Source organism: Methylocapsa aurea (assembly GCF_000746085.1).
GTDB lineage: Bacteria > Pseudomonadota > Alphaproteobacteria > Rhizobiales > Beijerinckiaceae > Methylocapsa > Methylocapsa aurea.
In genome coordinates, this window is sequence record NZ_KN050805.1 from 1 (window position 1) to 57,671 (window position 57,671).

50 protein-coding genes (1 of these 50 running past the window's edge) are annotated in these 57,671 nt (G+C 60.5%); 30 read left to right on the forward strand and 20 right to left on the reverse strand.

The features are described 5' to 3' along the window. From DL86_RS17160 to DL86_RS17180, 5 genes are all read left to right on the forward strand, one after another. A partial coding sequence (locus DL86_RS17160) for a winged helix-turn-helix transcriptional regulator (protein WP_036262922.1) occupies positions 1-354 on the forward strand: 354 nt, incomplete at its 5' end. A 305-nt stretch (positions 355-659) separates the two neighbouring features. Next, positions 660-1,679: an ABC transporter substrate-binding protein gene (locus DL86_RS17165; RefSeq protein WP_036264175.1), complete on the forward strand. Its 1,020-nt coding sequence runs from the start codon at positions 660-662 to the stop codon at positions 1,677-1,679. A 34-nt stretch (positions 1,680-1,713) separates the two neighbouring features. After that, a complete protein-coding gene (locus DL86_RS17170; RefSeq protein ID WP_036264529.1) occupies positions 1,714-2,487 on the forward strand; it encodes an ABC transporter ATP-binding protein in 774 nt (257 codons plus the stop codon). Positions 2,488-2,495: 8 nt separating this feature from the next. After that, positions 2,496-3,275, forward strand: a complete 780-nt coding sequence (locus DL86_RS17175; protein ID WP_156964726.1) for an ABC transporter permease — start codon at positions 2,496-2,498, stop codon at positions 3,273-3,275. 105 nt (positions 3,276-3,380) lie between these two features. After that, positions 3,381-4,382 (forward strand): adenosine kinase, encoded by a 1,002-nt coding sequence (locus tag DL86_RS17180; protein ID WP_036264179.1) that lies wholly within the window; start codon positions 3,381-3,383, stop codon positions 4,380-4,382. A gap of 55 nt (positions 4,383-4,437) precedes the next feature. Here DL86_RS17180 and hemA read toward each other — a convergent pair whose 3' ends face one another. Then, positions 4,438-5,736: a 5-aminolevulinate synthase gene (hemA, locus tag DL86_RS17185; RefSeq protein WP_036264181.1), complete on the reverse strand. Its 1,299-nt coding sequence runs from the start codon at positions 5,734-5,736 to the stop codon at positions 4,438-4,440. A 274-nt stretch (positions 5,737-6,010) separates the two neighbouring features. On the opposite strand from hemA, the gene DL86_RS17190 reads away from it, so the two are divergent. Then, the gene (locus DL86_RS17190) at positions 6,011-7,021 is read left to right on the forward strand and encodes an NAD-dependent epimerase/dehydratase family protein (RefSeq protein WP_036264183.1); all 1,011 of its coding nucleotides are present in this window, start codon (positions 6,011-6,013) and stop codon (positions 7,019-7,021) included. Between the two features lie 149 nt (positions 7,022-7,170). Here the strand turns inward: DL86_RS17190 and DL86_RS20720 are convergent, their stop codons facing one another. Beyond that, positions 7,171-7,866, reverse strand: coding sequence for a hypothetical protein (locus DL86_RS20720; RefSeq protein WP_084573019.1), 696 nt, complete (start codon positions 7,864-7,866; stop codon positions 7,171-7,173). 261 nt (positions 7,867-8,127) lie between these two features. On the opposite strand from DL86_RS20720, the gene DL86_RS17200 reads away from it, so the two are divergent. Next, entirely contained in the window at positions 8,128-8,892 is a 765-nt protein-coding gene (locus DL86_RS17200) for an HD domain-containing protein (protein ID WP_051953677.1), read from the forward strand. Between the two features lie 54 nt (positions 8,893-8,946). On the opposite strand, the gene DL86_RS17205 is transcribed toward DL86_RS17200, so the two are convergent. From DL86_RS17205 to DL86_RS17230, 5 genes are all read right to left on the reverse strand, one after another. Beyond that, the gene (locus DL86_RS17205; RefSeq protein ID WP_036264184.1) at positions 8,947-9,342 is read right to left on the reverse strand and encodes a low affinity iron permease family protein; all 396 of its coding nucleotides are present in this window, start codon (positions 9,340-9,342) and stop codon (positions 8,947-8,949) included. Positions 9,343-9,525: 183 nt separating this feature from the next. After that, a complete protein-coding gene (lepA, locus tag DL86_RS17210) occupies positions 9,526-11,331 on the reverse strand; it encodes a translation elongation factor 4 (protein WP_036264186.1) in 1,806 nt (601 codons plus the stop codon). A gap of 269 nt (positions 11,332-11,600) precedes the next feature. Then, positions 11,601-12,116, reverse strand: coding sequence for a hypothetical protein (locus DL86_RS20065; protein WP_156964727.1), 516 nt, complete (start codon positions 12,114-12,116; stop codon positions 11,601-11,603). Positions 12,117-12,325: 209 nt separating this feature from the next. Continuing rightward, on the reverse strand, positions 12,326-13,378 hold the full coding sequence (locus tag DL86_RS17225) for a tyrosine recombinase XerC (protein ID WP_084573007.1): 1,053 nt from the start codon (positions 13,376-13,378) through the stop codon (positions 12,326-12,328). A gap of 302 nt (positions 13,379-13,680) precedes the next feature. Beyond that, entirely contained in the window at positions 13,681-14,034 is a 354-nt protein-coding gene (locus DL86_RS17230; protein ID WP_036264539.1) for a DUF1476 domain-containing protein, read from the reverse strand. 399 nt (positions 14,035-14,433) lie between these two features. Here DL86_RS17230 and purC point away from each other — a divergent pair, with 399 nt between their 5' ends. The 6 genes from purC (at position 14,434) to grxD (ending at position 19,543) form a co-directional block, all read left to right on the forward strand. Continuing rightward, positions 14,434-15,228 (forward strand): phosphoribosylaminoimidazolesuccinocarboxamide synthase, encoded by a 795-nt coding sequence (gene purC, locus DL86_RS17235; protein WP_036264191.1) that lies wholly within the window; start codon positions 14,434-14,436, stop codon positions 15,226-15,228. Between the two features lie 251 nt (positions 15,229-15,479). Then, on the forward strand, positions 15,480-15,719 hold the full coding sequence (gene purS, locus DL86_RS17240; protein ID WP_036264541.1) for a phosphoribosylformylglycinamidine synthase subunit PurS: 240 nt from the start codon (positions 15,480-15,482) through the stop codon (positions 15,717-15,719). A gap of 140 nt (positions 15,720-15,859) precedes the next feature. Next, entirely contained in the window at positions 15,860-16,555 is a 696-nt protein-coding gene (gene purQ / locus DL86_RS17245; protein WP_036264193.1) for a phosphoribosylformylglycinamidine synthase subunit PurQ, read from the forward strand. Between the two features lie 80 nt (positions 16,556-16,635). Beyond that, positions 16,636-18,846: a phosphoribosylformylglycinamidine synthase subunit PurL gene (gene purL, locus DL86_RS17250; protein WP_036264196.1), complete on the forward strand. Its 2,211-nt coding sequence runs from the start codon at positions 16,636-16,638 to the stop codon at positions 18,844-18,846. 53 nt (positions 18,847-18,899) lie between these two features. After that, positions 18,900-19,133 (forward strand): BolA/IbaG family iron-sulfur metabolism protein, encoded by a 234-nt coding sequence (locus DL86_RS17255; protein ID WP_036264543.1) that lies wholly within the window; start codon positions 18,900-18,902, stop codon positions 19,131-19,133. 71 nt (positions 19,134-19,204) lie between these two features. Further along, the gene (gene grxD, locus DL86_RS17260) at positions 19,205-19,543 is read left to right on the forward strand and encodes a Grx4 family monothiol glutaredoxin (RefSeq protein ID WP_036264198.1); all 339 of its coding nucleotides are present in this window, start codon (positions 19,205-19,207) and stop codon (positions 19,541-19,543) included. Between the two features lie 240 nt (positions 19,544-19,783). Here grxD and tlpA read toward each other — a convergent pair whose 3' ends face one another. After that, complete coding sequence (tlpA, locus tag DL86_RS17265) at positions 19,784-20,452, reverse strand: thiol:disulfide interchange protein TlpA (RefSeq protein ID WP_036264201.1); 669 nt, start codon at positions 20,450-20,452, stop codon at positions 19,784-19,786. Between the two features lie 29 nt (positions 20,453-20,481). On the opposite strand from tlpA, the gene argH reads away from it, so the two are divergent. Beyond that, complete coding sequence (argH, locus tag DL86_RS17270) at positions 20,482-21,897, forward strand: argininosuccinate lyase (RefSeq protein WP_036264204.1); 1,416 nt, start codon at positions 20,482-20,484, stop codon at positions 21,895-21,897. 144 nt (positions 21,898-22,041) lie between these two features. Further along, positions 22,042-23,136: an FIST signal transduction protein gene (locus DL86_RS17275; RefSeq protein WP_051953679.1), complete on the forward strand. Its 1,095-nt coding sequence runs from the start codon at positions 22,042-22,044 to the stop codon at positions 23,134-23,136. Between the two features lie 302 nt (positions 23,137-23,438). On the opposite strand, the gene DL86_RS17280 is transcribed toward DL86_RS17275, so the two are convergent. Together DL86_RS17280 and thrS are read right to left on the reverse strand one after the other, a co-directional pair. Then, positions 23,439-24,896: an undecaprenyl-phosphate glucose phosphotransferase gene (locus tag DL86_RS17280; protein ID WP_036264207.1), complete on the reverse strand. Its 1,458-nt coding sequence runs from the start codon at positions 24,894-24,896 to the stop codon at positions 23,439-23,441. A 439-nt stretch (positions 24,897-25,335) separates the two neighbouring features. Further along, complete coding sequence (thrS, locus tag DL86_RS17285) at positions 25,336-27,318, reverse strand: threonine--tRNA ligase (protein WP_084573020.1); 1,983 nt, start codon at positions 27,316-27,318, stop codon at positions 25,336-25,338. A 1,180-nt stretch (positions 27,319-28,498) separates the two neighbouring features. Between thrS and DL86_RS20070 the strand changes: the two genes are divergently transcribed. The 5 genes from DL86_RS20070 to dksA all read left to right on the forward strand — a co-directional run bounded on the left by DL86_RS20070 (position 28,499) and on the right by dksA (position 33,345). Then, positions 28,499-28,948 carry a helix-turn-helix transcriptional regulator gene (locus tag DL86_RS20070; RefSeq protein ID WP_156964728.1) on the forward strand — a complete coding sequence of 150 codons (450 nt, stop codon included), beginning with the start codon at positions 28,499-28,501 and terminating at the stop codon, positions 28,946-28,948. A gap of 604 nt (positions 28,949-29,552) precedes the next feature. Further along, positions 29,553-30,284 carry a metallophosphoesterase family protein gene (locus DL86_RS17300; RefSeq protein ID WP_342585878.1) on the forward strand — a complete coding sequence of 244 codons (732 nt, stop codon included), beginning with the start codon at positions 29,553-29,555 and terminating at the stop codon, positions 30,282-30,284. A 105-nt stretch (positions 30,285-30,389) separates the two neighbouring features. Further along, positions 30,390-31,142, forward strand: coding sequence for a hypothetical protein (locus DL86_RS17305; RefSeq protein WP_036264214.1), 753 nt, complete (start codon positions 30,390-30,392; stop codon positions 31,140-31,142). Between the two features lie 67 nt (positions 31,143-31,209). Then, complete coding sequence (locus DL86_RS17310) at positions 31,210-32,421, forward strand: NADP-dependent isocitrate dehydrogenase (protein WP_036264217.1); 1,212 nt, start codon at positions 31,210-31,212, stop codon at positions 32,419-32,421. Between the two features lie 558 nt (positions 32,422-32,979). Next, a complete protein-coding gene (dksA, locus tag DL86_RS17315; RefSeq protein ID WP_051953729.1) occupies positions 32,980-33,345 on the forward strand; it encodes an RNA polymerase-binding protein DksA in 366 nt (121 codons plus the stop codon). 183 nt (positions 33,346-33,528) lie between these two features. Here the strand turns inward: dksA and DL86_RS17320 are convergent, their stop codons facing one another. Next, entirely contained in the window at positions 33,529-34,641 is a 1,113-nt protein-coding gene (locus DL86_RS17320; RefSeq protein WP_051953685.1) for a flagellar biosynthetic protein FliO, read from the reverse strand. Between the two features lie 358 nt (positions 34,642-34,999). Further along, positions 35,000-35,266, reverse strand: coding sequence for a hypothetical protein (locus DL86_RS17325; protein WP_036264222.1), 267 nt, complete (start codon positions 35,264-35,266; stop codon positions 35,000-35,002). A gap of 576 nt (positions 35,267-35,842) precedes the next feature. Here DL86_RS17325 and cckA point away from each other — a divergent pair. Then, a complete protein-coding gene (cckA, locus tag DL86_RS17330) occupies positions 35,843-38,356 on the forward strand; it encodes a cell cycle histidine kinase CckA (protein ID WP_036264224.1) in 2,514 nt (837 codons plus the stop codon). A gap of 185 nt (positions 38,357-38,541) precedes the next feature. Here cckA and DL86_RS17335 read toward each other — a convergent pair whose 3' ends face one another. Together DL86_RS17335 and DL86_RS17340 are read right to left on the reverse strand one after the other, a co-directional pair. Beyond that, positions 38,542-38,856 carry a hypothetical protein gene (locus DL86_RS17335; protein ID WP_036264227.1) on the reverse strand — a complete coding sequence of 105 codons (315 nt, stop codon included), beginning with the start codon at positions 38,854-38,856 and terminating at the stop codon, positions 38,542-38,544. Between the two features lie 107 nt (positions 38,857-38,963). Continuing rightward, positions 38,964-39,461, reverse strand: coding sequence for a hypothetical protein (locus tag DL86_RS17340; protein ID WP_036264552.1), 498 nt, complete (start codon positions 39,459-39,461; stop codon positions 38,964-38,966). A 248-nt stretch (positions 39,462-39,709) separates the two neighbouring features. Here DL86_RS17340 and recA point away from each other — a divergent pair, with 248 nt between their 5' ends. The 7 genes from recA to DL86_RS17380 all read left to right on the forward strand — a co-directional run bounded on the left by recA (position 39,710) and on the right by DL86_RS17380 (position 49,514). Beyond that, the gene (gene recA, locus DL86_RS17345; protein WP_036264230.1) at positions 39,710-40,780 is read left to right on the forward strand and encodes a recombinase RecA; all 1,071 of its coding nucleotides are present in this window, start codon (positions 39,710-39,712) and stop codon (positions 40,778-40,780) included. 343 nt (positions 40,781-41,123) lie between these two features. Continuing rightward, positions 41,124-43,805: an alanine--tRNA ligase gene (gene alaS / locus DL86_RS17350; RefSeq protein WP_036264232.1), complete on the forward strand. Its 2,682-nt coding sequence runs from the start codon at positions 41,124-41,126 to the stop codon at positions 43,803-43,805. Between the two features lie 172 nt (positions 43,806-43,977). Then, positions 43,978-44,385 carry a phasin family protein gene (locus DL86_RS17355; RefSeq protein ID WP_036264235.1) on the forward strand — a complete coding sequence of 136 codons (408 nt, stop codon included), beginning with the start codon at positions 43,978-43,980 and terminating at the stop codon, positions 44,383-44,385. 240 nt (positions 44,386-44,625) lie between these two features. Continuing rightward, positions 44,626-45,150, forward strand: a complete 525-nt coding sequence (locus DL86_RS17360) for a SixA phosphatase family protein (RefSeq protein ID WP_036264554.1) — start codon at positions 44,626-44,628, stop codon at positions 45,148-45,150. Positions 45,151-45,313: 163 nt separating this feature from the next. Continuing rightward, a complete protein-coding gene (locus DL86_RS17365; protein WP_156964729.1) occupies positions 45,314-46,354 on the forward strand; it encodes a hypothetical protein in 1,041 nt (346 codons plus the stop codon). A 425-nt stretch (positions 46,355-46,779) separates the two neighbouring features. After that, entirely contained in the window at positions 46,780-48,282 is a 1,503-nt protein-coding gene (locus DL86_RS17375) for a YcjX family GTP-binding protein (protein ID WP_084573008.1), read from the forward strand. Between the two features lie 164 nt (positions 48,283-48,446). Then, a complete protein-coding gene (locus DL86_RS17380; RefSeq protein ID WP_036264242.1) occupies positions 48,447-49,514 on the forward strand; it encodes a YcjF family protein in 1,068 nt (355 codons plus the stop codon). A gap of 72 nt (positions 49,515-49,586) precedes the next feature. Here the strand turns inward: DL86_RS17380 and DL86_RS17385 are convergent, their stop codons facing one another. Next, positions 49,587-50,042, reverse strand: a complete 456-nt coding sequence (locus tag DL86_RS17385; protein ID WP_036264244.1) for a hypothetical protein — start codon at positions 50,040-50,042, stop codon at positions 49,587-49,589. A gap of 258 nt (positions 50,043-50,300) precedes the next feature. On the opposite strand from DL86_RS17385, the gene DL86_RS17390 reads away from it, so the two are divergent. Next, positions 50,301-51,200 (forward strand): AraC-like ligand-binding domain-containing protein, encoded by a 900-nt coding sequence (locus DL86_RS17390; RefSeq protein ID WP_245276423.1) that lies wholly within the window; start codon positions 50,301-50,303, stop codon positions 51,198-51,200. 132 nt (positions 51,201-51,332) lie between these two features. Here DL86_RS17390 and ilvC read toward each other — a convergent pair whose 3' ends face one another. The 3 genes from ilvC to DL86_RS17405 form a co-directional block, all read right to left on the reverse strand. Then, on the reverse strand, positions 51,333-52,352 hold the full coding sequence (ilvC, locus tag DL86_RS17395; RefSeq protein WP_036264247.1) for a ketol-acid reductoisomerase: 1,020 nt from the start codon (positions 52,350-52,352) through the stop codon (positions 51,333-51,335). A 116-nt stretch (positions 52,353-52,468) separates the two neighbouring features. Further along, entirely contained in the window at positions 52,469-53,020 is a 552-nt protein-coding gene (gene ilvN / locus DL86_RS17400; protein WP_036264249.1) for an acetolactate synthase small subunit, read from the reverse strand. Positions 53,021-53,024: 4 nt separating this feature from the next. Beyond that, on the reverse strand, positions 53,025-54,785 hold the full coding sequence (locus DL86_RS17405) for an acetolactate synthase 3 large subunit (protein ID WP_036264250.1): 1,761 nt from the start codon (positions 54,783-54,785) through the stop codon (positions 53,025-53,027). Positions 54,786-55,348: 563 nt separating this feature from the next. Here DL86_RS17405 and DL86_RS17410 point away from each other — a divergent pair. Then, on the forward strand, positions 55,349-56,206 hold the full coding sequence (locus tag DL86_RS17410; protein ID WP_036264251.1) for an RMD1 family protein: 858 nt from the start codon (positions 55,349-55,351) through the stop codon (positions 56,204-56,206). On the opposite strand, the gene miaA is transcribed toward DL86_RS17410, so the two are convergent. Further along, positions 56,200-57,117, reverse strand: coding sequence for a tRNA (adenosine(37)-N6)-dimethylallyltransferase MiaA (miaA, locus tag DL86_RS17415; RefSeq protein ID WP_051953691.1), 918 nt, complete (start codon positions 57,115-57,117; stop codon positions 56,200-56,202). The genes DL86_RS17410 and miaA overlap by 7 nt on opposite strands. Before the next feature lie 156 nt (positions 57,118-57,273). Continuing rightward, on the reverse strand, positions 57,274-57,671 hold the 3' portion of the coding sequence (gene ispH, locus DL86_RS17420; RefSeq protein WP_051953693.1) for a 4-hydroxy-3-methylbut-2-enyl diphosphate reductase. It continues 559 nt past the right edge of the window; the window shows 398 of its 957 coding nt (coding positions 560-957); its start codon lies off the right edge, out of view; its stop codon occupies positions 57,274-57,276.

Consider the following 57,671-nt stretch of genomic DNA (forward strand, 5'->3'; position numbering starts at 1 on the left):
ATGCGTGACGCCCATGCGGGGCTGACCCGCTTCGATGATTTCCGCAAGAGTCTCGGTATCGCGCCGACGATGCTGACGGGGCGGCTTTCGGCCCTGACCGACGAGGGGCTGCTGGATAAACGCCGCTATTCCGACCGTCCGCCACGTGACGAATATGTGCTGACGGAAGCCGGCCGCGATTTTCTGCCGGTGCTGTTTGCGATCGGCTCGTGGGGACGCAAGCATCGCGGCGGGGGCAAGGTGACCAGGTTCTTCGACGCCGAGACCGGAACGGAGATCGATCCTGTCACCATCGACCGCGCGACCGGCGCTCCGGTCGGAACACGTCCCATTCGCGTCGCCGCGCCCGAATGAACGCCTCACGGCAGATGAAGCAGCGCCTGACAACTCCCATTGGAAGCCCGCTTCCAGCGCAAAGTTGGCGGTGGTGGTCCATGACCTGGGATCGAAGACGAAAGCGTCTTTCCCAATACGGACAAATGGCGGCTATTCCGACTTCAACACTCCGAACCGGTAATTCCGCTTCCGGCCCATGTCTGCCTTGCCACGCCGCAGCGCCAAATGTCCGGAAATGGCGCAATGCAGCCGAATTTGAAAAGTGCCAACCGCCTTTTTCGGGAACATTGGTATGCTTCGCAGGCGCCCAAGCCTGTCAAAGGATGGCCAACCGAGGACTTACCTTGAAACCTTGCCTTACTCTGCTCTTCGCGGCCCTCGCTCTCGCCGTCACCCCCGCCTTCGCGCTCGACAAGGTGACCTTCGCGACCAACTGGCTCGCCGAAGCCGAGCATGGCGGTTTCTACCAGGCGCTGGCGGATGGCACTTACGCAAAATACGGTCTCGACGTCACGATCCTTCAGGGCGGCCCGCAAACCAACAACAAGCTTTTGCTGGCGGCCGGAAAGATCGACTTCAACCTCGGCGCCAACATGATCCAGGCCTTCGACGCGGTTGCGCAAAATATTCCGATCGTCGCGGTGGCCTCGCTGTTCCAAAAGGATCCCTTCATCCTTATGTCCCACCCCGGCGCGGGTCTCGACCGATTTGAGGATCTGCCGAAAGCGACAGCCTTCATCGGCAAGGACGCGCTGGTCTCGGTCTATCAATGGCTGAAGACGGCCTATGGCTTCAAGGAGGAAAAGGTCAGGCCCTATGCGTTCAACGCCGCGCCCTTCATCGCCGATAAGAACTCGATTCAACAGGGCTATGCGACCTCCGAACCCTATGAGGCGGAGCGACAAGGCAAGTTCAAGCCGAACGTCTTCCTCCTCGCCGATTATGGCTATGATTCCTATTCGACCACGATCGAGGCGAGGCGCGATCTGATCGAGAAAAACCCCGATCTCGTGCAACGTTTCGTCGACGCCTCGGTGATCGGCTGGTGCAATTATATCTATGGCGACAACGCCAAGGCGAATGCGCTCATCAAGCGCGACAATCCCGACATTCGCGACGATCTGCTCGCCTATTCGGTTGCCAAGATGAAAGAGTATGGAATCGTCGATTCGGGCGATTCAACGACGCTCGGCGTTGGGGCAATGACGGATGCGCGGATGCAAAGCTTCTTCGCCAAAATGACCAACGCGGGGCTGTTTGCGCCGAGCCTCGACTACAAGCGCGCCTATACGCTTCAATTCGTCAACAAGGGCGTCGGGCTTGATTTGCGGCCGCGCCAATGAAGCGGACTGGCAAGAAATTCGCTCCGCGCCCTTCATGTTGCAAATGATCGCGCCGCGAAGGCTCATCTCGCTGCAAGGGGTCGGCAAGACCTACAAGAATGGCGCGACGGCGCTCGCGGGCGTCGACCTCGAGGTTCGCGACGGCGAATTCCTGACGCTGCTTGGCCCTTCGGGCTGCGGCAAGAGCACTATTTTGCGCCTTATCGCCGGTCTCGATTCTCCTTCTACGGGCGTGCTGACGCGCTCCTTCGACGATGTTGGCGCGGCGCTTGGCTTTGTGTTCCAGGAGCCGACGCTGATGCCCTGGGCGAGCGTTTTCGACAATGTCTATTTGCCGCTGCGCCTACGCGGACTGAGCCGGCAATCGGCAGGCCCGGCGATCATGGAGGCTCTGGGCTTGGTCGGACTCGCCGCCTCCGCCAAGGCGTTTCCGCGCGAACTTTCCGGCGGCATGCGGATGCGCGCGTCGATCGCCCGCGCGCTCGTCCTGCGCCCTTTGCTGCTGTTGATGGACGAGCCTTTCGCGGCGCTCGACGAGATCGCGCGCTTTCGCCTCAACGACGATCTGTTGCGCCTGCAAGGCGCTGCCGGCGCGACGATCGTCTTCGTCACCCATTCGGTTTACGAAAGCGCCTATCTTTCGACGCGCATCTTGGTCATGGCGGGCGGACCTGGCCGGATCGTCGCGGAAATCGCGAGCGAGGACCGATCTCCGCGCGACGAGAATTTCCGGTCGAGCCCCGCCTATGCGCGGATCTGCGCAAAAGCCTCGCAGGCTTTGCAAGACGCAATGCAGGGGGACTATTGATGCGTCCGATGCGATGGGTCCAAGAATACGGGCCTCCTGGTTTGGTCTTCGCCGCTTTGCTTGCGGGCTGGGAGGTTTTCGTCCGCCTTGCGGACCTGCCGCCCTATATCCTACCCTCGCCGGCTCTTGTGCTGGAGACGCTTGTGACCGATCGGGCGACGCTGTTTCCAGCGCTCCTGACGACCTTGAAGATCACGCTCGGCGCCCTTGCCGCGGCGGTCCTTGGCGGCGGCGGTCTCGCCATTCTTTTTTCGCAATGGAAATGGATCGAACGCTCGTTCCTGCCGGTCGCGATCGTCCTGCAAGTCACCCCGATCGTCGCCATTGCGCCCTTGCTCCTGATCTATCTTGAACCCTCAAGCGCAGTGCTCGTCTGCGCCTTTCTTGTCGCCTTTTTCCCAATTCTATCGAATACCGCGCTTGGATTGGCCTCCACCGACCGAAATCTGGTCGATCTTTTCCAGCTGTATCGCGCCTCCCGCTGGCGGACGCTCCTGCTTTTGCGCTTGCCGGCCGCCCTGCCCTATTTTCTGGGCGGGCTGCGCATCGGCGGCGGCCTGGCGCTGATCGGCGCGATTGTCGCCGAACTCGCCGCCGGAGCGGCGGGACAAGGCGCGGGGCTCGCTTTCCGGATTCTCGAGGCCGGCTACAGGCTGAATATTCCACGGATGTTCGCGGCGCTGACCTTGCTCTCGCTGACCGGAATTGCGATTTTCGCTGTGCTTTCCGTTTTATCGGCCTATCTGCTCGGCCGCTGGCACGAGAGCGCCATGAGCGCCGAGCGATGATGTTTCCGGCGGCAATCTGGAAGTTATGGGAGGACTGCGATATGAAGCGCGGCGACGCTCTCGAACGGTTCGAGATCGCCTTCCCCTCTGCTTGAGAGACTCTTCATGCCCCCCTGCCTCTACGATGTGCTTGGCCTCGGAAATGCGATCGTCGACGTCATCAGCCGCGCCGACGACGATTTTCTCGCCGCTCAAGGATTGAACAAGGGCGCGATGATGTTGATCGACGAAGCCCGCGCCGAGGAGCTCTACAAGGCGATGGGCCCGGCCGCCATCGTGTCGGGAGGCTCGGCCGCCAATACGATCATCGGCGCGGCGAGCCTTGGCTGCAGCGCCGCCTTCATCGGCAAGGTCAAGGCCGACGAACTCGGCGCGGTTTTCGCGCATGACATCCGCGCCGCCAAAGTCAAATTCTCGACCGCTTTCTCCCCGGACGGAGCGGCGAGCGCGCGGTGCCTCGTCATCGTCACGCCCGATGGCCAGCGCACCATGAACACCTTCCTCGGCGCTTGCCAGAGCCTGACCGAGGCGGATGTCGATGAAGACATCGTGAAACATTCCGGGATTGTCTATCTCGAAGGCTATCTTTGGGATCCGCCCGCCGCAAAGGCGGCTTTCGTGAAAGCCTCGAAAATCGCCCGCGCCGCCGGCCGCAAAGTCGCCCTCTCCCTGTCCGACTCCTTTTGCGTCGACCGCTACCGCGACGAATTCATCGGGCTCATTCGATCGGGAGCGGTGAATATTCTTTTCGCCAATGAGAGCGAATTGCATTCGCTCTATCAAACCGCCGATTTCGATACGGCGGTGGCGCAGCTTCGCGGCGAAAATATTCTCAGCGCCATCACCCGCTCCGAGCAGGGCTCGATCGTCGTCACGCGCGATGAAGTCCTCGCCACGCCAGCCTTCCCGGTCGATGAGGTCGTCGATACGACAGGCGCCGGCGATCTCTTTGCAGCCGGATTCCTAGCCGGCCTCAGCAAGGGCAAGGATCTGGGGACTTGCGCAAGGCTCGGCTCGCTCGCGGCGGCGGAGATCATCCAGCATATTGGCGCGCGGCCGCAGACTGATCTGGCGCAACTCGCGGGACAAAACGGACTGAAGCTGTAACCCAGGGATTTTCTCGCGGCGGGCGGCGCCAGCGTCGCCCGCGACATCCTGCGGCCTATTCCGCCGCGCGCTTGAATTCCGGAAAGGTGCAGCGTCCGTCGACGCTTTCGCGCTTGAATTCGACGACTTTCGGCTGTTCGACGAAGGGCAGCTTCAAACTCTTCCAAACGTCGACCAGCGCCTCGACCAGATGCACGATATGCGCATCCGTATGCAAGGGGCCTGGCGTGATGCGCAATCTTTCGCTGCCCTTTTCGACCGTCGGATAATTGATCGGCTGAATATAGATGGAGTGGCGGTCGAGCAGCATGTCGGTCGCGCTCTTGCAAAGCTCGGCGTCGCCGACGAGGACCGGCACGATGTGGGACGGATTCGCCATGACCGGCAGGCCCGCCGCGCTCAACGCATGTTTGGTCAGCATTGCCTGGCGCTGATGCTGCGCGCGAAGCTCCGCGCCCTGGCGCTCCTTCAACAGGCGCACGGCGGTTTGCGCCGCCGATGCGATGGCGGGAGGCAAGGCCGTCGTGAATATGAAGGAAGGCGCATAGGAGCGCACCGCGTCGATGATCGCCTCATTCGCGGCAATGTAGCCGCCCAGCGTTCCGAAGCCCTTGGCGAGCGTCCCCTCGATGACGTCGATTCTATGCATGACGCCGTCGCGCTCGGCGATGCCGCCGCCGCGCGGGCCGTAGAGTCCGACCGCATGGACCTCGTCCATGTAGGTCATCGCATTGTAGCGGCGGGCGAGATCGGCGATTTGCCCGATTGGGGCGATGTCGCCATTCATCGAATAAAGGCTTTCGAAGGCGATCAGCTTGGCCCGTTCCGGCCCCGCCTCGGCCAGCAATTCCTCGAGATGCGCGAGATCGTTATGGCGGAAGATGCGGCGCTGCGCCTTGGACCGGCGGATGCCTTCAATCATCGAATTATGGTTCAACTGATCGGAGAGAATGAGGCAATCGGGCAGCAGATCGCCAATAGTGGAAATCGTCGCAAGATTGGAAATCCAGCCGGAGGTGAAGACGAGAGCCGCCTCCTTGCCATGCAAATCGGCCAATTCGGCTTCAAGCTCGACGAGCGGATGATTGGTGCCTGAAATATTGCGCGTGCCGCCAGAACCGACCCCATGCCGCGCGGCGGCGTTCTTCATGGCGGAGATCACTTCGGGATGCCGGCCCATGCAGAGATAATCGTTGGAGCACCAGATCACGACGTCCTCGACGCTGGCCCGGTCGCGCCGCCACCGCGCCTTGGGAAAGGCGTCGGCGTCACGCTCGAGATCGGCGAAGACCCGGTACCGGCGCTCATCCTTCAATCGCGAAATTGCGTCGTCGAAAATCCGCCGATACACCATGTTCAACGTTCTCCAAGGATCCGATCGCTGGGGCGGGATAGGCAACTGAAAGACGTCGCCCATGGACTCGAGTATCGAAATAGCCCGTTTATACTCTTTTTACGCGTTCTAAAAGGGCTGTTTGGGCAGCGAATGGTCACACCTCTAAAAAATGAGCGGCCTTCGTGGCAATTGCTTGGGATTCATGCGAGGGATTTGCCGCCCCACGGCCGCTCAAGGAGCCAGCGAGCTTTGCCTTGGCCGTTAGATTTCGCCCATCCGCGATCGGTAAACCATGCGCATTCTCGTCACCGGCGCGGCCGGATTCATCGGTTTTCATACAGCCCGGCGTCTCCTCGAAGACGGCCATGAGGTCGTCGGGATCGATGGCTTCACGCCCTATTACGACCCCGCGCTCAAACTCCGGCGCCACGAAATTCTGCAACAAAACCCCGCCTACTGCGGGCATGAGGCCATGCTCGAGGATTTTGCGGCGTTCAAGGCCATTTATGGCGAGGGGTTCGATGCAGTTTATCATTTCGCCGCGCAAGCCGGCGTTCGCTATAGTCTGGACAATCCGCGCGCCTACGTCGAGGCCAATCTCGTCGGAACCTTCAATCTTCTGGAACTACTGCGCCATGCGCCGCCACGCCATGCGCTTCTGGCCTCGACATCCTCCGTCTACGGCGCAAACGCCTCGATCCCGTTTCGCGAGACCGACCGCGCCGATCATCCCTTGACGCTCTACGCCGCCACGAAAAAGGCGAATGAGGAAATGGCCCATTCCTATAGCCATCTCTTCAATATACCGACCACGATGCTGCGATTCTTCACGGTTTACGGCCCTTGGGGACGGCCGGATATGGCGCTGTTCAAATTCGCGGCGGCACTGTTCGAGGGCCGTCCGATCGACATCTACAATCACGGAAACATGCGGCGGGATTTCACCTTCGTCGGCGATCTCGTCGAGGCCATGGTCCGCCTGCTCGGCCAGGCGCCGCTCGCGCCAGACGCGCGCCCGGCCCCGGCTCCGGCGCTGGACAGCTTGTCTCCGGTGGCGCCCTGGCGCGTCGTCAATATCGGCGCGCGGACGCCGGTCGCGCTGATGGATTTCGTCGCCGCGATCGAGGCCGCGACAGGATTGCGGGCGTCATGCAATTTCATGGACATGCAGCAAGGCGATGTGCCAATCACCTTCGCCAATACCGAATTGCTTTTTCTGCTGACGGGCTTCACCCCGAAGACGCCCTTGCAGGAGGGCGTTTCCGCCTTTGTCGCCTGGTACCGCGCCTATCACGGCGTTTGAATTCGGGAGGAAAGCTAAAAACGGCCGAGCATCGCCCCGGCCGTTTTTCCTCAAGCATCGGTTGCGACCGATATTTCAGAGCATGAGCGCTCAAGGCGCATTGATCATGCTCCCAATCTTATCGATCCAGCGCCACTTCGCCGCCGGTTTTAGGGCGTGACAGTTCCCCGCGCGCGGCCGCCTGAGACTTTGCAAGAGCAGCCGTTGCCAACCCATGACGCGCTAATGAGTTGGCATGTCCTCACCGGCGTTGAGCAAAATCCTCCCACGCCGCCGGTCGCCACGCTGCGGCCTGTCACCAGAGGCGCGGTCGCTGCGGCGGCTACGGCCAAAGGCGCGGTCGCGGCCGCCGCCAATCCGTACCCGTAAGGATAGCCGTAGCCATAGGGATAGCCATAGGCGTAATCATAAGGATAATCCCAGCCATAGCCCCAACCTGAGCCCCAGCCCAAGCCGCTGGCCAGGCCGAGGCCCAGCCCTGCGCCGCCCCAGCCCCATCCGTTATTCCATCTATTCCATCCCCAGCGGTTCCAGCCGCCCCTATGCCAGCCGCCCCGATGCCAGCCGCCGCCATGCCAACCCGCGGTGCGGATGCCGGCGCCCTGCCAAGCGCCGCGGTTCCAGCCGCCGCCCTGCCAGCCCACGCCGCCTGCGCGGATGCCGCTGCCATGCCAGCCACCGCCGAAGCCGCCGCCCCGGAACCCCCCACCGCCGAAGCCGCCGCCCCCATGGAATCCGCCGCCGCCATGAAAGCCGCCGCCGCCCATTCGCGCCCAAGCTGGACCGCTGGCCATCAATGCGGCGCCAATTACGGCGGCGCTCGCCACTGCACAAATGCGTCTCATCGCATCCTCCTTCTCGCCGCCCTTCGCTGGCTCTTCGCGATCCGCAAACGCCATCGCCGTCGTCATGGCGGAGGGCAATCTTTGAATTTAACGCCGCTGCGAGGGGGATTGTTCCATCACTCTAGATCGGGCTCGGCGCGCCCGCGGCTCGGGTCTTGTGGGACAAGGTCGGCTCGCCTATCTGCGAAGCGGATGCGTTGAGCGGGGTCATCGCGCCGTCGATCGGGCGCAGTCCGATCGCGCTCGGAGGCAAGGTGCGAAATGGATGATCGATGCGAGACCACGGCGGGCGACGGCGGATCGCCAGAGCAAGCGCCGCTCGCCCGTAAGATCGTGATCAAATCGGCGCTGGCGACGATGGGAACGCCCGAGCATTTCACCCGATTCGATCCTATCTCGCCACCGAGCAAACTTGGGGGCCGCGCCGTAATGATGGGAGATGACCCGGCGCTCCCCAAATTCTCCGCGGCGCCGACGCTGTTCGAATTCTTCCGGTTGAGGTTTACTCCAGATGCCGTCAACCACATGCTGCAAAGCGCCCATCTCGCCCTGAAATCCGGGGCCGAGGAGAAAATGGTTCTCGCCTGCCTTTTGCATGACATCGCCCTCGCCGGCCTCATTTCCAGCGATCATGGCTATTGGGGCGCGCAGCTCATCGAGCCCTATGTCGATGAAGAAATCTCATGGGCAGTGCGCTATCATCAGGCGCTGCGGTTCTTCCCGGACCCCGCCGTCGGCTACGAATATCCGCAAACCTACATCGATCTTTTCGGCGCGGATTATCGGCCCGAGCCCTACATTCAGGCCGCCTACGATTATGCGCGCGCCCACAAATGGTATGGTTCGGCGCGGCTGATTACGCTCAATGATCTTTATTCCTTCGACCCCGACGCTGCCGTCGATCTCGACGCGTTCGCGGACATCGTGGGCCGGCATTTCCGCCAGCCGAAAGAAGGCTTAGGGTTCGATAATTCCCCAGTCGCGCATATGTGGCGTTCGATGATCTGGCCGAGGAACTTTCTTTAGAGCCTATTGTCGGCCCGTGACCTAAGAACTAAGAAGCTTTCTCGATTTCTTTGCTCACTTCTTGATGTTTTCGACTCTCGTCGTTTTCGCTGCAGCCGCGCAAATGTCGCGCATCCTAGCAATTTGATCCTCTGTCAAATTTTCAATTCCTATGAAAAAGTTCTTAGCGGTCCCACTCCGGATAAGTTCATCAAGTTTTACTTGAATCGCCGCATTGTCTCTGTTTTGTGAGTTCTGAATTAAAAAGACCATGAGAAACGTAATAATAGTTGTTCCCGTATTAATGACTAGCTGCCATGTATCTGAATATTTGAAGACCGGTCCAAATGCGGCCCAAACAACAACAGTTAGCGCTGCAACTCCAAAAGAGGTAGGCTTTCCAGCGGCTCTGGCGACTTGATTGGCCGCGGCGCTGAAAGCGCGAGAAATCAGCGAGGACTTATCAGCCATTATATTTCCTCCCTTCTTGCTGCGAAGCCTCAACTCCATTCACCTACTTTTGTTCCTGATTTCCGGCGCCACGTGGCAGCTTATTACTGCAACTTTCATCCTCGCCGCTCCTCATCGCCAAGCTACGCTTTTTTTGAATGGAGCCAGCACATGGAGAGAACATATTAATAATTGAGAAACGTTTCATCCATCCATCTTCAGCGCGGCGATAAACGCCTCCTGCGGGATCTCGACCTTGCCGAATTGGCGCATCTTCTTCTTGCCGGCCTTCTGCTTTTCCAAGAGCTTGCGCTTGCGCGTCGCGTCGCCGCCATAGCATTTCGCCGTCACGTCCTTGCGCAGGGCCCGCACGGTTTCGCGCGCGATGATCTTGCCGCCGATCGCCGCCTGGATCGGGATCTGGAACATATGCGGCGGGATCAGCTCTTTCAGCTTCTCCACCATGGCGCGCCCGCGCATATCGGCGCGATCGCGATGCACCAGCATGGAGAGCGCATCGACCGGCTCGGCATTGACGAGAATCGACATTTTGACGAGATCACCGGGACGATAATCGGTGATCGCATAATCGAAACTGGCGTAGCCTTTCGAGATCGACTTCAGCCGGTCGTAGAAATCGAACACAACTTCATTGAGCGGCAGGTCATAGACCGCCATGGCGCGCTTGCCGACATAGTTGAGATCGATCTGAACCCCGCGCCTTTCCTGGCAGAGCTTCAGCACCGCGCCGAGATAATCGTCCGGCGTCAGAATCGTCGCTCTAATCCACGGCTCCTGAATCTCCTCGATCTTGGTCGGATCGGGCATGTCGGCGGGATTATGCAATTCGACCGTCGCATCGCCCCGCTGCACGATCTTATAGACCACGGAAGGCGCCGTCGCGATCAGGTCGAGATTGAACTCGCGCTCAAGGCGCTCCTGAATGATTTCGAGATGCAAAAGGCCGAGAAAACCACAGCGGAAGCCAAAGCCGAGCGCCGCCGAGCTCTCCATCTCATAGGAAAAGCTCGCGTCATTGAGCCGGAGGCGGCCCATCGCAGCGCGCAAATCGTCGAAATCAGCGGCGTCGACCGGAAACAGCCCGCAGAAGACGACCGGCTGCGCCGGCTTGAACCCCGGCAAGGCGGCGTCGCAGGCTTTGCGCTCGTCGGTGATCGTATCGCCGACGCGGGTGTCGGCGACCTGCTTGATCTGCGCGGTGATGAAACCGACTTCGCCCGGCCCAAGCTCGGCGACATCCTGCATCTTTGGCCGGAACACCCCGACCCGATCGACTTCGTAATGGGCGTCGGCGCCCATCATCTTGATCTTTTGTCCCTTCTTGAGCGTGCCGTCGATGATCCGGACAAGCACCACGACGCCGAGATAGGCGTCGTACCAGGAATCGACCAGCAGCGCCTTCAGCGGCGCGTTCTCATCGCCCTTGGGCGCCGGCAAGCGCTGGACGATCGCCTCCAGCACGAGGTCGATGCCGATTCCGGTCTTTGCCGAAATGAGCACGGCCTGCGAGGCGTCGAGCCCGATCACATCCTCGATCTGCTGCTTGATCCGCTCGGGCTCGGCGGCGGGCAGATCAATTTTGTTCAGGACCGGCACGATTTCATGGCCGGCGTCGAGCGCGTGATAGACATTGGCGAGCGTCTGCGCCTCGACGCCCTGGCTCGCGTCGACGACAAGAAGCGAGCCTTCGCAGGCGGCCAGCGAGCGCGAGACCTCATAGGCGAAATCGACGTGGCCGGGCGTATCCATCAGGTTCAGGATATAGGTCCTGCCGTCTTGCGCCTTGTATTCGAGCCGGACCGTCTGCGCCTTGATGGTGATGCCGCGCTCGCGCTCGATATCCATCGAATCGAGCACCTGCTCCACCATATCGCGGGCGGCGACCGTCCCGGTCGCCTGGATCAGCCGGTCGGCGAGGGTCGATTTGCCGTGATCGATATGGGCGACAATGGAAAAATTGCGGATATTTTCAAGCGAATGGGTTGTCATGCCTGCGAGATAGCAGGCGCGCGCGGCGAAGGGAAGGTTGAGCGGCGACCGAGGACGGGGCTTGGCGGGAGCGCGACGCTGGCGGATTCGGTCTGTCTCACGCCAAAATCAATCTTCGAGGAGATGTTTCGCAACGCAAATTGCGATCGCGCGCCTTCCCGATCACCGCCGCCCCACCCATGAGCAGGCCCGCAACAAAAGTTTGAGCCGAAGTTCTGGAGCTCGGCGGCTCCCAGTTCGCCGGGAAGGCTTGACGAACGAACCCGTCCTTATGGCCTAACAGGGGCAAGCGGCGCATTGGGGACAGCGTCAGGCGCGGTCTTGACGCCAATGATCTCATACTCGGTCCTGCGCTTACAAAAACCCGGAATCGGCCAGCTTAAAACAAAAAGCTTCTGGTTATATTCCAAGGTGACGGCGCCGCCCGCGGCTGCGTCTTCAATTTTCTTGCGCACATCTGAATCAGGAACAGAAAAATAAAACGTATTATCAACAGAGTCGTTTCTTGACCTCAAGTTGCCCGATTGAGAAAAATTGGCTTGGGCGAGCTGCCCTTCCATTGTCCAGCATCCAAAACCTTTAGTGGAAAGTTTTGTAATCGCGCCAGTGCGAAATCCGTGTGAAAAATTATACGCGTTCAGCAACGCGGTTATTGAGAGAATTGGTCCGGCTATCAAGACAATAGCGGCGACTACGGACGCCGCTATTTTTTGTTTCCACGTCAATAGCATGAATTTATTGCCAAGTTGGCTGGCGTAGCGCGCAACCGGTGATGTTGTCGCCAAGATCCGTCTCCTTTTTTAACTCAATCGCCGGCCGGAGGCCGTAGCCTTGGCGCCCTGACCCTCCCCCCGAGGCGGGATCGACGGCAAGAACAAGACGCTCATCTCTATATCGAAGCGGCCGAAAATAGGAGTCGCGATCTCCAGCGCTTCCCAATCAGATTGACTCGTCTGACCGAAAAGGAAGGCTCCGATGCCGAGGCCGAGGCCGCTCACGTTGCCCTTGGATGGGCCGAGCGAAAGGCCTCCAGCAGCCGGGCGCTGTCGACCGCCGTATAGATCTGCGTCGTCGAGAGCGAGGCATGGCCCAAGAGTTCCTGAATGGTGCGCAGATCGCCGCCGCGCCCCAGAAGATGGGTGGCGAAGGAATGGCGCAGCGCATGCGGGGTCGCGGTCTCTGGCAACCCGAGCGCGCCGCGCAAACGCTCCACCGTGAGCTGAATGATTCGGGGCGAGAGCGGCCCGCCCTTCGCCCCGACGAACAGCGGTCTTTCAGGCGGGAGCGGATAGGGGCAAAGTTCGAGATAGGTCTCGATCCCGCGCCGCACCGGCGCGATCACCGGAACCGCGCGCGTTTTCTGGCCCTTGCCGATCACCCTCAAAACATCAAGGCCGCCGACCGGCGCCTCGGAGCGCGAAATCGCCAAGGCTTCGGAAATGCGCAGGCCAGCGCCGTAAAGCAGACCCAGCACGGCGGCGTCGCGCGCAAGAATCCAGGCGGGGCGATTCTCGCCGGCCCTGGCGTCGGTCCGCACCACTTGCCGCGCGGCCTCCTTGGTCAAGGCCTTGGGAAGGCGGCGCTGAATTTTGGGCGCGCGCAGCGCGGAGAAAGCGGCGGTCTTGGCTTGGCCATTGCGCTCCAGGAATCGCACGAAAGAGCGTAGGCCCGCGAGTTGGCGCAGCAGCGACCGGCCGCCTGCGCCCTCCTCCCGCCGCTGCGCCATGAAGGCGCGAAGATCGGCCGGAGCCAAGCCCTCGACCATCGCGAGCGAGGGAGCGGCGCCGAAATGGATCGCCGCGAATTTCAGAAACTGGCGCAGATCCCGGCCGTAACAGATCAGAGTATGGGCGGAAACGCGCCGCTCGCCTTCCAGGTGGGCTAGCCAAGCTCTAGCCAGCGCCGCGAGTTCGCGGTCGGCCGTTGAAAACGCCTCAAGGGCCAAGGCGGCCGGAGCAGTGGCGGCGGGAGGCGAGGCTTCCAGATCCAAATCACGATCCAATCGCGCAAAGCGGCGTCCGCCGCGACCCCGCAAAGCAAAGCACATCCTCCCAAGACGCCTCATCAGAGCGTGAGACATCCAAGAGAGCGTCACAAGAAAGCGTCAGAGCGACATGCGAACTATTGCGCCGTCCGCCCTAACGATTGGTTGCTGTTCTTCGGCCGGATGCGGATGGTCAATGCTCAGCGCCGGGACTGATGGAAGCCGACGCGCCGGCCCCGGAGCGCCTCTTGATCGATGAACAAATCGCCCTGATCGACGAGGAGACCTCATCGACAAGGGAATCGCTCAAAGGCAAAGAGCTAGAGCCTATCCCCCGCCGAAAATGGCCGTCGCCCGTTTCGATCCTAATGTTCGTGCGGATGGGCCTTGGCCTCGGCGGCCACGGTCTTGATCTCTTCAATCGCCGCCTGGAGAAGCTCGTCCGCCTTGCGATGGATCTGATGGTCGGATTGCGCGACGCCGGCCGCATCGAAATCGGCGCGGATGGTCTTGAAGATCTCTTCGGCGTTGTTTTCCTCGAGGTCGGCGGCGATCAGCGAAGTCGCATAATCTTCCGCGGCGGCGCCCGTCTTGCCGAGCTTTTCGGCGGCCCACAGTCCGAGCCATTTGTTGCGCCGGACATTGGCCTTGAATTTTAGTTCTTCGTCATGCGCGAGCTTGGCTTCGAAAGCCTGCTCACGCTGGTCGAAAGTGGTCATGAGGCTCCCCATATGGAAGTGTGTAAGTCCCCGCATTTGCGCGAAGGCGTGCATCTTAACAAGGTTTTGTAAAAACGCCATGCTCCACGTGGCAAGGTCGAAGCTTGATTTCTTTTCTGTATTCCGCAATCGATCTCTGATAGAAGGCGTGCGCTGGTTACAAATTGGAGGAATCAAATATTAGCTATTTCCCAATAGTTTGGCTCAGCATTGTGTGAAAATCCGCGGTTGGATAGGCTCGCTGGTCAGGTTGTGTTCCAGACCGGAAAAAGCTAGGACCTTCACTCGAAACCGCGGCGACACTCGACGCATAGCCTAAGCCCGCCCCGCCCCGACTTCGCACAAAAATTGCTTGTTTGGACGTGGGCCCTAGGACGTTCACAGGAGCCACGGCCACCTATGGATCATCTCAAGCCACGGTTAATCCCAATGAATCGCCGCCGGCGCATCTATGAAGGCAAGGCAAAGGTCCTCTATGAGGGACCTGAACCGGGGACGCTCATCCAGCATTTCAAGGACGACGCAACCGCTTTTAATGCCAAGAAGCACGAGGTCATTGACGGCAAAGGGGTCCTTAACAACCGGATCTCCGAGTTCATCTTCCAAAATCTCAATGACATCGGCGTGCCGACCCATTTCATCCGCCGTCTCAACATGCGCGAACAATTGATTCGAGAGGTCGAGATCATCCCGCTCGAAGTCGTGGTGCGCAATGTCGCCGCGGGCTCCCTCGCGACGCGTCTTGGAATCGAGGAAGGCACGCAGTTGCCCCGCTCGATCATCGAATTCTACTATAAGAACGACGAGTTGAACGACCCGATGGTGTCGGAGGAGCATATCACCGCTTTCGGCTGGGCGAGCCCGCAGGAAATCGACGACATCATGGCCCTCGCCATCCGCGTCAACGACTTTCTGTCCGGTCTCTTTCTCGGCGTCGGCATCCGCCTCGTCGATTTCAAGATGGAGTGCGGCCGGTTGTGGGAAGGCGATATGATGCGCATCGCCGTCGCCGACGAAATTTCACCCGATTCCTGCCGTCTCTGGGATATTAAATCCAACGACAAGCTCGACAAAGATCGCTTCCGCCGCGATCTTGGAGGACTTGTCGAGGCCTATACGGAAGTCGCCCGCCGTCTCGGCATCCTGCAGGAAAACGAGCAACCTCGCGCGAACGGACCAAAGCTGGTTCAATAAGGCTTCAAAATCGGCTCCAGGAAAATGGAGCCCACGTTAAAGCTTTCGCGAACGAGACTTAGACCTCCTCGCGAAAGCGTCCCTCGGCGGCCCCCGCACTTCCCCCCCGACAGGCGGCGGGCGTGATCGAAGGGCAGGATTTGCGATCGATCGCAAATCGAACTGCGCGGAGGCTTCGGCCTCCGTTTTTGTTTTTAGCTTGTTGTCTTATCGCTCGACTTGCCACCGCCAAAGAATTGGACTTGATCGCGATGAAAGCCAGGGTCTTCGTCACCCTCAAGAACGGGATCTTGGATCCACAGGGCAAAGCCATCGAAGGGGCGCTGAAATCGCTCGATTTCAAGGGAATCGAAAGCGTCCGCCAGGGCAAGATTTTCGAGATCGAGCTTGCGGGCGCCGACCGCGCCGGCGCGGAGCATCTGTTGCGCGAGGCCTGCGAGAAGCTGTTGGCGAATCAGGTGGTCGAGGATTTTCAGGTGGAGATCCTCTAGAGCATGTTCCGAAAAAGTTGATCGACGTTTTCGCTATTGAGACATCGGATATATCCGATGTCTCATAAGAACATGCTCTAACTCGTTGAATCTAAGGGCTTCCCCTTCAGGCCAGCGCGCGCGGAAGAAGGCACAGACGCATGAAAGCCGCCATCATCCTTTTTCCCGGCTCCAATCGCGAGGGCGACGCCTTTCGCGCAATCAGCGCAGCATGCGGCGAACCGATCATCGTCTGGCACGGGCAGACCGAACTGCCTGCAGGAACCGATCTCGTGGTGCTTCCCGGCGGTTTTTCCTATGGCGATTATCTGCGCTGCGGCGCGATCGCGGCGCGGGCGCCGATCATGGAAGCCGTTCGCGACCATGCGGTGCGGGGCGGCCTGGTCCTGGGCATTTGCAACGGACTTCAGATTTTGGTGGAAAGCGGTCTCCTGCCGGGCGTGTTGATGCGCAATGCGCGCATGCGCTTCGTCTGCCGGATGCAGCATTTGAAGGTGGAGCGGACCGACACGCCTTTTACGTCCCAATATGAGCAAGGCCAGGTCATTAAAGTGGCGATCGCCCATGGCGAAGGCAATTACGAGGCGGATTCCGAGACGATTGCGCGTCTCGAAGGCGCCGGTCGCGTCGCCTTCCGCTATTGCGATTCGCGTGGCGTGGTCGGCGGCGCCGCCAATCCGAATGGATCGACCAATGACATCGCCGGGATTTATTCGGAAAACTTCAATGTTCTCGGCCTGATGCCGCATCCAGAAAATCTCATCGATCCTCTGGTTGGCGGGACCGATGGACGCGGCCTGTTCGAGAGCCTGGCGGCTTTTGGCAAGGCCGCCTGAAAAGCTCCCGTTTCGGCGGCCCGCTCAAATGCCTGGCCTATTTATCGGCTGCGGCAGAGGGACAAGAGGATAAGTTCATCGTGATCGAACGCGACCCCGACGTCTCCCCCGAACTCGTCGCCGCGCATGGCCTCAAACCCGACGAATATGCGCGCATTCTCGCGCTGATCGGGCGCAAGCCGAGCTTCACCGAACTCGGCATTTTCTCGGCGATGTGGAACGAGCATTGTTCTTACAAATCCTCGCGGCTGCATCTGCGCCGGCTCCCCACCAAAGCGCCCTGGGTCATTCAGGGGCCGGGCGAAAACGCCGGCGTCATCGACATTGGCGATGGGGAGGCCTGCATCTTCAAGATGGAAAGCCACAACCACCCGTCCTTCATCGAGCCGTTCCAGGGAGCGGCGACTGGCGTCGGCGGCATTTTGCGCGACGTCTTCACGATGGGCGCGCGTCCGGTCGCCTGTTTGAACTTGTTGCGCTTCGGCGCGCCGGAGCATCCGCGCACCCGCCATCTCGTCGCCGGCGTCGTCGCTGGGATTGGTGGTTATGGCAATAGTTTCGGCGTGCCGACCGTCGGCGGCGCGACCAATTTTCACAAAGGCTATGACGGCAATATTCTCGTCAACGCGATGGCCGTCGGCATCGCCAGGACGGACGAGATTTTCTACGCGAAGGCGACAGGCGTCGGCAATCCGATCGTCTATCTCGGCTCTAAAACTGGCCGCGACGGAATCCATGGCGCGACCATGGCCTCGGCCGCTTTCGAAGCCGACGCCGAAGCGAAGCGCCCGACGGTGCAGGTCGGCGATCCCTTCACCGAAAAGCTTCTGCTCGAAGCCTGCCTGGAATTGATGCGCACCGGCGCCGTCGTCGCGATCCAGGACATGGGGGCGGCGGGCCTCACCTCCTCGGCGGTGGAAATGGGCGCCAAGGGCGATCTTGGCATAGAGCTCGATCTTGACGCCGTCCCCTGCCGCGAGATCGGCATGAGCGCCTACGAGATGCTGCTCTCGGAAAGCCAGGAGCGCATGCTGATGGTGCTCGACCCAGCCAAGGAGGCCGAGGCCGAGGCCGTCTTTCGCAAATGGGGCCTGGATTTTGCGATCATCGGCAAGACCACGGATACGCTCCGCTTCGTCGTTAAACACAAAGGCGAGATCAAAGCGGATCTGCCGATCAAAGAGCTTGGCGACGCCGCGCCGCTTTACGACCGGCCGCATGTCGCAGCGCCGAAAAAGCCAAAGCTCAGTCCGGTGGAAGTCGCAGCGCCAATCCCTAACAGCGAGGCGCTGGCTCGGCTCATCGCGACCCCGGACCTTTGCTCAAAACGCTGGATCTACGAGCAATATGATCATTTGATTCTGGGCAATACGGCGCAACCGCCCGGCGGCGACGCGGCCGTGATTCGGATCGGCGATGGCCCCAAAGGCTTGGCGCTCACAACCGATGTCACGCAGCGCTATTGCGAGGCCGATCCCTATGAAGGCGGCAAGCAGGCGGTCGCCGAGGCCTGGCGCAACCTGACCGCCGTCGGAGCCTTGCCGCTCGCGGCGACCGACAATTTGAACTTCGGCAATCCGGAAAAGCCGGAGATCATGGGTCAGTTCGTCGGCTGCATCGAGGGAATTGGCGAGGCCTGCCGGGCGCTCGATTTCCCGATCGTCTCCGGCAATGTCTCGCTCTACAATGAAAGCAGCGGGCGCGCGATTCCGCCAACCCCCGCGATCGGCGGCGTCGGCCTGCTCAATGACGCGAGCCGCACCGCAAGCCTCTCGATCAAACGGCCAGGCGACAAAATCCTCCTCATCGGGACGACCGAAGGCTGGCTCGGACAATCGCTCTATTTGCGCGAGATCTGCGGCCTCGAGAACGGCGCGCCGCCTCCCGTCGATCTTTCCGCCGAAAAGCGGAATGGCGATTTTCTACGCGGCCTGATCGCCAATCGCGCCGTGACCGCCGCGCATGACGTGTCCGACGGCGGCTTGGCGATCGCGCTCGCCGAGATGGCGATGGCCGGCGGAATCGGCGCGACCATCGCCGCTCCCGCTTCGCTTCCAGCGCATGCTTTCCTCTTTGGCGAAGATCAGGCGCGATATATTGTCACAGCTGCTGCCGACAAGGCAGAGGCGATCCGCAATGAGGCAGAAAATGCCGGAGTTGCCTGTGAAATCATCGGTTTGACCGGCGGCGACACGTTGACCCTGGGAGCCGGGATAGCCATATTGCTGGCTGACCTGATGCGGGCCCACGAAGCGTGGCTGCCCGATTACATGGCTGGCGTAAAATTCTGAGGGCCTTGACGATCGCGGTCGCGGCCCATCGCAGCGACAAGGACGACTTCATCATGGCAATGGAACAAGCTGATATCGAGAAGCTCATCAAGGCCGGCATCCCGGACGCGAAGGTCCAGATCACCGATCTCGTCGGCGACAAGGATCATTACGCGGCGATCGTGATTTCCTCTGAATTCACCGGCAAGACCAAGCTGCAGCAGCACCAGATCGTCTATAAGGCCCTTGGCGATCATATGGGTGGCGTGCTTCATGCACTGCAGCTCACGACCTTCGCGCCAAAGTAAGGTTTCGAACTTTAGCCCTCCGGTCGGAGGCGGACCATATTCAAATAGACCCTGTCTGAAAGGACCCGGCAATGCCCATCAAGGATATCATCCAGTCGACGATCGACCGCAACGACGTCGTCCTGTTCATGAAAGGCACCCCGAACTTCCCGCAATGCGGCTTTTCCGGCCAGCTCGTGCAGATCCTCGGGCATCTTGACGTTCCCTACGAGCATGTGAATTGCCTAGAGAATGACGAGATCCGTCAAGGCATCAAGGAATTCTCCAGCTGGCCGACAATCCCGCAGCTCTACATCAAGGGCGAGTTCGTCGGCGGCTGCGACATCGTCCGCGAAATGTTCCAGTCGGGCGAGCTTGTCACGCATTTGGCCAGCAAGGGCATTGACGTCAAACAGCCGACCAAGGCCTGAGCAGCGGCGCCTCCGGGCCGGATGCGGTAAGGACTGGGACGGCTTCGTCCCGTCGCAGGTTAAAACCCATGCCCGGCCGCGCGCCGGGCATTTTCGTCTCTCGACGCGCTCCGCCGCCAAGCGCATATTCCGAACAGATTGGTTCGATCTGTTCGGAATATGCGCAGACTCTTTAACACTGGAGCGATTTCTGATCGATCGAATGACTCCATTCGATCGGAAAGCGCTCTAGCAAGCCACTCAGCCCTGCCCCGCCCTCAGCAGCGCCAGGGCGTCTTGCGAATCCCATTGCGCCGGCCCGGCCATGGTCCCGATTTCACATCCGTCCTTGCCGATGAGAATCGTCGTCGGCAGACCCAGGGCCCTGCCGGCCTGTTTCAGGGCTTGAAAGACATCGGCGGTGGCGTCGGAATAATAGGCGAGGTTCTTCACCCCGATTTCGGTCAGGAAAGCCTTCGGGCGGTCGAGCTTGGCGGTATCGATATTGACCGCGACCACGACAAAATCCTTGGAGCCGAGAAGGCCCTGCAAGCGATCGAGCGCCGGCATCTCCTGCCGGCACGGCACGCACCAAGTCGCCCAAAGGTTGAGGAGCACTTCGCGCCCCTGAAAATCGGAAAGGCGCGTCGGCGTCCCGTCCGACGCCTTGAAGGTCAGCTCGGGAAGCGGCTTTGGATGGGCCGCGAGGCTCAAGGCGGCAAGCTCCCCATGGGCCAGCGGCTTGAGCAGCGCCGCTCTTTCCGATGAGGCCGGACAGGCCGCAGGGCCTTCGGCGGTTTCCTTGCCGCCTGGCGCTTTCATCCCGTATAGGACAACAGCCAGAAGCAGAACGGCGAGCGCGCCCAAAGCAACCGCGACGCGGCGCGCAAGAGGCCGGGACTTGGCCTGTTTGGAGAGACCTTGCGTCATATGGATATCAATCTCATGAGCACGAGAAGATGAGCAATAAAATGTGGGGCGGCCGGTTCGCGAGCGGTCCCGACGCCATCATGGAAGAAATCAACGCGTCGATCGGCTTCGACTATAGGCTCGCCCAGCAGGATATAGCCGGATCGAAAGCCCATGTCGCCATGCTGGCGCAGACCGGCATTCTAAGCGCCGACCACGCCGCCGCCATCGCCGAAGGCCTAAGTCAAATCGGCGCCGAAATCGAGGCCGGGACATTCACATTTTCGCGCGCGCTCGAAGATATTCATATGAACATCGAGGCGCGTCTGGCGGAGCTGATCGGTCCCGCCGCGGGACGGCTGCATACGGCGCGCTCGCGCAACGATCAGGTCGCGCTCGATTTTCGCCTCTGGGTCCGCGATGCGATCGACGCGCTCGACCGCCAATTGTGGGCGTTGCAGCAGGCCCTGGCGGAAAAAGCCCTGGCCCATGCGGCAAGCGTGATGCCAGGCTTCACCCATATGCAGTCGGCGCAGCCGGTCACTTTCGGGCATCACCTTCTGGCCTATGTCGAAATGTTTTCGCGCGACCGCTCAAGGCTTCGCGACGCCCGCGCCCGCCTGAATGAATCTCCGCTCGGCGCGGCGGCGTTGGCGGGAACCTCGTTTCCGATCGACCGAAACGCGACCGCCAAGGCGCTTGGCTTCGACCGGCCGACCGCAAATTCGCTCGACAGCGTTTCCGACCGCGATTTCGTGTTGGAGACTTTGAGCGCGGCCTCGATCTGCGCCATCCATTTGTCGCGCTTCTCCGAGGAAATCGTGCTCTGGGCGACGCCGCAATTCGGCTTCGCGGCCTTGTCGGACAAGTTCTCGACCGGCTCTTCGATCATGCCGCAAAAGCGCAATCCCGACGCGGCCGAACTGGTGCGCGGCAAGGCCGGTCGGATCATTGGCGCGCTGAACGCCCTCCTCATCGTTATGAAAGGCCTGCCGCTGACCTATTCCAAGGACATGCAGGAAGATAAGGAAGGCACGTTCGACGCGCTGCACGCGCTGTCGCTGTGTCTTGCCGCGATGACCGGGATGGTCGGCGATCTCGAGCCCGATCGCAAACGCATGAAGGCCGCCGCCGGGTCGGGCTATGCGACCGCGACCGATCTCGCCGATTGGCTGGTGCGGAGCTTGAAGCTGCCCTTCAGGGAAGCGCATCACATTACCGGCCGCATCGTCGCCCTGGCGGCAGGCAAAAAGATCGGCCTTGAGAAATTGACCCTGGCCGAAATGCAGGCTGTGGAGCCCAATATCAGCGCCGAGGTCCATGCGGTTCTCGGCGTCGAAAAATCCGTCCGCAGCCGGACCAGCTACGGCGGGACGGCGCCGTCCAATGTGCGGGCGCAAGCCAAACGCTGGCTTGCGCGGCTCGAGAAGGACAAAGTGGAGCACTCCAACGCGTCGCGATCTTGACGCTATCTCGTTGCCACTGTTGCTTAATTTGCATGCGGCATAGTTGGAAGCCGTACTTGCGCGCGGTTTCGCGGCTCTTTAGAAGTGATCTCCGCCGGCACCCGCCGGGAACAGCCAGGTCGACGAATTGAGAAGGCGCCGCCCATGCCGTTGGATCACTTTCGCACCGCGCTGGTCATCGATGAGGATCCCGTCCGCGCCGCCGATCGCATCGCCGCTGAACTGATGTCGCAAGGCTGCGGCGGCACCATTGGCTTCGTCTATATTACCGACCGGCTGAACAGCGGCATCGAACCCGTCGTTGCGAGCCTTCGGCAAAAGACTGGCGTCGCCAATTGGATCGGGACCATCGGCTTCGGCGTGATCAGCGGGCGCGGCGCGGCCTATAATCAACCGGCGATCGCGGCGATGATCGGGCATTGGAGCCCGGATCAGTTCAAGCTATTCAACGGCCAGTCGCCGAGCGATGTCGGCCATTGGGCCGACAAGGGCATGGCGACGGCCATTGTCCATGTCGATCCGCGCTTCCCGTTCGACGCGGATTTGCGCCAGCTCGCGGCGACGTCCCGAGCCTATCTGTTTGGCGGGCTCACCGCTTCGCGCGCGCGTCGTTTCGATCAGTTCGCGGACGGCGTGACGGAAGGCGGCGCATCGGGGCTCATGCTAGGGCCCGATGTCGAGGTCGCAGTCGGCGTCTCGCAAGGATGCAGCGCGATCGGTCCGGTGCGCACGATCACCGAGATGGAGGACAATATGGTCACGTCCCTCGACGGCGAACCATCGCTCCAGGCCCTGGTGCGCGATCTCTCGGTGACGCCCGACGGCGATATCGCCAAGCTCCTGCGCTCGCTCCACGTCGGCCTGCCGGTTCCAAATTGCGACACCGGCGATTTCGTCGTGCGCAATTTCGCCGGGATCGATACCGACAAAGGCCTGATCGCGATCGCCGATCACGTCGAGCCGGGACAAAAGATTTTTTTCTGCCGACGCGACCGCGCCGCCGCGACAAAGGACCTTTTGGCGATGGCGCAGAAGCTTCGCAAGCGAACAGCGACTGTGCGCGGGGGACTCTACGTGACCTGCTGCGCGCGCGGCCCTAACTTGTTCGACTCAGCGACGGAAGAAGCCGAACTGCTTCAATCTGCCCTTGGCGATGTTCCGCTCGTTGGCTTTTTCGCCAATGGCGAAGTCGCCGGGGACCGCATCTACGGCTACACCGGCGTGCTCGCCCTGTTTTGACAAGGCCAGTTCCGATAAGGAACCCGCCCGCGATAGCGACTTCCACAATTGCTCCGCTCGAAGCGGGCGCTGTGCGGACGAATGATCTTGCCTTCCGCCCCCGACGACCCTGCTCAGGGGCGACGCCGTCCCTTCCCGCCAGCAAGAACGTCCATGCAGCGGGATTAGGCTCGCCAACTTACCGAAAAACCACAGCCACTCGATCGCGTCGCTGGCCCTGATAGGACCGCGCAGGCCGAATGCGCCGCAATCAAATTCAGCGAAAGTTAGGCCCGAAGCCGGATCGCATTGCGGAGGGTCGATCAATAGGCCCGGTTGCGCATGACTTCGAAGCAGGTCCGCAACAGGATGCTTAGATCCAGACCGAACGACCAATGATTGACGTACCAAAGGTCGAGTTTAACGCGTTCAACCATCTGATCGAGCCGCCCGGTTTCGCCGCGCAACCCGTTGACCTGCGCCCACCCGGTCATTCCGGGCTTGACGTGATGGCGAAACGAATATTTCGAGATCAGCACTTTATATTCATTGTCATGCGCAAGCGCATGCGGGCGCGGCCCAACCAAAGACATGTCGCCCTGGAGGACATTGAAAAGCTGCGGCAGTTCGTCGATGCTCGATCGGCGCAGCAATTGCCCGACCCGAGTGACGCGATGGTCGCCCCGTCGCGCTTGCTTGATCGTCGCCCCATCTTCAAGGACCGTCATCGTCCGAAATTTAAAAATGATGAAAGGCTTTGTGTTGAAGCCATTCCGGCGCTGGCGGAAAATGACCGGTCCAGGACTATCAAGTTTGATGACGATCGCGGTGATCGCCAGAAGGGGGGAGAGGAGCAGGATCGCCATCGACGCAAAGACAATGTCCAGCGCCCGTTTGAACGCTCGCTCCACCGGAGTCAAAGGCGCGCGCTGAAGCTCCAGCGACAGCATCGGTCCGCTGGTGGACAAGGCGCGCCGTCCCAGCACCGAGCGAATGGTGTGATCAGGCAGCAATCGGACAGGAAGCGGCGATGCCCGAAGCCGGTTGCGCACGGTCTCGAGAAGGTCCTTGCTGCTCCAGCGGAGCGCCACGACGAACTCGTCCACGCCGTGTTCGCGCGCTTCGTGGAGCGCGCGGTCGAGATCGATGAGCACATCGTCCGGAGAAAAGCCCTGGTTCGCTCCGACGGAAATGCGGGCCACTTCGTTCAAACCGAAATAGCGGAACAGGACAGCCGTGCTCAATCTCGCCAATTCCTCAGGCTCGCCGACCGTCACGACGCGGCGCCCCGCCAAGCTTCCAGTCGCCATCATGGAGCGCGAGGTTTTCGCAGCGACCCAACGGGCGAGGAGCAGCAGGACGATCTGTAGGGCCGCGGACGAAACCATCGATCCGTGCGAAAATTCGGTCTCGCCCTTCAAAAGGAACAAAAACGCGGTGACGAACAGACCTACCACCGCCCAGGTGACGAAAATGCGGCCCAGATAGCGAGAGGGCTCCAGCAATACGGGAAGGCGATATAGGCCGCGCGACCCCGCGACATAGACATAGAGAAGGCTATTGGCGATGCCGACTGCGAGATTGGCTTCGGTTCCGGCGCTCTGCCCAAACCAGAGATATTGATAAAGGGCGCCCCCAAACACGCTGGCTAAAACGATGACCGCTATATCCAGACAACCTGCGATGGTCTCGATATTTTGATAGGAAATGTCGAACCGCCGCGTGCTTCCCTCGGTTTGGACTTCCGGTTCCGCAATCTGGCTCAAGCGATTAAAGTACATTTCTCAACTCGCATTGTTCAGCAGGTCGCTTACCTGTCATTAAGCTACAATAAGGCGGAAAAATCAACCTAAAACCCGAAACCGCGGCTGTCGGATCCGGGCGAACCGATGATTAATGCTCGGTCGATCAGACGGATTTTGAAGCGTATTGCCTCAAAGCTGGCCAGCGTCGAACCAAATCGTATGCCGTGACAACAGAACAGAAATCACTGCGCGCATTTAACGATAATCACGAAATCGGTCAATTTGAGGGGATGAATTTTCGAGGCTGCACGAAACATGATCTTCAAAATTGCGAAGATTTTAGGCAGAATCATGCGCAAGAACTAAAGTCGTGCGATTTATCTTTGATTCAGTCAGCGCGAGATATGCGCTAGCGCACATTCAAGCGATGCAGCTTCGGTTCTGCCCTGAGAAATCATCAAAAATTAGAATATTTTCATGTTCTCGCGGGCCCCGCGGCGCCCCGCTGAAAATCGCTCGGTCGCCGCATGCGCTTCAAATCTGGCGCGGCCGCCTCCTCGCCAAGCGAATCGAGAGCCGCATCGAGCCCCATCCCGGCCTGATCCTGCGATCCCAACCTGCGGATGGAGACGGTGCGCTCCATAGCCTCGCGTTTGCCGACGACAAGCAGAACCGGAACCTTCGCCAACGAATGTTCTCGCACCTTATAGTTGATTTTCTCGTTCCTCAGATCGCCCTCGACGCGCAAGCCGCGCGCGCGCGCGGCTTCAATAACCTCGAAGGCGTAGTCATCGCCCTCTTGGGTGATGGTCGCGACGACGATCTGCAAGGGCGAGAGCCATAAGGGAAGATGCCCGGCAAAGTGCTCGATGAGGATGCCGGTGAAGCGCTCCAGAGAACCGAACATGGCCCGATGGATCATTACGGGCGTGGTCTTTTCGCTGTCGGCCGCTATATAAAAGGCGCCGAAACGGCCCGGCAGGTTGAAATCGACCTGCGTCGTGCCGCATTGCCATTCGCGTCCGATCGCATCGCGCAGAGTATATTCGAGTTTTGGGCCATAGAATGCGCCCTCCCCCGGGTTGATCGCCGTCTTGAGGCCGCGCTGCTTCAACACGTCGAGAACGAGCAACAAAGCCGCCTCCGCCTTGTCCCAAGCCTCCTCAGAGCCAACGCGCTTTTCCGGCCGCGTCGACAATTTGATGACGATGTCGTCAAAACCGAAATCTTCATAGATGGAGAGGATGAGGTCGTTGACCTTCAAGCTCTCGGCCATGATCTGCTCTTCGGTGCAGAAAATATGGGCGTCGTCCTGGGTGAAGGCGCGCACCCGCATGATCCCATGGATCGCACCGGACGGCTCGTAGCGATGCACGACGCCGAATTCGGCGATCTTCATCGGCAAATCGCGGTAGGATTTGAGACCGTTCTTGAAGATTTGCACATGGCCGGGGCAATTCATGGGCTTCAAGGCGAAGATGCGCTCGTCCTCGGTCTGAGTGACAAACATATTCTCGCGATAGGTCTGCCAATGGCCGGAGGTCTCCCAAAGCGCCCGGTCGAGCACCTGCGGCGTGTTGACCTCAAGGTAGCCTTCCGCCTGCTGGCGCCGCCGCATATAGGAAATCAGCGTTTGGAACAGGGTCCAGCCCTTCGGGTGCCAGAAAACCGCGCCCGGTCCTTCTTCCTGGAAATGGAACAGATCCATTTCCCGGCCCAAGCGGCGATGATCGCGCCGCTCCGCTTCCTCTAGCTGTTTCAGATAGGCCGCGAGCTCTTCCTGCTTGGCGAAGGCCGTCGCATAGATCCGTTGAAGCATGGGCCGGTTGGAATCGCCGCGCCAATAGGCACCGGCCACCTTCATCAGCTTGAAGGCGTTGCCGATTTTGCCGGTCGAGGGCAAATGCGGGCCGCGGCACAGATCGAGCCAGTCGCCCTGCTTGTAGATCTTCAGGTCTTCATCGCCCGGAATCGAGTCGACGAGCTCGACCTTGAAGGCCTCGCCATGAGTCTCGAACCAGGATTTGGCGGCGTCGCGGGTCCAGATTTCCTTTGTGAAAGGCCTGTCCTTGGCGATGATCTCGGCCATCTTCTTTTCGATGGCCGCGAAATCTTCCGGCGTGAAAGGCTCGTCCCGATAGAAATCATAATAAAAGCCATTCTCGATCACCGGTCCGATCGTGACCTGGGTGCCCGGAAAGAGCGTCTGCACCGCCTCGGCGAGGACATGCGCGGCGTCATGACGGATGAGTTCCAGCGCGCGTGGGTCCTCGCGGCTCAGGAATTCGACTCGGGAACTCTGGTCGACCGGGTCGCCAAGATCGCGCAAAACGCCGTCGACAGTCATTGCGACAGTGCGCTTGGCAAGCGATGGCGAAATGCTCTTGGCTATATCGAAGCCGCTGATCCCAGGCTCGTACGCGCGCGAGGCGCCATCCGGGAAAGTCACGGAAATCATGCCTATCTCCTTCATGCTCACTCGCCGATACCAATCGGCGTAAGCGTTGCTTGACGAAAGCGTCGCGCCAATTGGACGAGGCGCGCGCGCATTGTCTTATGCTGGCTTGGTCTTGTGTTGGCTCGAACGAGAGGCCCGGCTTACAGGAAAATGCGCCCGCCACCGTCCCGAGGCGCCCGCAAAGACGCAGATGCCCAAAGCACAGCCCCTTGGACCGGGCTTTACGGCTTTTGGCGGCGCGGCTCAAGGGCCGATCCGGCCGCGCGCCCGCCGCCTCAGTCGCGAACGCACGACAAATTGATCGGCGGCGGAAGCGCCGATCATGGCGACTCGGCCGCGGCGGCGGCTTGGCCTAACCCCTTCGAACCCAATGGAAGCGGCTTCGACTGCGAGGGGCCGCAACCACGTCCATCTTCACCGCAAAGGACATCTACGAAACATCATTATTAAATTTCAATACACAACAGTCGATAACTATGATGCCAATATTGGAAGAATGGCGTTCCTCTTGGCAATCTTTGCGTTATGTCAAACCACAACAGAAATAGCGAGATACATTTCAGGCAAGTGGATCTGGCGCCTTAACTATTGAAATAACAATGCCATGAGTTATCAGACGACAGCTTTCATTTGCTAAACTCTAAATCATTTTGCCCAGCTGACGCTCAAATGTGCGTATTGGCACATAATAAAATACGAAATACTCTCACTATGCCGCTTCCACACTCGGCAAATGGCCGGCGACCAGGTCGAAGTTTCGTTAGCCGGACCGACGGCCTCCAAAATTTATGACAATCTCTTAGATAAATAATCATGACCTCGAAAGACCTTTCACGGCACTATATCCGTGTCAGCACCTAAACGTTCCGCCGCAAATTTTCGGCAAACGCCAATGCTCCATCGCAAATAACTCAACAATTGAACCAACGTGGCAGCTATGACACCTTTTGCTGAGTGCTATGACGAACTAGACCTTGAAGCTGAAGAATTCCGCATAGCAGCGGCGTTTACGCGTCGCCTGACCGAGATTGCGGCGCTATCGAGCTTGCATGTTGATTCTTTTAACTCGCCCAATGCTTTGGATGCGCTGAGCCAGCCTGCGGTCCTGCTTGATCTCGATGGATTTGTCGCTGGCGCGAACAGCGCCGCCAGCAGTTTGTTCAATAATGACTTGCGAATCATGGATAGACGCGTTTTTGTCCGCGACCTTGAAGCTCGGACCAAGCTGCGCCTATTGATCGAACAGTTCAAACAGCCGGCGCCGATCAGCCCCCCTCCAATCGAGCCGATTATCGTGCCGCGGCAGGACAAATTGCCGGTCCTCTTGCGCGCCTGGCCCATCGACGGCGCGGCGCGCTGGCCATCGCCGGACGTCCGCGCTGTCCTCACGATGAATGCCTTGGGACCAAGACCAGGACCTCCCGCCGCAATCCTGGCCAAGGCTTTCGGCCTCACGCCCGCCGAAGCGAAACTTGCCTGCATTATCGCGCGCGGAGCCGGTCCCGAAATCGCCGCCATGGAGCTCAAAATATCGCGCGAGACGGCGCGCAATCAATTGAAGTCCATATTTGCGAAAACCGACACCCATCGGCAAAGCGAACTCGTCGCATTGCTCTTGCAAGTCCAATAATAACGGCCCAATTCCAGTGAGACCGCAGCGCCAGAGATGACGGCCGCGCCTCTCTTGGCTTCTTTCATTCTTGTTGGTCTATAGTTTCAATAGCATAACTAAAGTGAAATTCTTGCGATTGAAGCGATCGCTGATGACATCATGAATCAATTCGACGACATCCTCTTTGCAGTGGCGGCGCCATCGTTCCATTGCGTAAGAGAATATCTATAATTGTATTTTGGACCTTATTAAACTCATTGCGAAATAGCTGAAAATAAACTTCGTCGTTTTCATAATCGAGCATGCGCCACGCCTTGGTGAGCGCGCCGCAAAGACAATAAGAAGCGGCGGCCCATCGCACGGTGCGGATTTGCAAATGGCCAAAGGGAGGCCGGGCGCGCGGCCAAGAGCGGACATGGACGCCATTGGCGCTGGAAATTCGTCAAGGTCAAGTTAATCCGGCTTTTTCTTCGGCGGGAAATGCTCTAATAGCCAAGTGCGAACACGCTCCTTGCAAGGCGCATGGCGCAAGTCTCGATCAGCGCCATTGCGTGCGAAGCCCCTTGGCGGGCCGGGAATTGGCGAGCCAGGAAAAAGCGTTGCTTTGATGTGGAAATCGCGTTTGTTTGGAGCAACGGCCGCGCCGACGCGCCCCTTCATTCCCGATGGGGTGCGCGTATATGCCATCGGTGATGTTCATGGCAGGGCCGATTTGCTGGATCAGTTGCTCGTCCGGATCGACGAAGACCTCAAAGAGCACCCCATAGCCAATGCCATTCACATCTTTCTCGGCGATTATATCGATCGCGGACCCGACTCGGCAGGCGTCCTGGATCGCCTGATCAGACGCGGGCAAACCCATCAAACGCTTTGCCTGAAGGGCAATCACGAGATCTATCTATTGGAGTTTCTCGAAAACCCGTCCATCCTTGGAATTTGGGGGCAATACGGAGCTTTGACGACCCTGCTGTCTTATGGTCTAAAGCCAAGCTTGAAAGCAGATTTAGGCGAGCAGACTGAACTCGCAGCAACGCTCAGCCAAACCATACCCCACAGCCACGTTCAATTTCTCACCGGGCTCCCAGTGTCCTTCACCTGCGGCGATTACTTCTTTGTTCACGCAGGCGTCCATCCAAATGCGCCGCTGGCGAACCAGCGGGAGGACGATCTGCTCTGGATCAGGGACGATTTTTTGTGCCATGAAGAGCCCTTCGAAAAGGTGATCGTTCATGGCCATACGCCCGTCAGGGAGCCGGATGTTCGAGCAAACCGCATTAACATCGACACCGGCGCCTATGCAACCGGGCGCCTGACTTGTTTGAAGCTTGAGCGCGACGAAATCGGATTCATTTGATGAACGTATAAAGGTCCCAATTCGCCAAGGTTGAATTTGATGGATTCTTCTGTCGAGACTCTGTCGCCATTTCGTCATTAAAAGCCCCTGCGCAGGAAAAGATCGATGCACTCTGGTCTTCCCTCCACCGCCTCCCCATCGTTTCGGCGCGGGCCAAGTCCCGCCGCCTCAGCCTCGCCGGTGAAGACGCGCCTGGGACTGTTCGCTTTTGGCGCAATCCTCGCCCTTTCCGGCTGCTGGCTTCTGCTGCCGGAGCTTATTCAACCCAAGACGATCGGCCTTCCGCAGGATGCCGCCGGGGCTGCGGCCGCGAGCGCCCACAAATCCGAGGCGCTGCTGGCGGCGCGAATCGGGGCGATCAGGGGCGATCTTTGGGCCGCGGCCGCCTTCACCGATTCGAGCCTTTTGTGGCTGGACCGCGCGGCGCTGCTCGACCGCGCCAATGCGGGCAGGATCGCGCGCGCGCGCTCCAACGCCGAGTCGGCCTTGGCGCTGGCGCCGATCAATGGCGAGGCATGGCTTTTCCTGGCCGCGCTGCCTTCCGATGCGCCGAGCGGCGCCGAGGGCAACGTCGCCGCGCTTCTGCAAATGTCCTATTTCACCGCGCCGAACGATTTGACCCTCGCCGAACTGCGCCTCGCGCGCGTGGCGACCTCCAGCGCGCTCGCGGATAAGGACATCCAGGAATTCATCAAGAACGACATTCGGCGGATCCTGGCCTACCGGCCGCACCTTAAATCCGCGATCATCGCCGCTTATCGCAACGCCTGGCCGCAGAACCGGCCTCTTTTGGAAGGTCTCGCGGCCGATGTGGATCCCGCCTTCGCACAATCGCTGCGCTCCGCCTCGCAGAAGTAGGACGAAGCGCGCCTCCCTCTAACGCCCATCCCAAATCGATCCCGCCGTAGCCGAAAAGGTCGCAACGATGAACAAGATCAAGGTCGCCAATCCCGTCGTCGAACTCGATGGCGACGAGATGACCAGGATCATCTGGCGCCACATCCGCGACAAGCTCATTCATCCCTACCTCGACATCGATCTCGAATATTACGATCTGTCCATCGAAAACCGGGACGCGACCGGCGACCAAGTAACCGTCGACGCCGCCAACGCGATCAAGAAACAAGGCGTCGGCGTCAAATGCGCGACCATCACCCCCGATGAAGCGCGGGTGGAAGAGTTCAAGCTGAAGCGCATGTGGAAGTCGCCGAACGGCACGATCCGAAACATTCTTGGCGGCGTGATCTTCCGCGAACCGATCATCTGCCGGAATGTTCCTCGCCTCGTTCCGGGTTGGACCTCCCCAATTGTCATTGGCCGTCATGCTTTCGGCGACCAATATAGCGCGACCGATTTCAAGGTTCCTGGCAAGGGCCGCCTGACCGTCCGCTTCGAAGGCGAAGATGGAACGGTCATCGAAAAGGAAATCTTCAAATACCCCGGTTCCGGCGTCGCTTTATCAATGTATAATGTTGATGAATCCATTCGAGATTTCGCCCGCGCCTCTATGAACTACGGGCTCAACCGCAAATACCCAGTCTATCTGTCGACGAAAAACACGATCCTCAAGGCCTATGACGGCCGGTTCAAGGATCTGTTCCAGGAAATCTACGAGGCCGAATTCGAAGCCGCCTTCGTCGCGGCCGGGATTGCCTACCAGCATCGCCTCATCGACGACATGGTGGCGTCTTCGCTCAAATGGTCTGGCGGCTATGTCTGGGCTTGCAAGAACTACGACGGCGACGTTCAGTCCGACACCGTGGCGCAGGGCTTCGGCTCGCTCGGTCTGATGACGTCCGTGCTGATGAGCCCGGACGGCAGAACCGTCGAAGCCGAGGCCGCGCATGGCACGGTGACGCGCCACTTCCGCGAGCATCAGAAAGGCAAGGAAACCTCAACCAATTCGATCGCCTCGATTTTCGCCTGGACGCGCGGCCTCGCGCATCGGGCCAAGCTCGACGGCAATCCCGACCTCGCCAAATTCGCCCAGACCCTCGAAACCGTCTGCGTCGCGACCGTCGAGGCGGGCTTCATGACCAAGGACCTTGCCCTCCTCGTCGGCGCCGACCAGCCTTGGCTCTCGACGACCGGATTTCTCGATAAGATCGACGAGAATTTGCGCAACGCCATGGCTTAAGGCGCCGCCCCAGCGCTGCGCTCTTGGACGCCAAGAGCATATTCCGAACGGATTGGTTCAATCTGTTCGACGAGAATATGCTCAGACTCTTTAACACTGGAGCGATTTCTGATCGATCGAATGACTCCCTTCGATCGGAAAGCGCTGCGTCATTGTCGGCGTCCTGCGACGGCGCAGGCACCCTCGCGCCCGGGCAAACCGGAACGATCGCGCGCTCGGGCCGATGAAACGGCAAGTAAAAGCACTGGTCCCGCACGGCGTTTCGACGATGAGGAAACGCAGGCCGAGCCCATCCAATAGGAAAGTGCTTGAACCCCAATCAAAAATGGAATGCGGCCCTTCCAGCACGCGCCACTTGCTTCGATGCGAAAGCTGGACCCGAAAGCTCGTTTAGGCGTTACAGAGTGGATGCGCTCGGCCGCCGCCTATTGTTCGTCCCGTGATTGTATAAAGGCGAGGCTGTGGTTATAAGGGCATCGATTTAGGGTTTGGGGAGACTCGCAAGTGCCTGCCGAACTGATCGAAGATAATTATAGACCGTCGGAAGACGAGCCATTCATGAACGATCGCCAACGCGATTATTTTCGTCGCAAATTAATTGGCTGGAAGGAAGATATTTTACGCGAGAGCCGCGAAACACTGGCGATCCTGCAAAGCGAGAATGAAAACCATCCGGATCTGGCCGATCGCGCCTCTTCCGAAACTGACAGAGCCATTGAATTACGGGCGCGCGACCGCCAGCGCAAGCTAATTGCAAAGATCGAGGCGGCCCTCGGGCGACTCGACGATGGCACCTATGGCTATTGCGAGGAAACCGGCGACCCGATTGCATTGAAACGTCTCGACGCCAGGCCGATTGCAACCCTGTCGGTCGAGGCGCAGGAGCGCCATGAAAGGCGCGAGCGCGTCTACCGCGACAGCTAGAGCGCCTCCCGATCAGGTGAAATCATCTGATCGAACAGGAATCGCTTAGATTTCAAAGGGTTGAAGCATGTTCTGATCGAAAAAGGCGGTCAACTTTTTTAAGAACATGCTCTCGAAGCGCTTCCCGATCAGGTGGAATCATCTGATCGGGAAGGAGCCGCTCCGATGCTCAGGTCCCGCCGGTCATTTGCCAGGCCCGCGGCCTAGGAGCTTCGCCATTTCCTCCTCGAGCGAATCGATCGGATCCCTTACTGGAGCGGCCGCGGCGCCCTCAAGCGGCTCGGCGCCGATCACGCTTGCGGCGGGGGCCGGCTCGGGCAACGGGGACTTGCTTTGCGGCTCGGCCTCGACCTCGGCCTTTAACTCGGGGACCTTAGGCTCAGCGAGCTTTGGCTCGGCAGCCTTTAACTCGATTTGAGCGGCATCGGGTGAAACAGGCGCAGGTTCCGATGTGGGCGCCGGCGTGGAAGCACGCGCTGTGGGGGGAGCGGCCGGCGTCGGCTCGCTAATCGGCGCTGGCGCTTCGGCGCCGATCGGCGGCGCAGTTGGTTTGGCGGCTGCGTCAGCGGCAAGTTGGCGCGGCGGCGAAGGCCGCAGAAATGGGGTCGCCAGCGGAGCGCGTGGAAACCCGCTTGATGGATTTGCGCCGCCATCTGGTTTTTGGGGGAAATCGGAGCGTCCAAACGATGGCTCGCGCTGAGGCGACGCGCGTTGCGGCAGCGGCGGCGATGCCGGCGGAGCGCGCCTTGGAGGCAATGGAAAAACCGGGGGCCTCGGCGCTGGCGCGACGACCGTCGGCGCGGAAGGCGCCTCGTCAAAGGCCGCCGCCGGCGTCAGCTCGGCGTCAGGCTCCGGCGCGGTGGGGAATGGCGTCTTGCGCTGCGGCTGGCTTACCGGCTGCGGCGGCCGAGGCGCATCAAACTCGGATGGCCAAGCCCCCCCGGCCAGCCCCTGCGCCGCCTCTCTTGGCTCCTTGTCGCGCATCCTGCCCTCGCGGATTTCCGCGCGAATGATTTCCGATTCGATCACAAGGTCGTTGGGGCCGCCAATCATGATGAGATGTTCGACATTGTCGCGTCGGACGATCACGAGCTGGCGCTGCCGGTCCAGATCAAAGGCGTCGACAATTCCAAGGCGCGGCAACCGCGCCCTGCCGTTTCTCGGCATCCTCAGCCGGTGGCCGACGGCGAGCCGAAAAATCAATAAGATAAGGGCGACGGCCACCAGTAAAGCAATCGCCGCGGCGATAAACATCAAAGGCTTGTTCTCGAAAATGTTGTCGCTCAAGGCCAGCATTGCGGCGGCTCACCTAAAAAATGCAGATCGCCCCGCAAACTCCTTCGCAGCCCAATCAGCCACACGGAGGGAAGCGAGCCAATGGTTACCGCAATTCATCAAAAAATAGAACCCGCTCAATTCAGCTCGGGCGACGAGAGCATTTCCCATCAGCGGAGCCGTTTCGCGTGCGGCCGTGATGCGGGTGACGCGGGCCCCAACCAAATTGGGACAGGATTTACAGTTCCTGCTGCGGCGATCCCGACCCGGGGTCAGCTATCGATATGTTGGCTGCACTCCAACCCATCGACCCATTTCCTCCCGGGGCGACGCGCGCCCCAGGCTCGCATTGTCCTGGCCCTTGCGGCCCGCCCCGGCCTCACCTGCCGGGAGTCGAGAAATTCCCAGGGCCCTCGGGATGCATCGGGCTTGCGCCAAGTCCCATGCGCCCGCGAGTTCCGGATTCATCGTAACGGTATCGGTCCCAGGCATCGACCGATCGGCCTTCGGCAAGCCAACCCGGCGGCGGATACGGCGGCGTTGGATAGCCGTAATAACCCTGTGGCGGATTCGTCTGCGCAAGCAATGCGCCGGAACCTGCGGCCAAGGCCATCGCCGCGACGACCAGTCTAATCGAAGGCTTCATTCCATCCTCTCCTCAAAGTCAGCGCACGCCGTTTGCGCGCGCGCGGCGCTCCTTCCTCCAACCTGCCGGGGCTCGAGAAGTTCCATTTGGCGTTGGAGATAAGCTGAATCTTTGCCTGCGCGAAGTCTTCGACGCGACGGCATTTTCGCCTTGGCCTCCATAAACGCGGCCGGCCTAAGAATGGTGGGCGAAGACGTGGCGAAGCGCTTGCCGTTCGAGGGCCGCAATCCACAAGCCGTTCGAGGGCGGCCACTGGTCAGGATTGCAAAGAGAGCCCGTGCGCCGCATGCTGCGGAAGCGGCGCGCCTCGATCGCGGCCCGCCGGCCTTGCAAAGCCGGAAAAGACTTTCCTCCAGCCGACCCGCGCCGGGACAGCCTCGGCCAGGGTCAAGATGATCCGACCAGGGCGCGCCAGCCGGCTTGGAGCGCCTCCCGATCAGACGGAATCATCTGATCGAACAGGAGTCGCTTAGATTCAAGAAGTTAGAACATGTTCTGATCGAAAAATTCGATCAACTTTTTCGGAACATGCTCTAGAACGATGCGCTACCCTTCGCTATCCCCGGGTGAAACATAATGAGCGACCAGCCGATTCCCGCGACGCTCGACCGGACCGAACGGGCCGGCAGTCCCGGCCTCGTTCTCATGTTCGCCCTCTTTCTAGCGGGCGCCGCGGCCGCCTTTTCCCTGTTGCCGAAAGAAGAGGCCGGCACTCTTGTGATCGTCCTGCTGGCGCTTCTGGCCATTGTCGGCATTTTCGCCTTGTTCGCCTTCGCGGTCGGGATTCTTCAATTTTCCGGCCAATCCTCGAAAAACGACGTTACGAAGGTGATCTGCGACGGCAATCCGGAAGGCCTGATCGCAACCGATAGCGCAAGCAAGATCATCTACGCCAACGAAACCTACATGAATTTGTCCGGCGCCCATGATCCCGCGGGCCTGCGGGCGGTGGAGCGGCTGTTTTCCGGCGCTCCTGACGTATCGGAAGCCGTCTACCGCCTCGCCCAGGCCGCCCGCGACGGCAAGCGCAATATCGAGGAAGTGCGCCTGTCTCCGCCTCTGTGCGGCGAAGGGCGGGTTGGATGGTACAAAATCAAAGTCCGGCCGCTGACCTTCGCAGGAGCGAGGCGGGCGACCCTTTGGACCGTCGCCGACGTCACCCGCGAACGCGAACGGCAAGAAAATGTCTTCCAGGAACTGCAGCACGCCATCGATTTTCTCGACTACGCCCCGGCTGGGTTTTTCTCCTGCGATCGGCGCGGCGCGGTTTCCTACATGAATGCGACCCTGGCGGCCTGGCTCGATTACGACCTGGCCCAAGTTGGCTCCGGCGGCCTCCAGCTCGCCGATTTCGTGGCCGGCGACGGGGCCTCGCTGCTCGCCTCGATCGCTGGCGGCTCCGGCGAAGTGCGCACCGAGCAATATGACATCGACCTGAAACGCCGCAGCGGCCAAAGCCTGCCCGTGCGCATTCTCCACCGCGTCGCTTTCGGCCAGGATGGCGCCCCGGGAGCCTCCCGCACCCTCGTTCTCAACCGCGCCCCTGGCGAAGAGCCGGCGGAAGATTTGCGCGCCGCCGAGGTGCGCTTCGCGCGGGTCTTCAACTCGACGCCGATGGCCATCGCCATAATCGACAATGCCGGCAAGATCGCCCGCTCCAACGCGGCCTTCGCGCGACTCATGCCGGAAGCTTTGAAGAATCTCGAAGGCGCCGCCAGCCGCTCGATCTACGCCGGCATTCTCGACCGCGACCGCGGCGTGCTCGAAACCGCGCTTGCCGCCGCCGCCCAGTCGAAGACTGATATTCCCCCGATCGACGTCGGACTTGCGGGAGAGGGCGAACGTTCGGCCAGGCTGTTCATCTCCGCGTCGGACGAGCGCGACGGCGCCGGCGCGACGATTTATGCGCTTGACACGACGGAACAGCGCACGTTGCAGAATAATTTCGCGCAATCGCAGAAAATGCAGGCCATCGGGCAGCTCGCAGGCGGGGTCGCGCATGATTTCAACAATGTCCTGACCGCGATCATTGGCTATTCGGACCTTCTCCTCGCCAATCATCGGCCGACCGATCCCTCCTTTCGCGACATCATGCAAATCAAGCAGAACGCAAATCGGGCCGCCGGGCTGGTGCGTCAGCTGCTCGCCTTTTCGCGCCGCCAGACGCTTCGGCCCCAGGTGTTGCAACTGGGCGACGTGCTCTCCGACCTGCAAATGCTGATGCGCCGGCTCGTCGGCGAGAAGATCGACCTCGACTTGCGCCACGGCCGCGACCTGTGGCTCGTCAAGGCCGACCTGAACCAATTCGAGCAGGTCATCGTCAATCTGATCGTCAATGCCCGCGACGCCATGCCCGACGGCGGCAGGATCCTTTTGCGAACCCGCAACGTCGCCGCGGCCGAATGCGCCGAATTCAACGAAAAGTCTCTGATTTCAGCCGATTACGTCGCCATTGAAGTCGAGGATTTCGGCCATGGCATCGCGCCGGAAGTGAAAGACAAGATCTTTGAACCGTTCTTCACCACAAAGGAGGTCGGCAAGGGAACCGGCCTTGGCCTCGCCATGGTCTATGGCATCGTGAAACAGACCGGCGGCTATGTGTTTTGCGCCAGCGCGCTTGGCAAAGGGACGACCTTCTCGATCTTACTTCCACGCTATGTCGCCGACGAAACCGACGCGCCGCCTTTGAGCGAACCGGCGAAGGCGCCCGCCGCCGATCTGACCGGCCATGGCACGATTCTCCTGGTCGAAGACGAGGAGGCGGTGCGCGCATTCGGCGCCAGAGCCCTCGCCTCGCGCGGCTACACGGTGCTGCAGGCCGCCTCGGGTCTTGAAGCCTTGGAAATCGTCGAACAGAACGAGGGAAAAATCGATCTCGTCGTCTCGGACGTGGTGATGCCGGAAATGGATGGCCCGACGATGTTTGGCGAATTGCGCAAACGCGGCGTCAAGGCGAAGGTCATTTTTGTTTCCGGCTATGCCGAGGAGGCCTTCGCCAAGAATCTCCCCGAGGGCGAGGATTTCGGCTTTCTACCGAAACCCTTCTCCCTGAAGCAGTTGATCGAGGCGGTCAAAGGCCGAACGGATTGAGCCCGCTCCAGGGGATCTTTGTCCTGAGGGCTGCTTTCAAGTCCGATAGAGCCATCTCATCGGGAAGCCTCGGATTCAAAAGGGTTGGAGCATGTCAGAATCGAAAAAGGTCGATCACTTTTTTCGTAACATGCTCCAAGAACGTCATCTCCGGGCTGCTTCGGACATGACCCTGGGTCCCCCCATTATTCGATGCCCGCTTCATGGTTGCGGATGTTCCAGGCCTTGCGGAAGCGCTCTGAAATTTCGACGCGATCGGTGAGCGGATCGCGCGCGGCCGCCAGAGCGCCGCGCACGACGGAGGCCTCCTCAGCGGTCAGAGCGACCGGACCCGCCATATGCGTGGCGTTGGGAAGCGTAAACAGTATAGCTTCGCGATTGGGATGTGTCTTGACTTCGACGATCTTGTCGGCGACCGGCCTGCCGCCGACGCAGACATTGCCCCCGATGACTTCGACCTTGCGGCCGTCGGATGTGTTTCTAATGAATGTCGTTTGCATCTTCTTCGCTACTCATGCTTGGTTGATCGTCAACTTCATCATCAGCTCGACGGATCGAGACATTTTCCATAAGTCACAATCGAGCCGCAACGCAATCTCTTTCCAGTTCAGCCGACCCCCGCCGCCAAGGCGGCGATGACGGTTCCGCCGACGGTCTCCATCGCGCCCAATTCAGCAATTTTGTCGAGATAGCGCTGCGACATCGCCTGTTCATCGCGGCGCAGATGAATGAAGGCCAAAGCCTTCAAAGTATACAGACCGAAATGGCCGGGACTATTCACGTCGGACGGTATTTGGCCGAGCTCCCAGCGCGTCCAATCCGGATCGAGCCCCGCCTGGCGCGCCGCCTCGGCAAGGCCAGCGTGGGCGATGGCCAGCGCCTCGTCCAGATTGCCCTGATAAGTGTGGATTTTATAAAGACAGAGATAAGTCGGCAGGGCGTCGGGCGCCAGCGCCAGCGCTTCGCGAAAAGCGAGGTCTGCGCCTGCCTTATCATGTCGGTAAAGCGACACGCCACGCTGCAAAATCTCATTCACTTCGGGCAGGACATCGCCGAAATCGATGAGATCATCCCTTATCGTTCGAATCTTGATCGGTTGGTTCATTTCAGCCATGCGCGGCAAGTGCACTCTGGAGATCGGACGGAATATCAAAACTCAAGCAATTTATATGCCTTCCCGCGGCCAAAGCTCACGGAAAACGCCGCGATTCACCATATTTCGAAATCAACTTCGCCCTACCCCCATTGAGAACATAAAAAGAACTTGCGGGTAAGAACAAACTGCGTACATTTAACTTCATCGCAGCTCACGTTGCACTCGATGCCCGCCTCATGCCAGAAGGAATGAAACCAATGTCTCAAGCGAATCTCCGCCTTGTAGAGGGTACATCCGTGGACAAGACCAAGGCGCTCGACGCCGCACTGTCGCAGATCGAACGCGCCTTCGGAAAAGGCTCGATCATGCGGCTCGGCAAGAACCAAAAAGCCGTCGAGATCGAAACCGTGCCGACGGGTTCGCTTGGGTTGGACATCGCCTTAGGCGTCGGCGGCCTGCCGCGCGGACGCGTCATCGAGATCTATGGTCCGGAATCCTCCGGCAAGACGACCATGACCTTGCATGTCATCGCCGAAGCCCAGAAAAAGGGCGGCGTCTGCGCCTTCATCGACGCCGAACACGCGCTGGACACCATTTATGCGCGCAAGCTCGGCGTCAATCTCGAAGACCTTCTGATTTCGCAGCCGGATACTGGTGAACAGGCCTTGGAGATCACAGATACGCTGGTGCGCTCCGGCGCGGTCGACGTGCTGGTCATCGATTCGGTCGCGGCTCTGACCCCACGCGCCGAAATCGAGGGCGAAATGGGCGACAGCCAGCCAGGGCTTCAGGCGCGCCTTATGAGCCAGGCGCTCCGCAAGCTCACGGCGTCGATTTCACGCTCCCAGACGATGGTGATTTTCATCAATCAGATCCGGATGAAAATCGGCGTGATGTATGGCAGCCCCGAGACCACGACGGGCGGCAATGCGTTGAAATTCTACGCCTCCGTGCGGCTCGACATCCGTCGGATTGGATCCATCAAGGACCACGAGGAAGTTATCGGCAATCAGACCCGCGTCAAGGTCGTCAAGAATAAAGTCGCTCCGCCGTTCAAACAGGTTGAATTCGACATCATGTATGGCGAAGGCGTTTCCAAGGTAGGCGAACTCATCGATCTTGGCGTCAAGGCCGGCGTCGTCGAAAAATCCGGGGCTTGGTTTTCCTATGACAGCCAGAGGCTTGGCCAAGGACGAGAGAACTCCAAAAATTTCCTGAAAGCCAATCCGCAAGTCGCCGAGCGGATCGAGCAGGCCATCCGGGAAAATTCCGGCCTTATCGCCGACCGCATTCTCGATCAGGTCGATGGCGTTGAGGGCGACGAATAATTCGGTGGAGAGCTCCTATCTTTCTGTATTGGTCTGGTCGCTGCATCCGCGATTGACCTGCTGTTGGCATTCTTGGCGCAGATCATTTTGGCGTCAGTTGTCTTGGCCTCGGCGGGTGTGGATGCGAGATTTCAGTCTCCGCTCCACCAAGGCCGCAAGCACTTCGCAATGTACGGACCGGCCCGCGCTGGAGGAGATGTTCCTGTCGAGCCGAAAATGCTTTAAGAGAATGTCGTCTCAAACCAACGGAAGCTCGAGTTCGCGCTTGCATTTGCCGCGCGGGCGCATGCCATTTGGCGCCGGAGCAAACGAGGTTCGGACGCGCGCAATCGGATGAACAGAAATGAATGGCGTCAACGAGATCAGGTCGGCCTTTCTCGATTACTTCAGGAAGAATGGGCACGAGATTCTGCCTTCGTCGCCGCTCGTGCCGCGCAACGACCCGACCCTCATGTTCACCAATGCGGGCATGGTTCAGTTCAAGAACCTTTTTACCGGAAACGAAAAGCGTCCCTATACGCGCGCCGCGACGGCGCAGAAATGCGTTCGCGCCGGCGGCAAGCACAATGATCTCGACAATGTCGGCTATACCGCCCGGCATCACACGTTTTTCGAGATGCTCGGCAATTTCTCCTTCGGAGATTATTTCAAGCCGCTTGCGATCGAACTCGCTTGGAAGCTGATCACGCAGGAATTCGGCCTGCAAAAGGACCGGCTTCTGGTCACAGTCTATTACGACGACGATGAAGCCTATGATTTGTGGAAGAAAATCGCCGGCTTCAGCGACTCAAAGATCATCCGGATCGCGACTTCGGACAATTTCTGGGCGATGGGCGATGCCGGTCCTTGCGGCCCCTGCTCCGAGATTTTCTTCGATCAAGGCGACAAGCTCCAAGGCGGCCCGCCAGGCAGCGCCGACGAGGATGGCGATCGCTTTCTCGAATTCTGGAACCTCGTCTTCATGCAGTTCGAGCAAGTCGGTCCCGGCGATCGCATCGTTCTGCCGCGTCCTTCCATCGATACCGGCATGGGCCTCGAGCGCATCGCCGCGCTCATGCAGGGCGTGACGTCGAATTACGATATCGACCTCATGCGCGCCTTGATCCTTGCGGTTGCTGCGGCGACAGGCGTCGATCCCGACGGACCACAAAAGGCCAGCCATCGAGTCATCGCCGACCACCTGCGCGCCTCGGCCTTTCTTGTCGCAGACGGCGTCACGCCATCCACCGAAGGGCGCGGTTATGTGCTCCGCCGCATCATGCGCCGCGCCATGCGCCACGCGCAGCTTCTCGGCGCGCGCGAGCCGTTGATTTGGCGGCTGGTTCCGGCTCTGGCGGACGAAATGGGTCACGCCTATCCCGAGCTCTTGCGCGCCGAGGCGCTCATTGTCGAAACGCTTCGGCTGGAAGAAACCCGCTTTCGCGAGACCCTCGCTCGCGGCCTCTCGATTCTCGATGAAACGACCCGCGACCTTCCGCAAGGCGGCGCCTTGCCTGGTCATGTCGCCTTCAAGCTCTACGACACCTATGGCTTTCCCCTCGATCTCACCCAGGACGCCTTGCGGGCGCGCGGTCTAGGCGTGGACGTCGAAGGGTTCCGAGCCGCCATGGAGCGCCAGCGCGTGGAGGCGCGCAAAGCCTGGGCCGGGTCTGGAGAAGCTGCGACCGAGACGGTCTGGTTCGCGGTCAAGGAAAAGACCGGAGCGACGGATTTCCTCGGGTACGACACCGAGCGCGCCGAAGGCGTCGTCATGGCAATCCTAAAGAATGGCCAAGAGGTCGAATGCCTTCGCGCCGGCGAATCCGGGTCCGTCATCCTCAACCAAACGCCTTTTTATGGGGAGTCGGGCGGCCAGGTCGGCGATACCGGCGTCATGCAAGCCGCCGGCGCGCGCTTTCGGGTGGTCAATACGCAAAAGAAACTCGGCGATCTTTTCGTTCATGAAGGCTCGGTCGAGCAAGGCGAGATCCGCTTGGGGCTTCCCTTATCGCTCGCCGTGGATCATTTTCGCCGCGCCGCCGTGCGCGCCAATCACTCGGCCACCCACCTTTTGCACGAGGCGCTCCGTCAGGTCCTCGGCGATCATGTGGCGCAAAAAGGTTCGCTCGTCGCCCCGGATCGGCTGCGGTTCGATTTCGCTCATCCAAAGCCGATCATCGCCGACGAGCTCACGCGCGTCGAGGAGATCGCCAATCGGGCCGTGCTTGAAAACGCCCCGGTGACGACCCGTCTGATGGCGGTTGATGAAGCTATCGGAGCTGGCGCTAGAGCGCTTTTCGGCGAAAAATACGGCGACGAGGTGCGCGTCGTCTCAATGGGCTACGCGCAGACGGCGGACGAGGCCTTGGCCGCGGAGGGCCAACCCTTTTCGACCGAGTTATGCGGCGGCACTCATGTCGCGCGCACCGGCGACATAGGCCTCATCACCATCGTATCGGAAACCGCGGTCGCGGCGGGCGTGCGGCGCATCGAGGCCAAGACCGCGGCCGAAGCCAGGCGCCATCTCAATGCGCAGGCGCAGCGTCTGCATGATCTCGCAACGCTCCTTAAAACCCCGGAAGAGGATGCGGCAAAGCGCCTCGCCAGCCTGATCGAGGAGCGTCGCAAACTTGAACGCGAGTTGAGCGAAGCCCGCAAGAAATTGGCGATGGGCGGCGAGGGAGTCGAACAGCCTTTGCAAGACATCGGCGGCGTCAAATTTCTTGGTCGCGCGGTGTCTGGGATCGATATGAAAGATCTGAAATCGCTCGCCGATGAAGCAAAGCAAAGCGTCGGCTCCGGCGTCGTCGCCATCGCCGGCGTCGGCGCGGATGGAAAGGCCGGCGTCGTCGTCGGCGTCACCCCGGATTTGACCGAGCGGTTCGACGCCGTTCAATTGGTGCGGGTCGCCGCCGCAAAGCTCGGCGGCAAAGGCGGCGGCGGCCGGCGCGACTTGGCGCAGGCCGGCGGTCCAGACGGCGCTGGCGTCGAATCAGCGCTTGCGGCGGTCTGCGACGCCCTGCGCGAAACCACCGCCGCGGCTTAATTGAAGGCCGGCTCCTGCAACTTAACGCGTCGGCGCTCCGCTGGTCTCGGCCCTAGGCGGCCGCAGCCCCCGGAGCAACAAGTTTATCTCCCAATGCAACTCAAATCATCTTGAACCGTTGTGGAATAGTCCCGCTTGGGACGCTTGAGACGACAATGCTAAGGAGAAAGTCATGGCTCAACCGGATCCGCAGGCCACCGCTGCAACCGGCATCGATATGGCTATGAATGGAGTGACGGCCACGTCGAAGAACTTGCAAGCTTTCGCCACCGAAATCGCACAAATGTCTAAGCAGTCATTGGAACATGCGACGGAAGCCGCAGAAAAGCTGCGCAATGCGCATGGCATAGAGGAGGTCATGGCGATACAGACAAGCTTCGTCAAAGAGGCATTCGAACATGCCGCCCAGCACACGCGAAAATTCACCGAACTGATGTCGGCGTTTCCGATGGAATTGACCAAGACTTATCAGGAGGCTTGGATGAAAGCGGTGAATGCGGCGGCGAAAACCACCGAGACGGCCAGTCAGACCGTCGCAGCCAATGTTGAGCGGTTTTCCGAATCTATTCGCAAGAGCTAAGGCCTGAATCCACAAGATCCGAATTATCGGATTTCGGTTACCAATTAAATTCGGGGATGTGAAACATCGTCAATTCGCCGATCTGCTCTGGCGCAGGGGACGTAATATGCTTTGAGCCTCAAGTTTGTCGCCAATTCCTTGGATCAAGCCGGACCGAGCAAGGCGTTTTCCGGAACGCTCGGTGCCGGGTTGATGATTTTATCCTCCGCTCCATCCTGCAATTGCGCTTTGGCCTGCTCCATGCTGCGGCTCCTTCTTCTTCGCCATGCTGAGGCCATCGCCCATTCCGCCAGCGGCGACTTGGAAAGACCGCTAACGGCGATGGGGCGCGCCGACGCCCGACGCATGGGGGCTTATTTCCGGAAGTCCGGTCTCGCCCCCGACTTCGTCCTCGTCTCACCAGCGCAGCGGGCCCGAGAAACGTTGGAGATGGTTGAGCATGAATTGATGCAAAAGCCGGCCTGCGCCACAGACTCTTCGCTTCACGCCGCAAGCGTGAGCACGCTTCAAGCCTTGCTTGCGCGAGCGCCGCGTGAAGCTCAGACCTTGATGATCGTCGGGCACAATCCTGGCCTTGCGCAATTTGCGAACATGCTCGTGGGCGATGGCGCAAACCACGACCTCGCCCAAATGCGCAACCATTTCCCCGCGCCGTGTCTCGCCATCATCGACTTTCCGCAAGACAATTGGAGCGCGGCGCATGCTGGCGGCGGGCATCTCGATCGTTTTGTTACACCCGCCGCTTTGCCGGGGCAGGACATATGATTGCGCAGAGCGTCCTAAAACGTTTCCCAATCAGATGGAGTCATCTGATCGAAAAGGAACCGCTCAGATTCAATGAGTTGGAGCATGTTCTTATGAGATGTCGGACATATCCGACATCTCATAAGAACATGCTCTAGGCCGTCGCCAGAAATGGGGCATGCGCATGCTTCCTGAGATTTTCGGCCTGGTTGTTTGGCTTGCGAGCGGCGTCCCCACGACAAGCCAGATCGACTCCGACTTGCGGGCCTTGTCTCAGCCCCTCGCCGCGCTCCGGCAGATTTCCTTTCTTTCGCTCCCCGCCAAAGCCGCCTTCCGGCCAGCCGAACGGGCGGTTACGAATTGGCGCATCGAAGCGGCTGGAAATCTCGATCTCCCTCCCCAATCCATGGCGAAAGTTGTCGCCGGCGCCGACGCCTCCGGCGTTCCCCGCTGCGTGAAACTCAATAATTATTGGTGCATCAAGCGGGCGGGCTGGGCCGGCGAGATCGCGGCCGACGCCGAGGGCCATGTCGCGTTCGCGTCCGCCATCGAAGGGGCGATCGTCGCGGCGGTTTTGCTCCGCCGTTATTACCTGATCTACAATCGCCGGACAGCGCAGGCGATCCTCTCGCGCTGGGCTCCCGCCCAATGCGGAAGCCCAGCAAGCGCGATCCGACCCAGCCCAAAGAGCCGGCCGATCAGCATTGGTCAGCGCGCCCTGGCTCCGCGCGGCATAGGCAATACGCTACGCGCGCGTTGGCTCGCCGCGCATCGGCCAGGTTTCACCGGTGGCGGCAAGGCTGCGCCGCCTCGCTCGATCGTCGCGGATCGGCCAATCGCCCTCTTGCGGGCGCCGGAAATCGCCGTTGGCATGGGCGAAGACGGCCGCGACCGCGCGCCGATGAAACTGGCCGCGCTCGACCTCGCCCTGCCCATGGCGTCCGTCGGCGGCGGCGCTCCTTGCCCGGACGAAAGCCAGCGTATCCACAATTACGCTTTGCGTGCGATCCAAGGCATCGCTTCTAGCCCCGACGAGGATTTGCATCTCTTTTCGCCGGACGGGACGCCAGGGCCCAACCTGCCGCGCCTCATGCAAAATATGGCCAAAGTGGAAATCGGCCCCTTGGCGGCGGGATCGGAATTGATCGCAGCCGCCGTCGAAGCGGAGATGCGGCGAAATCAAGCCGCGGCGGCGCTCGCCGGCCCGGCTCCATCGGCGCAGTGAAGGACTTTTCGACAGGACGATTCCATCAGGTTGCATCGAACCAATTCTGCATTTCGGCGCCTGCAGCTACATATCTTCAGTGGAACATCGCGAAAGCGGGGCGCAGAGCGCTTCCCGCTCTTAAGGCGGTGGAAACAGGCCATCGGTCCCGATTTGCCGCGTCGTCCTGTCTTGCGGGGGATTCCGCATCGTCTGAAAATGCTTTATCGCTACGATCTTGAACGATTCCTTATTGAGCACATGGCTCCATGCGGTCGGCAAGCGCCCGCGCGCGGCGCCCTCTCGCCATATCGAAAGGAAGGGCTCAACGCCCCCATTCCCCGCACGGCTCGTCTCCATCCGCACGAGGCGCGAGCCGATTTTTGTTTATGACGCTTTGCATTGATCGGAATCGATCCATTGAATAGAAAGCCGGAATTCTCGTTTTGCCCCTGATCTCAGATCTTCTCTTCGAAGCCCGCGCCGTCGCGCAAAATCTTGCCGAATACGCCAGCGGCCCGCATATTCGCCTTGGCGTCACAGGGCTGTCGCGCGCGGGCAAGACCGTTTTCATCACCGCGCTTGTCGAACATCTGACCAAGGCGGCGCGCCCTTCCCTGCGCGGGCGCCGAAATCCGTTGCCAGTGTTCCGCGTCCTCGCCGACGGACGTTTGCTTGGCGGCGCGCTCGAGCCGCAGCCCGACGATGCGGTGCCGCGCTTCGCCTACGAAGATCACGTCGCGGCCTTGACCGGTCCCAATGGCCGGGTCGAGGATCGTCATTGGCCGCAATCGACGCGGCGCATTTCCGAACTGCGTCTGCGCCTCGATTTCGAACAAAAGAGCGGCATGCGCCCCGGCCGTCATTCGCTGGCCATCGACATCGTCGATTATCCCGGCGAATGGCTGCTCGACTTGCCCTTGCTCTCAAAATCCTTCGCGCAATGGTCACGGGAGACCTTTATTGCCTCCGCTGGCGCAGCAAGAGCGCCGCTGGCGGCGCAATGGCGCGGATACACCGTCAATACCGACCCGCGCGCCAAGGCCAATGAGGACGACGCCCGCCGCGCGGCCGAGCTTTTCACCAATTATCTTCGCGCCTGCCGCGCCGATGATTACAGCTTTTCAAGCCTGCCGCCGGGCCGCTTCCTGATGCCGGGCGACCTGGAGGGTTCGCCGGCCCTCACTTTTGTTCCCCTCGCCGTCGAAGAAGGCGAAATCTATGCGCCCGATTCGCTCGCCGCCATGATGGAGCGGCGCTTCGAGGCCTATAAAGCCCATGTCGTTAAGCCGTTCTTTCGCGATCATTTCGCTAGGCTCGACCGCCAGATCGTTCTCGTCGACGCTCTCGCCGCGCTCAACGCAGGGCCGGCCGCGATGCGCGATCTCGAAACCGCGATCACCGATGTCCTGACCGCTTTTCGCGCCGGCCGCGGCGGCCTGCTCTCGACGCTGTTCCGGCCGAAGATCGACAAGATCCTTTTCGCCGCCACAAAGGCGGATCATCTGCACCACACGAGCCACGACCGGCTCGAGGCGATCTTGCGCCATCTCACCGCAAGAGCCATTGCCAGGGTCGAGACTGTGGGCGCGGAGGTCGACGTGATCGCGCTCGCCGCGGTGCGGGCGACGCGCGAGGCCAAAGTCAATGGCCATGGCGAACCGGCGCTCGACGCGGTCATCGGGACGCCGCTCGATCAGGAGCGCATCGGCGATGAGGTTTTCGACGGCAAGACCGAAGCGGCGATCTTTCCGGGCGAACTTCCCAGCGATCCAAAGCGGGTCTTCGCCGGCGGGCCCCTCGCTGTGCTGGCCAATCAGATCGATTACCGTTTCGTTCGGTTCCGTCCGCCGATTCCGGCGCGCGGCGAGGATGGAGCTCCGTTTCCGCCACCCCATATCCGGCTTGACCGCGCGCTTCAGTTCCTCCTTGGCGATAAGCTGACATGACGCAATCGACATGACGAGCATGGTTGCTAGAACGCTGTCCGATCGAATGGAGTCATTCGATCGATCAGAAATCGATCACGCTCCTTATCTTTTGTTTCCCCGCATGATCCTGGCCACGAGGCCAACGTTTTCTTGGACAGGATCATGCTCCAGAGGTTCCTCCCGTGCAGCCTGACCAACGACGCCCGCCCCGCGCATTCCGCCTCGATGATCTGAACCAGAGCTTCGCCGGTTCGGCGAGCGAAAAGCCGCGCGGTCCGGTGGTGATTGAAGCGGCGCGCGACCCCTTCGAAGCCGAAGCCGAAGCTTTGATGGCGGCGCGCGACATCGACGAAGAAGCAGTCGAGGAGGCGCAGCAGCGCGGCATCGTCGCCCGCTCGCTGTTTTCCTGGGCGGGTCTCTTCTGGTCGGCCGCGGGCGGGCTTGTGACGCTCGCCATGGGACTTTGGCTGACCAAGCTTGTGGATGATCTTTTCGCCCGCGCGCCGGCCTTCGGGGCCATCGGCCTCGTCCTCGCCAGTCTCGCCGGGCTCGCGCTCTTCGTTCTCGCGGCGCGCGAGATTGCCGGCGTTCTGCGGCAACGCCATATCGCCGACCTTCATGCCGGTCTCGCCCGCGCGCGCGAGACCGACGACTTCAAGGAGGCGCGGCGGCGGATCGGCGAACTCGCCTCGCTTTACGCCGGGCGGCCAGAGACCTCCATCGCCCGGGCGGAGCTTCGCCAGCACGCGCATGAAATTGTCGACGGCCGCGACCTCATCGACATCGCCGAACGCACGCTGGTGATGCCGCTCGACCTTGACGTTGAGCGTGAAATCGCCCGCGCCGCCAAACGCGTTTCCGTGGTGACCGCGCTCGCGCCAAAGGCGTTCATCGACGTCATCTTCGTTGCCGCGCAAGCCATCCGGCTGATCCGGCGCATTGCGGTGATTTATGGCGGCCGGCCGGGCTTGTTCGGCTTTTTCAAGCTCTTGCGCTCGATCGGCGCGCATATCGCGATCACCGGCGGAATGGCGGCCGGAGACAGCCTAATCCAGCAGCTCCTCGGCCATGGCCTCGCCGCGAAATTATCGGCGCGCCTTGGCGAGGGGGTTCTGAACGGGCTCTTGACGGCTCGCGTCGGGCTCTCCGCGATGGCCGTCTGCCGTCCGATGCCCTTTGCGAGCAGCCGGGCGCCCGGCGTCAACGATGTCGCGCCTTTCCTGTTCAGCAAGCCTGATGCAAAGAGCTGACGGGACATGGTCGCGTTCGCCGCGTGCGGCGGACGGCTCCATCCCCGCGGCGCGGCTTGCGCGGCAAGACTGTCAGCTTACAGCTTTTGGATCGAATGTTGACCGCAAGACGATCACCGCCGCCTTTCCAAAGCCATAGCTGGTCACGACAAGGCTTGTCAGAAGACACACAAGAAAGAGTTTGGGGAATATTCCGTCCGGCGGTGTGGGGCTGTCGAGGACAGGAAACATGGCCTGCAGGACAAACAGGCTCGAATTGGTGAAGGCGCCAACGACCATCGCCCAGCGGACATGCCAAGGCAGAGGGACCCTCGTTGCATAGACGCCGAGAATGAGCGCGGTCATCAACAAAAAGTCGATGTGCCCTTGCAGCACGCGGGTGAATTTTCCCGGAAAAATGCTTTTCACAAAAGGAATGCCGAAATCCAATCCAACAAGACACCAAGCCAGGACCAAAGCGGCCAGCAGCCAAAGGCAGGCGCCCCGGAGCAGAACTATATTTCCGGCCGTATCAGAGTCTTTGTTCATCGTGGCTTTCCCTATTCAAACCCGGCGGACGTGATCCGCCGCTTCACTCTCCTTAGCGATTTGGGCGATGACGCGCTTGCATAGGACAGAACAAAAGTTGACTGCAACGGCTCTTTGAGAAGAGAAAATCCGGATGGTCTTTTTTCGAGGTGACGCCGCGCGATGAGTTGCGATCCGCCTTCCACATCCGAACCGGCCGCCCAAGGCCAAAGCGGGCCTTTAAGGTTTTCGACCCGCGATATCCCCCCGACCGAGCGCGTGAGTTGGCTGCGTGAGGTCATTTGCCGGGAATATGCCCAGGTTGAAGTGACCTTGCCCGCGCGTCAAATCTTGTCCCAAGATCTGAGGATATACCCTTGGAACGAGCTCCGGCTGTCTGTCGTCCAATGCAACGGCGTCGCCCTCGAACGCCTTCCCCGCGCGCCGCAGCGCGTCAGCCAGGACTGCTATTTCGCCGTTGTGTTAATCTCCGGCAACTATTGTCTGGAGCAGGACGGGCGGGAGGCTGTTCTGCGGCCGGGCGATATGACCCTTTATGATGCGACCCGGCCGCACCGGATTCAGTGCCCAGGGGATTTCGTGAAGCTTATTTTGTCGATCCCAAGGCCGCTTTTGCGGGAGCGCATGCCAGACATCGAACACTGTACCGCACTGCCCATGCCCGGCGCCGGAGGGATCGGCGCCGTGACTTCGAATTTCCTGCGCGCGTCGAGCCAGCAAGCCGACGAGCTCACGACGCTTGAAACTTCGTCCCTCGCCGAGCAGGCGCTCGATTTGCTCACTCTGTCAGCGGCCTCGGCCCGGCCAGCCAGCTTCGCCGTCTCAAGAAGCCGATCGGTGTCCATGCGCCGCGTCAAGCTCTTGATTGAAAAATGCCTTGCCGATTGCGATCTCGACACCGCCATAATCGCCCGCCGCGCGGGCCTGTCGGCGCGCTATGTCAACGCCCTTTTCGGCGACGAAGGGACCTCGCTCATGCGCTACGTGTGGAGGCTCAGGCTCGAGAATTGCGCGAAGGACATGCAGGACCCACGGCGCGCCGGCGATGCTATCTCCGACATCGCGTTTCGCTGGGGATTTAACGACGCTTCGCATTTCAGCCGCGCCTTCAGGCGACAGTTCGGCCGCGCGCCGAGGGAATTTCGACAGCGGCGATAAGCGCCGCGCGACGGCAATTGCCACGCGGCCCCCTCCGGCTCACCCTCTCAAAGCGGGCTCGTTCAAGACCCTCTCGTCCTTCGAGACGGGCTCTTTCGAGCCCTCCTCAGGATGAGGGCCCGTGCGATGAACTTAGTTCTTGTCCTTATCGACCAGCTTGTTGGCGCCGATCCAGGGCATCATCGCGCGGAGCCTTGCGCCGACCTCCTCGATCGGATGGCCGGCCGCCTTGGCCCGCATCGCCTTGAACGAGGTCTGGTTGACTTCGTTTTCGAGCATCCAATCGCGGGTGAACCGGCCCGATTGAATGTCGTTCAAGACGCGCTTCATCTCGGCCTTGGTCTCCGCCGTCACAATGCGCGGTCCGGTGACATATTCGCCGTATTCGGCGGTGTTCGAGACCGAATAATTCATCGTTGCGATGCCGCCCTCATAGATGAGATCGACGATCAGCTTCACCTCGTGGAGACATTCGAAATAGGCCATTTCCGGCGCGTATCCCGCCTCGACCAGGGTTTCGAAGCCGTTGCGGATGAGTTCGACGAGACCGCCGCAGAGCACGACCTGTTCGCCGAAAAGATCTGTCTCGCATTCCTCCCGGAATGTCGTCTCGATAATGCCGGCGCGCCCGCCGCCAAGCGCCGACGCATAGGAGAGCCCGAGGTCATGGGCGTGGCCGGACGGGTTCCGCTCGACCGCGATGAGACAGGGCACGCCGCCGCCGCGCTTATATTCCGAGCGCACGGTATGGCCAGGACCCTTCGGCGCGACCATCAATATGTCGAGATCGCCGCGCGGCTCGATCAGATTGAAATGAATGTTGAGGCCATGCGCGAACAGCAGGGCCGCGCCCTGCTTCAGATTTTTGCTGAGGTGATCGCGATAGATGTCGCGCTGCAATTCGTCGGGCGCCAGCATCATCACGACATCGGCCCATTTGGCGGCCTCGGCGACGCTCTTGACCTCCAGCCCTTCCTTTTCCGCCTTCTTGGCGGTGGCGGAATCCTCGCGCAAAGCGACGCAGACCTCTTTCACGCCTGAATCCCTGAGGTTCAAGGCATGCGCATGGCCTTGGCTGCCAAAGCCGATGATGGCGACTTTCTTGCCCTTGATGAGATTGATGTCGGCATCTCGATCGTAATAGACGCGCATGGCGTGACGTTTCCTCGTGCAATCGGCGGGCTTTCACCGCCTCGAATGGTGTGGATGGTTTCTTTTAGGCCGCGGCGCGGCTGCGGTCAAAACGCCCGCAGGCGCCCGTTCGCCCCTCAAATCGGATTGGGGCCGCGCGAGATCGCCGCAACGCCGGTGCGCGCCACTTCAACAAGCCCGATCGGCCGCATGAGGTCGATGAACTGATCGATCTTGCCGACATTGCCGGTAAGCTCGAAGACGAAGCTCTCGATCGAAGCGTCGATGACCCTTGCCCGAAAGGCGTCGGCGAGGCGCAAAGCCTCGTCGCGGCAGGCGCCCTTTCCGGCGACCTTGATCATCGCGAGTTCGCGCTCGACGGCGCCGCCGCGCAGCGTCAGGTCGGTCACTTTGTGGATCGGAACGAGACGCTCCAGCTGATGCCCGATCTGCTCGATCGCCTCGGGCGTGCCGGAGGTGACGATGGTGATGCGCGACAAATGCTCGGCATGGGCGACCTCGGCGACGGTCAGGCTCTCGATATTGTAGCCGCGCCCGGAGAAAAGCCCGACGACGCGGGCAAGCACGCCCGGCTCGTTGTCGACCAGGACCGAGAGCGTGTGGACCTCGATATTCGACTTGCCGACAGCCGAGGAATAAGGCGAAAGGGGAGCCGTGGGAGCGTTCATGTTCCTACACCAGCATCTTGCCAGAGGCGTCGATCACGGTTCCGATATCGTCGTCCTGATCGGGAAGAATCATTTCATTATGGGCCTTGCCGGAGGGGATCATCGGCAGACAGTTCTCGGTCTTGTCGACGATGCAATCGAACATCACGGTTCGCGGCGTATCGATCATTTCGAGGATCGCCTCGTCGAGCTTGGCCGGGTCCGAACAGCGAATGCCATGCGCGCCATAGGCTTCGGCGAGCTTGACGAAATCGGGCAAGGCCTCCGAATAGCTCTCGGAATAGCGCCCGCCATGCAGCAGCTCCTGCCATTGCCGGACCATCCCCATATATTCATTGTTGAGGATGAAGATCTTGACCGGCAGGCGATATTGCGCGGCGGTCGAGAGTTCCTGCATGTTCATGAGGATCGAGGCCTCGCCGGCGATGTCGATGACCAGCGCGCCGGGATGCGCCATCTGCGCGCCAATCGCCGCCGGCAAGCCGTAGCCCATGGTGCCGAGGCCCCCGCTCGTCATCCAGCGATTGGGCTCCTCGAAATGATAATGCTGCGCAGCCCACATCTGATGCTGCCCGACCTCGGTCGTGATGTAAGCATCGCGCCCCTTGGTCAATTCATACAGGCGCTGAACCGCGTATTGCGGCTTGATCACCTCGTTCGAAGCCTTGAACGAAAGCGACTTGCGCGCCCGCCACTTGTCGATCTGCGTCCACCATCTGGCGAGCGCCGCCGATTCGATCGAAATTTTCTTGGCGCGGAAGAGGTCGATCATCTGGCGCAGCACATGCGCGCAATCGCCGATGATGCCGAGATCGACCTTCACGTTCTTGTTGATCGAGGACGGATCGATGTCGACATGGATCTTCTTCGAGCCCGGCGAGAAAGCGTCGAGGCGCCCGGTGATGCGATCGTCGAACCGCGCGCCAATGGCGATCATCAAATCGCAATCATGCATCGCATTATTGGCCTCGAACGTGCCGTGCATGCCAAGCATGCCAAGCCAGTTCTCGCCCGAGGCCGGATAGGCGCCGAGCCCCATCAAGGTGGAGGTGACCGGAAATCCCGTGAGGCCGACGAGTTCGCGCAGCAGAAGCGAGGCTTCGAGTCCGGAGTTAATGATCCCGCCGCCGGTATAGAAAATCGGACGCTTGGCGCCCGCCATGAGCGCGACCGCTTGCGCGATTTTGTCGGCGTCGCCTTCGAGCTTCGGCTTATAGGTCTTGTGTTCGATCTTATGCGGTCCGGAATAGGCGCCTATCGCAAACTGCACGTCTTTCGGGATGTCGATGACGACCGGACCCGGACGCCCATTCTGGGCGACGTAAAAGGCCTCGTGCAGAATGCGCGCGAGATCATCGATTTGGCGCACGAGATAATTGTGCTTGGTGCAATGGCGGGTGATGCCGACCGTGTCGCATTCCTGAAAGGCGTCGGAGCCGATGAGATGCGTCGGAACCTGACCGGTGATGCAGACGAGCGGGATCGAATCCATAAGGGCGTCGGTCAAGCCGGTGATGGCGTTTGTGGCCCCCGGCCCGGAGGTCACGAGCAGCACGCCGACCTTGCCGCTGGAGCGCGCGAAGCCTTCGGCGGCATGCGCCGCTCCTTGTTCGTGGCGCACCAGCACATGCTTGATCTGGTCCTGGTGGAACAGGGCGTCGTAGATCGGCAGCACCGCGCCGCCCGGATAGCCGAAGATCGTGTCGACGCCTTGATCCTGCAACGCTCGGACGACCATTTCCGCGCCGGTCAACAGATTGGACATGTCTTGGCTCCGAGTGTTCCTGGCTCCAAGCGCTCTTGGATCCAGCCGTGGTTTCATATTCTTTTTCAGCTTCCGGGCAATAAAAAAGGCCCCTGAGGGCCTGGGATATGCGCCAGATCGGGAAAAGCGGAGCCTATCTCCGTCCCATCTCCGGCGCGCATGTTACGACAAGAATCATTTTCACGAAGGTTGCCCCGATCAAAAACCAAGCCAATCTATAACGGTCGTAACCGCCATCGTCAATATCGGCGGCGGCGCGGCGGGCCGCTTTTTTATCGTCTTTTTACATGTAGATATGCCGCTTGGATTGGAAAGGCGGCGTCGAAGCGGATGCCGGCAATAATTGTCCCGGCCGCGTCTGTTTCCTGCCAATGGCATGCGCCAAGCCCGCGCATATCCGCGCCGTTCCCCTTTAGGCGCCCGATTCCGCAAGATTTTCAGCGCCAAAGCCGCCGAAAAGACCTTCTATCTTGCGCCTGGAACCCACCCGATGCCGGGCGCGCCGACTTCGCTCCCAGACCCATGATCTTTCAAAGGCGCGTGCGGTCGCGTAGGGATAGGACATGACAGAAGCCAAACCGACCTTGCCCACGCCGCCAACCGAGCCCTCGACGCCAGCTGCGCCCTCGACGCCAAGTCTGCTCCGCGTCCGGGCGCGGGCGCTGCTGCTCGGCGACCGGATCGACGCCGCCGGCCTCGAGCGCTCCGACATGATCTCGGCGACGCCGCTCGCCTTCAATGTCGGCGCGAATGGATTTGTCGCGCTGTATCGGTTTGGCGTCGCGGTCATGATCGGCCTTTCGCCGCTCGAAGAAGACGATGTGCTCAAACAGGTGAAATTGCGGGTGTCGGGACCGCATGCGCATATCGACGACGAATCCGCCATACTCGAAATCTCGCCGGACCATGGCGACAAGATCCCGCCGGGCGGCGCGATCGCGATGAAGGATCTTTCCGAGCAGCGTCTGCTCGTCGTCTCCGATGCGCTCGCCAAGACCGTTTCGCTCGGCCGCGACGAGCGCGAGGTCAATTCCGTCTTCGACATTATCGAGCCCTTCGCCGCCGATCTCGCGCGCAATGGCCGGCCGCCCTGGAAACGCCGCTCGATGCTGAAACTGATTGGCCAGACGCTGCTCGTCCAGCATCGCCTGTCGGGCCGCGTCGCCGTCGAGGAAAAGCCCGACGTGCTCTGGGACCGGCCCGATCTCGAGCGGCTTTATGCCCGCCTCGAAGACGAATATGAATTGAAGGAGCGCGCCGAAACCTTAAAGCGCAAGCTCGACATGATTGTCGAGACCGCGCGCGCCCTGACCGACATGATCGACGCCGATCGGGCCACCCGCCTCGAGGCGACCATCGTCGTCCTGATCATCGCCGAAATTATCATCACAATCGGCCAGATCATTGTCGGGCGTCATTGAGCCAGCGCCGCCAGCGCCAAAGCCTCCGCCTCTTCCGCCGAGCCCCATCGAAACCCAGGCAGTTGATGCCGCGCGAAGGTCAATTGTCGCTTGGCGTATTGGCGGGTGTCGAGCTTGGCGCGCTGGGCCGCCTCCGCCAAGGAAATCGCGCCGTTGAGATGCGCGATGAGATGCGGCGCGCCATGCGCGCGCATGATCGGCAGCGCCGGGTCGAGGCCGCGCTGGCGCAGCGCCGCAGCCTCCTGCAGCGCCCCCGCCTCGAGCATGGCGTCGAAACGGGCATCGATCCGTTGCGCCAAAAGGCTCCGCTCCGGCGCGAGAAACACCGCGAGCGCGCTGCTCTGATCGATAAGCGGCGCCGTCCGAGCGGCTTGGAACGATGTAAGGCTTGTCCCCGTCGCCTCGAAAACCTCGAGCGCGCGCAAAATCCGCTGCGGATCGGTCGGCCGCAAACGCGCGGCGCTCGCCGGATCGCGACGGGCAAGTTCAGCGTGCAAGGCCGCAACCGGAATATTTTGCGCCCACGCGCGGATGCCTTCGCGCACTTCATCGGGCACCGGGGGGATGGCCGAAAGCCCCTGCGTCAGCGCCTTGAAATAGAGGCCGGTCCCGCCGACGAAGATCGGCAAGCGCCCAGCGCTCCTTGCTTCATCAAGCGCAAGGGAGGCATCCTTCAGCCAGAGGCCGACAGAATGATTGATCGCGCCGTCGACATGGCCAAACAGCCGGTGCGGCGCCTTGGCCTCGTCTTGCGCATCTGGGCGCGCCGTCAGCACCCGCAGATCGCGGTAGACCTGCATCGAATCGGCATTGATCAACACGCCGTCAAAGGCACGGGCAAGGCGAAGCGCCAGGGCGGATTTGCCGCTCGCCGTCGGTCCCGCGATGAGAATGGTTGAAATAGGGGTCAATACGGTCCGGAGGTCCTATCGTTTTGGACCTGAAGCGTCTCTGGGGCGGCGATTCCCGAACGCCGCTACCGGCGCGATTTTGGCCGGGAATGCTCTGTTGCGCCGTCACATCGCATAATCTTATCCAAAAAGTCTGCAACTTTTTGGGACCATGCGCTACACGGCCTGCCGCAACTCGCGCGGCAGCGGGAAAAACACGCCCTCGTCTGCGGTGGACACCGTCTCGACGCTCAATTCGAAGCGCTGCGCGAAGGCATCCATGATTTCCTCGACAAGAATTTCAGGCGCCGAGGCCCCGGCGGTGATTCCGAGCGAGGAAATATTGGCAAACAAATCCCATTCGACGTCGTCGGCGCGCAGCACGAGACGGGCGAGCTTGCAGCCCGAGCGTTCGGCGACTTCCTTCAGCCGTTGCGAATTGGAGGAATTCGATGAGCCCACGACAAGCAAGGCGTCGACAACCGGCGCAATGCGTTTCACCGCCTCCTGCCGATTTGTGGTCGCGTAGCAAATGTCCTCGCGATGCGGCCCCATGATTTGCGGGAACCGCCGCG

Coding starts and splice junctions, on each gene's coding strand:
- DL86_RS17165 (WP_036264175.1), top strand. CDS start 660: ATGGCCAACCGAGGACTTACCTTGAAACCTTGCCTTACTCTGCTCTTC.
- DL86_RS17170 (WP_036264529.1), top strand. CDS start 1,714: ATGTTGCAAATGATCGCGCCGCGAAGGCTCATCTCGCTGCAAGGGGTC.
- DL86_RS17175 (WP_156964726.1), top strand. CDS start 2,496: ATGCGATGGGTCCAAGAATACGGGCCTCCTGGTTTGGTCTTCGCCGCT.
- DL86_RS17180 (WP_036264179.1), top strand. CDS start 3,381: ATGCCCCCCTGCCTCTACGATGTGCTTGGCCTCGGAAATGCGATCGTC.
- hemA (WP_036264181.1), bottom strand. CDS start 5,736: ATGGTGTATCGGCGGATTTTCGACGACGCAATTTCGCGATTGAAGGAT.
- DL86_RS17190 (WP_036264183.1), top strand. CDS start 6,011: ATGCGCATTCTCGTCACCGGCGCGGCCGGATTCATCGGTTTTCATACA.
- DL86_RS20720 (WP_084573019.1), bottom strand. CDS start 7,866: ATGAGACGCATTTGTGCAGTGGCGAGCGCCGCCGTAATTGGCGCCGCA.
- DL86_RS17200 (WP_051953677.1), top strand. CDS start 8,128: ATGGATGATCGATGCGAGACCACGGCGGGCGACGGCGGATCGCCAGAG.
- DL86_RS17205 (WP_036264184.1), bottom strand. CDS start 9,342: ATGGCTGATAAGTCCTCGCTGATTTCTCGCGCTTTCAGCGCCGCGGCC.
- lepA (WP_036264186.1), bottom strand. CDS start 11,331: ATGACAACCCATTCGCTTGAAAATATCCGCAATTTTTCCATTGTCGCC.
- DL86_RS17225 (WP_084573007.1), bottom strand. CDS start 13,378: ATGTGCTTTGCTTTGCGGGGTCGCGGCGGACGCCGCTTTGCGCGATTG.
- DL86_RS17230 (WP_036264539.1), bottom strand. CDS start 14,034: ATGACCACTTTCGACCAGCGTGAGCAGGCTTTCGAAGCCAAGCTCGCG.
- purC (WP_036264191.1), top strand. CDS start 14,434: ATGGATCATCTCAAGCCACGGTTAATCCCAATGAATCGCCGCCGGCGC.
- purS (WP_036264541.1), top strand. CDS start 15,480: ATGAAAGCCAGGGTCTTCGTCACCCTCAAGAACGGGATCTTGGATCCA.
- purQ (WP_036264193.1), top strand. CDS start 15,860: ATGAAAGCCGCCATCATCCTTTTTCCCGGCTCCAATCGCGAGGGCGAC.
- DL86_RS17255 (WP_036264543.1), top strand. CDS start 18,900: ATGGCAATGGAACAAGCTGATATCGAGAAGCTCATCAAGGCCGGCATC.
- grxD (WP_036264198.1), top strand. CDS start 19,205: ATGCCCATCAAGGATATCATCCAGTCGACGATCGACCGCAACGACGTC.
- tlpA (WP_036264201.1), bottom strand. CDS start 20,452: ATGACGCAAGGTCTCTCCAAACAGGCCAAGTCCCGGCCTCTTGCGCGC.
- argH (WP_036264204.1), top strand. CDS start 20,482: ATGAGCAATAAAATGTGGGGCGGCCGGTTCGCGAGCGGTCCCGACGCC.
- DL86_RS17275 (WP_051953679.1), top strand. CDS start 22,042: ATGCCGTTGGATCACTTTCGCACCGCGCTGGTCATCGATGAGGATCCC.
- DL86_RS17280 (WP_036264207.1), bottom strand. CDS start 24,896: ATGTACTTTAATCGCTTGAGCCAGATTGCGGAACCGGAAGTCCAAACC.
- thrS (WP_084573020.1), bottom strand. CDS start 27,318: ATGATTTCCGTGACTTTCCCGGATGGCGCCTCGCGCGCGTACGAGCCT.
- DL86_RS20070 (WP_156964728.1), top strand. CDS start 28,499: ATGGATAGACGCGTTTTTGTCCGCGACCTTGAAGCTCGGACCAAGCTG.
- DL86_RS17305 (WP_036264214.1), top strand. CDS start 30,390: ATGCACTCTGGTCTTCCCTCCACCGCCTCCCCATCGTTTCGGCGCGGG.
- DL86_RS17310 (WP_036264217.1), top strand. CDS start 31,210: ATGAACAAGATCAAGGTCGCCAATCCCGTCGTCGAACTCGATGGCGAC.
- dksA (WP_051953729.1), top strand. CDS start 32,980: ATGAACGATCGCCAACGCGATTATTTTCGTCGCAAATTAATTGGCTGG.
- DL86_RS17320 (WP_051953685.1), bottom strand. CDS start 34,641: ATGCTGGCCTTGAGCGACAACATTTTCGAGAACAAGCCTTTGATGTTT.
- DL86_RS17325 (WP_036264222.1), bottom strand. CDS start 35,266: ATGAAGCCTTCGATTAGACTGGTCGTCGCGGCGATGGCCTTGGCCGCA.
- cckA (WP_036264224.1), top strand. CDS start 35,843: ATGAGCGACCAGCCGATTCCCGCGACGCTCGACCGGACCGAACGGGCC.
- DL86_RS17335 (WP_036264227.1), bottom strand. CDS start 38,856: ATGCAAACGACATTCATTAGAAACACATCCGACGGCCGCAAGGTCGAA.
- DL86_RS17340 (WP_036264552.1), bottom strand. CDS start 39,461: ATGAACCAACCGATCAAGATTCGAACGATAAGGGATGATCTCATCGAT.
- recA (WP_036264230.1), top strand. CDS start 39,710: ATGTCTCAAGCGAATCTCCGCCTTGTAGAGGGTACATCCGTGGACAAG.
- alaS (WP_036264232.1), top strand. CDS start 41,124: ATGAATGGCGTCAACGAGATCAGGTCGGCCTTTCTCGATTACTTCAGG.
- DL86_RS17355 (WP_036264235.1), top strand. CDS start 43,978: ATGGCTCAACCGGATCCGCAGGCCACCGCTGCAACCGGCATCGATATG.
- DL86_RS17360 (WP_036264554.1), top strand. CDS start 44,626: ATGCTGCGGCTCCTTCTTCTTCGCCATGCTGAGGCCATCGCCCATTCC.
- DL86_RS17365 (WP_156964729.1), top strand. CDS start 45,314: ATGCTTCCTGAGATTTTCGGCCTGGTTGTTTGGCTTGCGAGCGGCGTC.
- DL86_RS17385 (WP_036264244.1), bottom strand. CDS start 50,042: ATGAACAAAGACTCTGATACGGCCGGAAATATAGTTCTGCTCCGGGGC.
- ilvC (WP_036264247.1), bottom strand. CDS start 52,352: ATGCGCGTCTATTACGATCGAGATGCCGACATCAATCTCATCAAGGGC.
- ilvN (WP_036264249.1), bottom strand. CDS start 53,020: ATGAACGCTCCCACGGCTCCCCTTTCGCCTTATTCCTCGGCTGTCGGC.
- DL86_RS17405 (WP_036264250.1), bottom strand. CDS start 54,785: ATGTCCAATCTGTTGACCGGCGCGGAAATGGTCGTCCGAGCGTTGCAG.
- DL86_RS17410 (WP_036264251.1), top strand. CDS start 55,349: ATGACAGAAGCCAAACCGACCTTGCCCACGCCGCCAACCGAGCCCTCG.